Origin of the sequence: Vibrio sp. 10N.222.51.C5, from assembly GCF_041474575.1 — a bacterium.
GTDB classification, from domain to species: Bacteria; Pseudomonadota; Gammaproteobacteria; order Enterobacterales; family Vibrionaceae; genus Vibrio; species Vibrio crassostreae_C.
In genome coordinates this window covers 1-57,671 of the sequence record NZ_JBFRUJ010000034.1, presented here as the reverse complement: position 1 = coordinate 57,671, position 57,671 = coordinate 1, and the positions used below count along the sequence as shown (strand labels likewise).

At 44.6% G+C, this 57,671-nt stretch carries 54 protein-coding genes, 1 pseudogene and 1 riboswitch (1 of these 56 running past the window's edge); of the genes and pseudogenes, 25 read left to right on the top strand and 30 right to left on the bottom strand.

The features are described from left to right. The 8 genes from AB4558_RS11860 to AB4558_RS11825 all read right to left on the bottom strand — a co-directional run. Nucleotides 1-30, bottom strand: partial view of a CHASE3 domain-containing protein gene (locus tag AB4558_RS11860; protein ID WP_372158828.1) — the 5' portion only. The gene continues 2,430 nt to the left of window position 1, outside the view; only the first 30 of its 2,460 coding nucleotides appear in the window; its start codon is at nt 28-30; the stop codon falls past the left edge of the window. A gap of 222 nt (nt 31-252) precedes the next feature. Continuing rightward, nucleotides 253-1,254: a substrate-binding domain-containing protein gene (locus AB4558_RS11855; RefSeq protein WP_372138586.1), complete on the bottom strand. Its 1,002-nt coding sequence runs from the start codon at nt 1,252-1,254 to the stop codon at nt 253-255. Nucleotides 1,255-1,406: 152 nt separating this feature from the next. After that, complete coding sequence (gene rbsK, locus AB4558_RS11850) at nt 1,407-2,351, bottom strand: ribokinase (protein WP_372158827.1); 945 nt, start codon at nt 2,349-2,351, stop codon at nt 1,407-1,409. Between the two features lie 205 nt (nt 2,352-2,556). After that, on the bottom strand, nt 2,557-3,435 hold the full coding sequence (rbsB, locus tag AB4558_RS11845) for a ribose ABC transporter substrate-binding protein RbsB (RefSeq protein WP_081230700.1): 879 nt from the start codon (nt 3,433-3,435) through the stop codon (nt 2,557-2,559). Nucleotides 3,436-3,562: 127 nt separating this feature from the next. Beyond that, nucleotides 3,563-4,549, bottom strand: coding sequence for a ribose ABC transporter permease (gene rbsC, locus AB4558_RS11840; RefSeq protein WP_017068492.1), 987 nt, complete (start codon nt 4,547-4,549; stop codon nt 3,563-3,565). Beyond that, on the bottom strand, nt 4,546-6,051 hold the full coding sequence (gene rbsA, locus AB4558_RS11835; RefSeq protein WP_372158826.1) for a ribose ABC transporter ATP-binding protein RbsA: 1,506 nt from the start codon (nt 6,049-6,051) through the stop codon (nt 4,546-4,548). Before rbsA ends, rbsC begins: the two co-directional genes overlap by 4 nt. Before the next feature lie 100 nt (nt 6,052-6,151). Continuing rightward, on the bottom strand, nt 6,152-6,571 hold the full coding sequence (gene rbsD / locus AB4558_RS11830; RefSeq protein ID WP_017060853.1) for a D-ribose pyranase: 420 nt from the start codon (nt 6,569-6,571) through the stop codon (nt 6,152-6,154). A gap of 200 nt (nt 6,572-6,771) precedes the next feature. Then, on the bottom strand, nt 6,772-7,086 hold the full coding sequence (locus AB4558_RS11825; protein ID WP_017060852.1) for a winged helix-turn-helix domain-containing protein: 315 nt from the start codon (nt 7,084-7,086) through the stop codon (nt 6,772-6,774). Nucleotides 7,087-7,171: 85 nt separating this feature from the next. On the opposite strand from AB4558_RS11825, the gene AB4558_RS11820 reads away from it, so the two are divergent. Beyond that, on the top strand, nt 7,172-7,684 hold the full coding sequence (locus AB4558_RS11820; RefSeq protein ID WP_017071351.1) for an outer membrane beta-barrel protein: 513 nt from the start codon (nt 7,172-7,174) through the stop codon (nt 7,682-7,684). 115 nt (nt 7,685-7,799) lie between these two features. On the opposite strand, the gene AB4558_RS11815 is transcribed toward AB4558_RS11820, so the two are convergent. Then, on the bottom strand, nt 7,800-8,843 hold the full coding sequence (locus AB4558_RS11815) for an endonuclease/exonuclease/phosphatase family protein (protein WP_372073216.1): 1,044 nt from the start codon (nt 8,841-8,843) through the stop codon (nt 7,800-7,802). A 336-nt stretch (nt 8,844-9,179) separates the two neighbouring features. Here AB4558_RS11815 and AB4558_RS11810 point away from each other — a divergent pair, with 336 nt between their 5' ends. From AB4558_RS11810 to AB4558_RS11790, 5 genes are all read left to right on the top strand, one after another. Continuing rightward, nucleotides 9,180-11,075: an extracellular solute-binding protein gene (locus AB4558_RS11810; RefSeq protein ID WP_102332890.1), complete on the top strand. Its 1,896-nt coding sequence runs from the start codon at nt 9,180-9,182 to the stop codon at nt 11,073-11,075. Between the two features lie 12 nt (nt 11,076-11,087). After that, nucleotides 11,088-12,176, top strand: a complete 1,089-nt coding sequence (locus tag AB4558_RS11805; protein ID WP_004730359.1) for a microcin C ABC transporter permease YejB — start codon at nt 11,088-11,090, stop codon at nt 12,174-12,176. A 31-nt stretch (nt 12,177-12,207) separates the two neighbouring features. Further along, nucleotides 12,208-13,230, top strand: a complete 1,023-nt coding sequence (locus AB4558_RS11800) for an ABC transporter permease (protein WP_372158825.1) — start codon at nt 12,208-12,210, stop codon at nt 13,228-13,230. Nucleotides 13,231-13,239: 9 nt separating this feature from the next. Then, nucleotides 13,240-14,859 carry a microcin C ABC transporter ATP-binding protein YejF gene (gene yejF / locus AB4558_RS11795; protein WP_372158824.1) on the top strand — a complete coding sequence of 540 codons (1,620 nt, stop codon included), beginning with the start codon at nt 13,240-13,242 and terminating at the stop codon, nt 14,857-14,859. 118 nt (nt 14,860-14,977) lie between these two features. Beyond that, entirely contained in the window at nt 14,978-15,514 is a 537-nt protein-coding gene (locus tag AB4558_RS11790) for an RNA-binding S4 domain-containing protein (protein WP_372051104.1), read from the top strand. A 184-nt stretch (nt 15,515-15,698) separates the two neighbouring features. Here AB4558_RS11790 and AB4558_RS11785 read toward each other — a convergent pair whose 3' ends face one another. From AB4558_RS11785 to AB4558_RS11740, 10 genes are all read right to left on the bottom strand, one after another. After that, complete coding sequence (locus AB4558_RS11785) at nt 15,699-16,142, bottom strand: F0F1 ATP synthase subunit epsilon (RefSeq protein ID WP_019820614.1); 444 nt, start codon at nt 16,140-16,142, stop codon at nt 15,699-15,701. A gap of 14 nt (nt 16,143-16,156) precedes the next feature. Then, entirely contained in the window at nt 16,157-17,542 is a 1,386-nt protein-coding gene (gene atpD / locus AB4558_RS11780; protein ID WP_017060843.1) for a F0F1 ATP synthase subunit beta, read from the bottom strand. A gap of 44 nt (nt 17,543-17,586) precedes the next feature. Then, nucleotides 17,587-18,456 (bottom strand): F0F1 ATP synthase subunit gamma, encoded by an 870-nt coding sequence (gene atpG / locus AB4558_RS11775; RefSeq protein WP_017064727.1) that lies wholly within the window; start codon nt 18,454-18,456, stop codon nt 17,587-17,589. A gap of 46 nt (nt 18,457-18,502) precedes the next feature. Then, complete coding sequence (atpA, locus tag AB4558_RS11770; protein ID WP_017060841.1) at nt 18,503-20,044, bottom strand: F0F1 ATP synthase subunit alpha; 1,542 nt, start codon at nt 20,042-20,044, stop codon at nt 18,503-18,505. A 9-nt stretch (nt 20,045-20,053) separates the two neighbouring features. Next, a complete protein-coding gene (locus tag AB4558_RS11765) occupies nt 20,054-20,605 on the bottom strand; it encodes a F0F1 ATP synthase subunit delta (RefSeq protein ID WP_017060840.1) in 552 nt (183 codons plus the stop codon). 11 nt (nt 20,606-20,616) lie between these two features. Then, complete coding sequence (locus AB4558_RS11760; RefSeq protein ID WP_017060839.1) at nt 20,617-21,087, bottom strand: F0F1 ATP synthase subunit B; 471 nt, start codon at nt 21,085-21,087, stop codon at nt 20,617-20,619. A gap of 54 nt (nt 21,088-21,141) precedes the next feature. Next, nucleotides 21,142-21,378: a F0F1 ATP synthase subunit C gene (gene atpE / locus AB4558_RS11755; RefSeq protein WP_004730405.1), complete on the bottom strand. Its 237-nt coding sequence runs from the start codon at nt 21,376-21,378 to the stop codon at nt 21,142-21,144. Nucleotides 21,379-21,425: 47 nt separating this feature from the next. Beyond that, nucleotides 21,426-22,196, bottom strand: a complete 771-nt coding sequence (gene atpB / locus AB4558_RS11750; RefSeq protein ID WP_017060838.1) for a F0F1 ATP synthase subunit A — start codon at nt 22,194-22,196, stop codon at nt 21,426-21,428. A gap of 1 nt (nt 22,197) precedes the next feature. After that, nucleotides 22,198-22,599, bottom strand: coding sequence for a hypothetical protein (locus AB4558_RS11745; RefSeq protein WP_017060837.1), 402 nt, complete (start codon nt 22,597-22,599; stop codon nt 22,198-22,200). 717 nt (nt 22,600-23,316) lie between these two features. Further along, a complete protein-coding gene (locus AB4558_RS11740; protein ID WP_017071346.1) occupies nt 23,317-24,201 on the bottom strand; it encodes a LysR family transcriptional regulator in 885 nt (294 codons plus the stop codon). A 157-nt stretch (nt 24,202-24,358) separates the two neighbouring features. On the opposite strand from AB4558_RS11740, the gene AB4558_RS11735 reads away from it, so the two are divergent. The 7 genes and pseudogenes from AB4558_RS11735 to AB4558_RS11705 all read left to right on the top strand — a co-directional run bounded on the left by AB4558_RS11735 (nt 24,359) and on the right by AB4558_RS11705 (nt 33,944). Further along, a complete protein-coding gene (locus tag AB4558_RS11735; RefSeq protein WP_017060835.1) occupies nt 24,359-24,757 on the top strand; it encodes a RidA family protein in 399 nt (132 codons plus the stop codon). 187 nt (nt 24,758-24,944) lie between these two features. After that, nucleotides 24,945-26,405 (top strand): aldehyde dehydrogenase family protein, encoded by a 1,461-nt coding sequence (locus AB4558_RS11730; RefSeq protein ID WP_372158823.1) that lies wholly within the window; start codon nt 24,945-24,947, stop codon nt 26,403-26,405. A 206-nt stretch (nt 26,406-26,611) separates the two neighbouring features. Next, entirely contained in the window at nt 26,612-27,607 is a 996-nt protein-coding gene (locus AB4558_RS11725; protein ID WP_372158822.1) for a membrane dipeptidase, read from the top strand. A gap of 230 nt (nt 27,608-27,837) precedes the next feature. Next, nucleotides 27,838-29,445 carry a BCCT family transporter gene (locus AB4558_RS11720; protein ID WP_372073224.1) on the top strand — a complete coding sequence of 536 codons (1,608 nt, stop codon included), beginning with the start codon at nt 27,838-27,840 and terminating at the stop codon, nt 29,443-29,445. 263 nt (nt 29,446-29,708) lie between these two features. Beyond that, nucleotides 29,709-31,521 (top strand): annotated as a pseudogene (locus AB4558_RS11715) (hypothetical protein). Continuing rightward, nucleotides 31,518-32,255: a DUF3726 domain-containing protein gene (locus AB4558_RS11710; RefSeq protein WP_017064722.1), complete on the top strand. Its 738-nt coding sequence runs from the start codon at nt 31,518-31,520 to the stop codon at nt 32,253-32,255. Before AB4558_RS11715 ends, AB4558_RS11710 begins: the two are co-directional and overlap by 4 nt. Before the next feature lie 396 nt (nt 32,256-32,651). After that, nucleotides 32,652-33,944 carry an alpha/beta fold hydrolase gene (locus tag AB4558_RS11705; RefSeq protein ID WP_017064721.1) on the top strand — a complete coding sequence of 431 codons (1,293 nt, stop codon included), beginning with the start codon at nt 32,652-32,654 and terminating at the stop codon, nt 33,942-33,944. Nucleotides 33,945-34,115: 171 nt separating this feature from the next. Here AB4558_RS11705 and AB4558_RS11700 read toward each other — a convergent pair whose 3' ends face one another. From AB4558_RS11700 to AB4558_RS11675, 6 genes are all read right to left on the bottom strand, one after another. Beyond that, on the bottom strand, nt 34,116-34,298 hold the full coding sequence (locus tag AB4558_RS11700) for a hypothetical protein (protein ID WP_004730424.1): 183 nt from the start codon (nt 34,296-34,298) through the stop codon (nt 34,116-34,118). Between the two features lie 282 nt (nt 34,299-34,580). Continuing rightward, the gene (locus AB4558_RS11695) at nt 34,581-34,808 is read right to left on the bottom strand and encodes a PAS factor family protein (RefSeq protein WP_004730426.1); all 228 of its coding nucleotides are present in this window, start codon (nt 34,806-34,808) and stop codon (nt 34,581-34,583) included. Between the two features lie 266 nt (nt 34,809-35,074). Continuing rightward, a complete protein-coding gene (locus tag AB4558_RS11690) occupies nt 35,075-37,231 on the bottom strand; it encodes a c-type cytochrome (protein ID WP_372158821.1) in 2,157 nt (718 codons plus the stop codon). Then, a complete protein-coding gene (locus tag AB4558_RS11685) occupies nt 37,228-37,842 on the bottom strand; it encodes a cbb3-type cytochrome c oxidase subunit II (RefSeq protein ID WP_017098968.1) in 615 nt (204 codons plus the stop codon). The genes AB4558_RS11690 and AB4558_RS11685 overlap by 4 nt, the downstream gene beginning before the upstream one ends. Then, the gene (ccoN, locus tag AB4558_RS11680) at nt 37,843-39,267 is read right to left on the bottom strand and encodes a cytochrome-c oxidase, cbb3-type subunit I (RefSeq protein WP_372158820.1); all 1,425 of its coding nucleotides are present in this window, start codon (nt 39,265-39,267) and stop codon (nt 37,843-37,845) included. It lies immediately after the preceding gene. A gap of 37 nt (nt 39,268-39,304) precedes the next feature. Further along, nucleotides 39,305-39,679 carry a cytochrome c gene (locus AB4558_RS11675; RefSeq protein ID WP_029235248.1) on the bottom strand — a complete coding sequence of 125 codons (375 nt, stop codon included), beginning with the start codon at nt 39,677-39,679 and terminating at the stop codon, nt 39,305-39,307. Between the two features lie 462 nt (nt 39,680-40,141). Here AB4558_RS11675 and AB4558_RS11670 point away from each other — a divergent pair, with 462 nt between their 5' ends. Together AB4558_RS11670 and AB4558_RS11665 are read left to right on the top strand one after the other, a co-directional pair. Beyond that, nucleotides 40,142-40,597, top strand: a complete 456-nt coding sequence (locus AB4558_RS11670) for a hypothetical protein (protein ID WP_372158819.1) — start codon at nt 40,142-40,144, stop codon at nt 40,595-40,597. 9 nt (nt 40,598-40,606) lie between these two features. After that, nucleotides 40,607-41,632 carry a GGDEF domain-containing protein gene (locus AB4558_RS11665; protein WP_372158818.1) on the top strand — a complete coding sequence of 342 codons (1,026 nt, stop codon included), beginning with the start codon at nt 40,607-40,609 and terminating at the stop codon, nt 41,630-41,632. 224 nt (nt 41,633-41,856) lie between these two features. On the opposite strand, the gene AB4558_RS11660 is transcribed toward AB4558_RS11665, so the two are convergent. Together AB4558_RS11660 and AB4558_RS11655 are read right to left on the bottom strand one after the other, a co-directional pair. Next, nucleotides 41,857-44,289: a putative bifunctional diguanylate cyclase/phosphodiesterase gene (locus tag AB4558_RS11660; RefSeq protein ID WP_372158817.1), complete on the bottom strand. Its 2,433-nt coding sequence runs from the start codon at nt 44,287-44,289 to the stop codon at nt 41,857-41,859. Between the two features lie 3 nt (nt 44,290-44,292). Beyond that, nucleotides 44,293-45,324 (bottom strand): PotD/PotF family extracellular solute-binding protein, encoded by a 1,032-nt coding sequence (locus AB4558_RS11655; RefSeq protein ID WP_102393763.1) that lies wholly within the window; start codon nt 45,322-45,324, stop codon nt 44,293-44,295. Nucleotides 45,325-45,899: 575 nt separating this feature from the next. Here AB4558_RS11655 and AB4558_RS11650 point away from each other — a divergent pair. From AB4558_RS11650 to AB4558_RS11625, 6 genes are all read left to right on the top strand, one after another. Then, nucleotides 45,900-46,700, top strand: coding sequence for a PhzF family phenazine biosynthesis protein (locus AB4558_RS11650; RefSeq protein WP_372158816.1), 801 nt, complete (start codon nt 45,900-45,902; stop codon nt 46,698-46,700). 123 nt (nt 46,701-46,823) lie between these two features. Then, nucleotides 46,824-47,327: a YgjV family protein gene (locus AB4558_RS11645; protein WP_372158815.1), complete on the top strand. Its 504-nt coding sequence runs from the start codon at nt 46,824-46,826 to the stop codon at nt 47,325-47,327. A 60-nt stretch (nt 47,328-47,387) separates the two neighbouring features. Continuing rightward, nucleotides 47,388-47,702: a cupin domain-containing protein gene (locus AB4558_RS11640; protein WP_048608560.1), complete on the top strand. Its 315-nt coding sequence runs from the start codon at nt 47,388-47,390 to the stop codon at nt 47,700-47,702. A gap of 98 nt (nt 47,703-47,800) precedes the next feature. Continuing rightward, on the top strand, nt 47,801-48,283 hold the full coding sequence (locus tag AB4558_RS11635; RefSeq protein ID WP_372158814.1) for a GNAT family N-acetyltransferase: 483 nt from the start codon (nt 47,801-47,803) through the stop codon (nt 48,281-48,283). Between the two features lie 165 nt (nt 48,284-48,448). Next, nucleotides 48,449-48,706, top strand: a complete 258-nt coding sequence (locus AB4558_RS11630; RefSeq protein ID WP_017069855.1) for a hypothetical protein — start codon at nt 48,449-48,451, stop codon at nt 48,704-48,706. A 131-nt stretch (nt 48,707-48,837) separates the two neighbouring features. After that, nucleotides 48,838-49,134 carry a hypothetical protein gene (locus AB4558_RS11625; RefSeq protein ID WP_017064710.1) on the top strand — a complete coding sequence of 99 codons (297 nt, stop codon included), beginning with the start codon at nt 48,838-48,840 and terminating at the stop codon, nt 49,132-49,134. 127 nt (nt 49,135-49,261) lie between these two features. On the opposite strand, the gene AB4558_RS11620 is transcribed toward AB4558_RS11625, so the two are convergent. Further along, the gene (locus AB4558_RS11620) at nt 49,262-49,759 is read right to left on the bottom strand and encodes a fasciclin domain-containing protein (RefSeq protein ID WP_017064709.1); all 498 of its coding nucleotides are present in this window, start codon (nt 49,757-49,759) and stop codon (nt 49,262-49,264) included. Between the two features lie 238 nt (nt 49,760-49,997). Here AB4558_RS11620 and AB4558_RS11615 point away from each other — a divergent pair, with 238 nt between their 5' ends. From AB4558_RS11615 to AB4558_RS11605, 3 genes are all read left to right on the top strand, one after another. After that, nucleotides 49,998-50,981 (top strand): DUF2860 family protein, encoded by a 984-nt coding sequence (locus tag AB4558_RS11615; RefSeq protein ID WP_372073237.1) that lies wholly within the window; start codon nt 49,998-50,000, stop codon nt 50,979-50,981. Nucleotides 50,982-51,147: 166 nt separating this feature from the next. Further along, complete coding sequence (locus tag AB4558_RS11610) at nt 51,148-51,642, top strand: GNAT family N-acetyltransferase (protein WP_017066469.1); 495 nt, start codon at nt 51,148-51,150, stop codon at nt 51,640-51,642. A gap of 75 nt (nt 51,643-51,717) precedes the next feature. Continuing rightward, nucleotides 51,718-51,817: riboswitch (purine riboswitch) on the top strand. Nucleotides 51,818-51,907: 90 nt separating this feature from the next. Then, nucleotides 51,908-52,930: an adenosine deaminase gene (locus tag AB4558_RS11605; protein ID WP_372073239.1), complete on the top strand. Its 1,023-nt coding sequence runs from the start codon at nt 51,908-51,910 to the stop codon at nt 52,928-52,930. Nucleotides 52,931-53,109: 179 nt separating this feature from the next. On the opposite strand, the gene AB4558_RS11600 is transcribed toward AB4558_RS11605, so the two are convergent. Together AB4558_RS11600 and AB4558_RS11595 are read right to left on the bottom strand one after the other, a co-directional pair. Next, nucleotides 53,110-53,775, bottom strand: a complete 666-nt coding sequence (locus AB4558_RS11600; RefSeq protein ID WP_136974453.1) for a DUF2057 family protein — start codon at nt 53,773-53,775, stop codon at nt 53,110-53,112. Between the two features lie 293 nt (nt 53,776-54,068). Beyond that, a complete protein-coding gene (locus AB4558_RS11595; protein WP_017064704.1) occupies nt 54,069-55,631 on the bottom strand; it encodes an arylsulfatase in 1,563 nt (520 codons plus the stop codon). A gap of 346 nt (nt 55,632-55,977) precedes the next feature. Here AB4558_RS11595 and AB4558_RS11590 point away from each other — a divergent pair, with 346 nt between their 5' ends. Further along, nucleotides 55,978-57,525, top strand: coding sequence for an arylsulfatase (locus tag AB4558_RS11590; protein WP_017060009.1), 1,548 nt, complete (start codon nt 55,978-55,980; stop codon nt 57,523-57,525). Nucleotides 57,526-57,671: the final 146 nt, after the last annotated feature.

Here is a 57,671-nt window from a genome sequence, read left to right as displayed (position 1 = left end):
GGATATATTGTCAAACCAACCCGCGATCATAAAACAGCGCTCTCCATGTCGTTGTTATTCACTGTTAGTGTAGATGATAATCAGTCGTTAAGTGCGCAAATAGTTGCTGAGTGCGTAAATACATATTTTAGCGTGTAAGTTTCGTATATTAACGGCATTTTAGGGGCGATTAAGCGGCGTTATTATGTTTCAAAGACAAAAAAGCTAGCCCGAATAAGCTAGCTTTCAACTGTATCATGGGCGGGTTGAGCCCTAAATCGCTTTTACGCTGCTTCGCTCTACAAGAGTCGGTTCTAGTTCAACGACTTGCGGGTAGGCGTCTGGCGTTTGTAGTCGGCTTAACAGGGTATCGACCGCCGCTTTACCTAAACGGTGCTTTGGCTGGTGGATTGTGGTTAAAGCGGGTGTCATGTACTTAGATAAGTGGATGTCATCGTAGCCAATGATAGACAGGTCATTTGGAATCAATGTGCCATCTTGAGCTGCCGCATGAATCACGCCCATCGCCATCATATCGTTACTTACGAACAAAGCAGACGGCATTTCGCCACGAGTTTTTAATGTTTGGTAAGAGTCAAAACCACCGTCACATTCAAAGTTGGATTCAACAATCCACTTAGGGTTGATCTCTAAATTGGCTTCTTCCATTGCTTGCTTGAAGCCTTGATAACGAGACGAAGCTTGATTGCGGTGCAGTGGGCCAGTGATACAACCAATTTGAGAATGACCGTTATCTATCAAGTGCTTAGTTGCCATGTAGCCACCTTGGTGCGAGTTGTCTTGGATCTTATCGCTCGCAAACAACATAGGGCCCCAATCCATGACTACAACAGGCAGTTCTGGGTAGCGCTCGAATACATCGATATGTTCGCCTTCAAGGGTAGAACACATTAGCATCAGGCCATCGACTCGCTTTTGCAGCAAGGTATCGATAGAGGATTTCATGCGTTCGCTATCGCCTTCGGTGTTACACAAGATAAGGTTGTAGCCTTTTTCGTAGCAACGACGTTCCACACCTTTTACCACTTCGCCAAAGAATGGGTTGGTGGATGTGGTCACTAGCATTCCCAAGGTTTTGGTTTGCTTCATTTTCAAGCTGCGAGCCAATGCAGAAGGCGCATAGTTGAGTTCTTTAGCCGCACTGTTAACACGCTCAGCAATCTCTTCACTGACAAAGCGTGATTTGTTGATCACGTGGCTCACGGTAGAAGTCGAAACCTTTGCGAGCCGTGCGATGTCTTTCATTGTTGCCATAAAAAATCCTTGTGGGAATAACCTTCCACGTTGGGCGATATTCTGCCTGAAAACAGGGGCTTATTCTTGTTATTTGTTGTTACCGAATTTGAAGGCTAACATCCGTTAACCACGGTTTAGCTCAGAAGTTAGGCCTTCAAATAGGTATCAAACTAAGCAGACAGTTGCTCTGCCAAAAACGCATCGGTTTCAGCACGGCTTGGAATCGACGTTTGAGCACCAAAGCGTGTCACAGAGATAGCAGCTGCAGCATGAGCAAATTTAATCGCACGCTCAAGTGGCATATCTTCAAGCAAGCCTGTCACCAACGCGCCGTTAAAGGTGTCACCTGCGGCAGTTGTATCTGTTGCTTCAACACGGAAACCTGCGATTAGTTCACCTTCGCTGGCTTCATTGCCTTGACCGCGATGACTCACCCACACGCCTTTCGCGCCTAGCGTGATCATTACCGTTTCTATGCCTTTAGCATGCAGAGCCAACGCAGCCTGATGAGCAGACGCGTTGTCCGTCACGGTAATGCCTGTCAGCACTTCTGCTTCAGTTTCGTTCGGTGTAATCACGTCAACACAAGCAAGCAGTGAATCCGATAATGGACGAGCAGGAGCTGGGTTTAGAATGACTTGCGTGCCACTCTCTTTTGCTACTTTCGCAGCGTATTCAATGCCTTCAATTGGCGTTTCAAGCTGAGTCAGCAAGTATTCAGCGCCGCGAATCTTCTCTAGATGCGGCTCGATTTGATCGCAAGTCAGCTTGTCGTTCGCTTCCGCAGAAAGACAAATGCTGTTTTCGCCGGTTGCTGATACTTGGATCATCGCAATGCCAGTCGGCGTGTTGTCCGCAACGATCACACTGTCGATGTTGATACCATCTTTAGCGAAGTCTTGACGAATGTTGATGCCAAATGGGTCGTCACCGACACAGGCGATGAAGCCAATGTCTGCGTTTAATCGCGCTGCGGCTACTGCTTGGTTTGCGCCTTTGCCGCCAGGGATGACCTGATAGTTACCGCCAATCAAGGTTTCACCCGGACGAGGGAACGAAGGAACTTGCAGTACGTGGTCAGCGTTAACGCTACCTAAAACAATCAGTTGAGTCATGATACGAGCCTTATGATATATCGTATTTGAAAATGCATGGATCTTTCTCATGGTATTCATTGCTAGCCTTGTCAGTGGCTTATGAGAAACAGCGATGCACTATCGGGTTTTGTTTTTATGTTAAGTCAGTGAGCTAATGAACTAATGAGTTAAGCAAAGCAGGGGATAGGGGACCCCTGCTTTATATCGCGTTATCTAGTAACCATTACTTAGCGATGATTTTTAGAGGTACTGGTACGTACTCGTCTACTGTTTCGCCTTTCAGTACTTTGTCTGCCATTTCGATACCTAGAGAACCGATTAGGTCAGGTTGTTGGGCAACTGTTGCGCCAAGTAGGCCGCGGTTAACTGCTGCGATGCCGTCTTCAGTGCCATCAAAGCCAACGATCATCACTTCTTTACCTGAAGCTTGAACTGCGCGAAGAGCACCTAGAGCCATTTCATCGTTCTGAGCGAATACCGCTTGTACGTCTGGGTTAGCTGCAAGCAAGTTTTCCATTACGTTCAGACCTTTAGTACGGTCGAAATCAGCAGGTTGGCTTGCTAGAAGCTCAAGGTCGCTACCGTTTACTGCGTTCATGAAGCCTTCACCACGTTCACGAGCAGCAGAAGTACCAGCGATACCTTCAAGTTGGATTACTTTCGCTTTTTCGCCCACTTTTTCCATGATGAAGTGGCCTGCCATTTCGCCGCCGATTACGTTATCAGAAGCGATGTGGCTCACTACGTCACCACGGCTTGCACCACGGTCTAGCGTTAGCACAGGGATGTTTGAGCGGTTAGCAATACGAATCGCGTTAGACACAGCGTCTGAATCCGTTGGGTTAATCAGGATTGCTTTAACACCACGAATGGTTAGATCTTCAATGTTCGAAAGCTCTTTGCTTGGGTCGTTTTGAGAATCAAGAACGATAAGCTTGTAGCCTAGCTCTTCAGCTTTCGCTTCTGCGCCATCTTTCATGGTTACGAAGAATGGGTTGTTCAATGTAGACAGAACGATTGCCATTGTATCTTGCGCCTGTGCAGACACAGATACCGTTGTAGAAAGAAGAGCAGCAGAAATAAGAGTCGCTAATTTTTTCATGGTGTAAGTCCTTTGTGTAGGGTGAGCTAGGAGGTGAGTCCTAGCTCGTAGTTACATTATTTATAGATTCTAATATTTAAAGGTAAAGCAGGGTGTTACTTGTATTAACCTAGAGTGTGGATAGGTTTTATTTGTTTTTGTTGTCGACCAATACCGCCAGAAGAATAACCACTGCTTTTGCAATCATCTGGTAGTAAGAAGATACGTCTAATAGGTTTAGGGCGTTGTTTAGGAAGCCGATAATCAATGCACCAATCAATGTGCCCATGATGCGGCCACGACCGCCGGCTAAGCTTGTGCCGCCAAGAACCACGGCTGCGATAGCGTCTAGCTCATAACCCATACCTGCGGTTGGTTGAGCTGATGACAAACGCGATGCCACGATGATGCCTGCGACTGCTGCTAGCAGACCACAGATTGCGTAAACGCCGATTTTTACTTTGTCTACGTCGATGCCTGATAGGCGAGTTGCGGATTCGTTGCCACCAAGAGCGTATACGTAGCGACCAAAGCGTGTGTGGTTAAGTAGGTACCATACTGCTGCGAATACCACGACCATGATCCATACTGGAACTGGGATACCCATTGCGTAGCCGGTACCGAACCAAGCGAATGCGTCTGCTGTGTCAGTGAAGCCTGTTGAGATAGGACGACCATCTGTGTAAACCATGGTTACGCCGCGTAATAGAGTCATGGTTACAAGCGTTGCGATGAAGGCTTGAACCTTACCCTTGGCGATAATCACACCACTGATAGCGCCCAATGCTGCACCTGCTACAAGAGCGGTTGGTACTGCGATCATCACAGGGATTTCCATGCCAATCATGCTGGCTGCGAACGCACCACAAAGCGCCAGTACAGAACCAACACTCAAGTCGATACCCGCGGTTAAGATAACCAGCGTCATACCTACAGCGATAATTGCGTTAACCGAGGTTTGGCGCAGAATGTTTAGGATGTTGTCGACAGTAAAGAAGTTCGGGTTTAAGAAAGAAACGACAACAATCAAGAAGAGCAAAGCAATCAATGACTTTTGATCAATCAGCCACTCTTTGCTGATTAACGGTTTTTTCTTTGGAGCTTCAGTTGTTTTGCTCATGGTTTTAGTACTCATGCTGCGTCCTCGTTGATATTTTTACCGACCGCACACGCCAGTAATAATTCTTGGTTTGCTTCTTTAGCATCAAATTCACCGCTTACACGGCCTTCATGCATCACCATGATGCGGTCACTCATTCCTAACACTTCTGGCATTTCAGATGAGACTAAAATGATGCTCATGCCGTCGGCTTTAAATTTATTAATGAGTTGGTAAATCTCTTTCTTAGCACCGACATCGACACCGCGCGTTGGCTCGTCGAGAATCAGTACTTTTGGTTTGGTCATCAAGCCCTTAGCGATAGCCACTTTCTGTTGGTTACCACCAGAAAGGTTGCCAATAATCTGTTCGCGCGTCGGGGTTTTGATGTTGAATAGCTTGATGAAGTCATCTACTGCAATCACTTCGCCTTTATGTTGGATTTGACCGCTCTTTGTTAGTAGGTCAAGTGAACATAACGACATGTTTTCTTTAACAGAAAGCCCTAGAACTAAGCCATCGCCTTTACGGTCTTCAGAGATGTAAGCAATGCCATTGGCCAAGCCGTCTTTCGGGCTTACAGGGTTGATGGTTTTATTTTCTAGGTTGATGACGCCGCGTTCACTTGGAAGGGCACCGTAAATCACTTTCATCAGTTCAGTTCGGCCAGCACCCATTAGGCCAGATACACCCAGGATTTCACCGCGTTTTAGCGTAAAGCTCACATCGTGAACACCAGAACCCGTCAGGCCAATCACTTCAAGACAAGTTTCACCATGGCTCTGGCCGATACGTGGATATTGTTCGTCTAACTTACGACCAACCATCATTTCGATTAGGCCATCTTCGTCGGTGTCTTTTACTTCACACTGACCAATGAACTTACCGTCACGCAGCACGGTGATGTCATCACAAATCTCGAAGATCTCTTTCAAACGGTGAGAGATGTAAACAATGCCACAGCCTTCATCGCGCAATTCGTTAATCACCTTAAACAGAGATTCAGTTTCGGTATCGGTTAGCGCATCGGTTGGTTCATCCATGATGATGACTTTAGATTCAAACGATAGGGCTTTCGCAATCTCTACCATTTGCTGCTCACCAAGGCTCAACTGACCTAGAGGCGTTTTCGAGCTGTGTTTCACGTTAAGGCGTTTAAGTAGCTTGTCTGCTTCTTGGTACATCTCGTTCCACAAGATACGACCCATGGTGCCCGTGATTTCACGACCTAAGAAGATGTTCTCGGCGATGGTCAATTCAGGGATTAGATTCAGCTCTTGGTGAATGATGCTAATGCCTGCTTGTTGAGAATCACGTGGCCCTTTAAATGCAGCAGGTTTTCCTTGGTAGGCAATAGTGCCGCCGTCCAAGTGGTAGATGCCTGTCAGCACTTTCATGAGCGTTGATTTACCTGCACCGTTTTCACCCATTAACGCCATTACGCGTCCTGGATAAACGTTGAGGCTTGCCTTATCCAGTGCTTTAACACCAGGGAAGGCTTTCTCAATTGAGTTAAGTTCTAAAATGGCTTGAGTCATGTCGGTTCCTTTACTCGGGGCCAGTTGTATTTGATTATTCTGTCTATGTATTGTTTTTGGTTCAGTGATGACACTGAGCTGTCGTTGCGTTTTGCTTGAGCTAAAAGGTTACGCCAGCTTGGAAAATAACATTTGCGTATGGTGTGCATTCACCGGTGCGAATCACTGCACGGCTTTCATGCGTTCGCTGTTTGAATTCTTCATGAGTGATGTAAGTAATAGAAAGCGATTTGCCACAACGTGCTTCTTCTGTCTTGATTAAATCAATCAGCGCTGCGTGGTGCTCTGGGCTTACTTTCGCAAACTCTTCTGCAATCACAACGCCTTCGATTTGAGATTCATCCAGCATGGTTTTTACCGTTTGCTGAAAGCTTGGGACACCGTGAGTCAAAGCAAGATCAATACGAGTTACGTGGTCTGGAATCGGCAGGCCCGCGTCACAAATCGTGATTTCATCTGTGTGGCCAAGAGTCGCCACTAGGTAAGAGAGTTCAGAGTTTATTAAAGTACTTTTTTTCATATCACGACCTATCGAAAAATAACGCTTGATGGGTTGAGAATAACTCAAGAAAAGCCATCGAAACGTTTCGATGGTGATAATAGTGTCTGATTTATCATTTGCACGTTTGATTGTTTTAGAGTGTGATAATGATCATCGAAACGTTTCGATGGGGCGTTTTTTGGTGATCTTAGTCACCGCCATTGATTGCATAAATCCTTTTACGTGGGTTCAATCGATAGCGCATATCCGAACTTACTAATGGTAATGATCTGGACGTTGGATGCTCTTAATCGCGCGAACACATTGCGTAGGTTATAGACTACGTTTGCAAGAACATGTGGTGACGAGAGTTGTCCGTCCCAACACACATCAACAATATGCTCTCTTGAAATCGGTCTTCCCACATTTTCCAATAACAAGCAGAGCACTGCTAATAGGCGAGGGCGCAAAGTGATTTTGTTTCCTTGCTGGTTGGTAATCGTTCGAGCGTCGATATCAATGATTAAGCCGTTGAAGTCTATTGTGTGGTTCATCGTGTTTTCTGTTCGTCTTATTCTAAATTGTGGAGATTGAGCAAATTGGCCTGCTGTTGGAGCGGGTAATTATTTAAGTGTGCTAATGGTCGAAGTGGGCGGGTTAACTGACACGATCAGTGAGCCTATTACTTTTAAAGCCGAAGACAATACTTACCGATTAATTGCTGGTTACAAATTTAACCGCATTGTTTCGGTTGAAGCTCAATACACAGATTTTGGTGATATAGCCCTGAAAACGAAATCTGGTAATAAGGTTTTCACTTGGACACCTCAAATCTTTTCGGTAACGGCGAACCTCGGTTACACGTTTGATAATGGCATTCGTCCATTTGGCACTATCGGTCTGTCGACTATTGATCTAGACATGAAGCTTGCTGATGGCTCTCGCCCGTCAGGAGATGGTTTTGATGATTCGGGAGATGGCATCCGTATGGGTGTTGGTGTTGAATACACGCCACCTACAATGTCTTCGTTGAGCTTTCGCTTAGCATACGAAGCCGATGCTTTTGATATCGAAGATTACGAAAACGGACACAAGACAGAAGATACTGTTGTTCTGGATTCTTTCTACTTAGGCGCAATGTACACATTCTAAGTTTCATACTTTGCTAAACGGTAAATCGGTTTCTAAATGGGGCGTCGGTTAGCTCAACCCGTTTGGCTAAAGTGGAAGGCCGCAGTTTTTGACTGCGGCTTTTTTATGTTTAACTCTAGGCTTCACGAATATGAGCGGTGACAGACACGATGGCATGGTCGGTACTGAATTGGTCGTGTTCAAAACTAGGATTAATCAGGTGATGGTCTAACACTGTGTAGCTAGAGATCTCCATTAAGCTTGAAGAGTTCTGACAATCAAACTCGTTCGACATCAAAATGTAGTCCAGTACAGATCCAGAAGCGCCGTAGTAATGGGTTGGCTTTCGCTGTTCAAGCAAGTCTTCTTCATGCAGTTGATGGTAAAGATCCCAGCTGTCTTTCAAGCGAAAGTGGGATAGCCAATGCTTGCTGTTTTCGTCTCGGTTGATTGAGTAATTCAACAGCCCTTTAAACTCATCATTAAACAGTGGCTTATTAAAGTCACCCATCAACACAACAGGTTGCTCGGTTTGGTAGCGTTGGTTGGTGATGTATTGATGCAGCATCTGAGCTTCTAGACCGCGTTGGACACTTGATAGCCAAGAGCCAAGCTGTTCTTGGTGAAAACGAGTGAGCGTGTCACTTTGTGGTTTTGCACCTTGCTGAGTGTTGTCCGCATCGACAGATTCTGCTTTTGGCTCTGTCGGACGTTGTGATTTGAAGTGCACCACATAACAGTCGGTTGAACCTAAATGGGGTAACGTAATCGTCGCGTGAACAGGCGTTCTGTTGAATGAGAATTTGTCGTCAAGGTTGAATGCTTTCAGTAACTTCGAATCTGGCGTAACAGGCTGCACGTTTTCAATCGGGTAACGGGAAGCGATCCCAACGACTGGTGAGGTGTATAGGTAATCATCTTCAACGTTGGCGCTATCGACCACTGCAAAGTATGGATAACCTAGCTCGTTCATCAATAGCTCTAAAGATTGCGGGCTAAATATCTCTTGGAAGCCAATCACATCGCAATCTAATGAGCGAATCGCTTCAGCCATCCAATGTTGCTTCTTCTGCCATTCTTCGAAGCTGTAGATGTTCTCAAAATCATAATAAGCATTCGGTGGCTCGAGATAGTTCAGAAGGTTGAACGTTGCGAATGTTATTTGGTTTGGTTTGTTCAAAGTGTCATTCCATTTAGACCTAGGCTGCAAGGATACTCCAGTAAAAGTATAGTTTGTTGATTATTTAGAGCCTAAATTTCACTTTAGAAGCCAACCAAAGGAATCTTAGCCGTTGAGGCTTGTGTCATTCAGGCTAAGCAATCAAAGCTCACTGCATCCAATAACTTCGAGCGGTGACGAGTAATTTGTAAATAAACCGTCAGAGATAGAGTGCTGATGGTTTTATTAGTTATTACATGATGTTAGATTTGAACCTATACTTGATTTAACGGCATGCATTCAAAGCCGATAAATCAACTTGAATATAGAAGTCATGACATTTGAAGGGAGAGTCAAATGGGAACAGTTTTTCGACGCAAAGCTTCGCAACGCACTCAGTTTTTCAGGTTTAATTTGAAGTCATGTGCAATCATGTTGCCGCTTATTGCTTTACAACCCTCCGTTACTTACGCTTCTGAAACCCAATCAACTCCTGCTGTCACCGTTATTGAAACCACACAACTGGTTGGTTTTGGTGAAGCAAAATATCCAGCCGATTTCACTCACTTCGATTACGTTAATCCTGATGCGCCAAAGCAGGGCAAAGTGACCTATGGCAGCATAGGTACGTACGATAGCTTTAATCGATTCGGTTCCCGCGGCGTTGCTGCAAGTTATACCGGAGAGATTTACGATACCTTGATGTTTTCTCCGAGTGACGAGATTGATGCGTACTATCCATTGATCGCTTCAAAGGTTCGCTACTCCAGTGATTTCACTTGGATGGAAATCGACATCAACCCAAATGCTAAATTCCAAGATGGCGAGCCTATCACTGCGCATGATGTTGCCTTTACTTTTGACAAGTTCTCAACCGAGGGCGTGCCTCAGTATCGTGTGTATTACAAAGATATTAAGTCAGTAAAAGCGGTCTCTGATTTGGTTGTTCGTATTGAAATGAACATTCCAAACCGCGAAAAACTGTTCAGCTTTGCGCAAAGCACTCGTGTATTACCGAAACATTTCTGGAAAGACAGAAAGCTGTCTGAACCTCTAAGCGAGCCACCAGTCGGTAGTGGTCCTTATAAGATCATCAGTTATAAATCAGGCCAAAGTGTTACCTATGGTCTAGATGAAAACTACTGGGCAGCTGACCTACCGGTTAACGTTGGTCGTAATAACTTCAAGCAAGTGCAATACGATTACTACCGTGACGACACGGTAATGTTGGAAGCCTTTAAAGCTGGGGAGTTCGATCTTCGAACCGAGAACTCGGCTAAGTTCTGGGCCAACTCTTATACGGGCGCGAACTTCGATAAAGGCTACATCATTAAAGAAGAGATTAACCACGAGAAGCCTGAAACGACTCAAGGTTTCGTCTTTAATATCCAATCTCCTGTGTTCTCTGATCCTAAAGTGCGTGAAGCGTTAACCTACGCGATGGACTTTGAGTGGATGAACAAGAACATGTTCTATGGTCAGTACAAGCGTACTCGTAGCTACTTCCAAAATACCGACTACGAAGCGAAAGGCTTACCAAGCGAAGCTGAAGTCGAGTTGTTGTCTCAATACAAAGATCAGATTCCACCGCGAGTTTTCACCGAAGAATTCCAACCACCCGTCACCGATGGTAGCGGTCGTATTCGTAGCCAAATGCGTACCGCTTTCAAATTGTTGAAAGAAGCGGGTTGGGTGCTGAAAGACAAAGTCATGACCAACGAAAAGACTGGCAAGCCGATGTCATTTGAGTTGTTGATTTACAGCCCAACCACGGAACGTATTGCAACGCCGGTTCAAAAGAACCTTAAGCGCATGGGTATTGAGATGAAGATCCGTACCATCGATACCACTCAATACATCAAGCGCTTGCGTGATCGTGATTTCGACATGGTTTCGTCGTCATTTTCCGCAAACCCTTATCCTAGCCCGAACTTAATGATCGTTTGGAACTCTAACTACATTGATTCTACTTACAATACTGCAGGTGTTATCGATCCAGTGGTTGACGCGTTAACAGAAGAAATTGCGCGTAACCAACAGCACCCTGAAAAGCTTCTTACACTAGGTCGTTCACTAGACCGAGTATTGCAGTGGAATTTCTACAACATCCCGCAATGGCACGTTGGCGAGTATCGCGTAGCAATGTGGGACAAGTTTGAGCGTCCAGATGTATTGCCTAAATACGATTTAGGTATCGATACATGGTGGATTTCAGAAGAGAAGGCGGCTTTGCTTCCTGAAAAACGTCGCTAGGAGTTAGTTAGCATGGCCGCGTATATATTTCGACGTTTATTGTTGGTGATCCCCACGCTGTGGGCGATCATCACCATCAACTTTTTCATCATCCAGATAGCGCCTGGAGGCCCGGTAGAGCAAGCTGTTGCTCAATTAGAAGGGCATAACTCTGGCATTATGGAGCGCTTTTCTGGTGGTGGACAAGAAGTTGATTTGAGCGAAAGTGACCAAGCATCTGCGAGTGGCTATAAAGGCTCACGCGGGCTTGATCCTGAAGTGGTTGAAGAGATCAAAAAGCAGTTTGGTTTTGATAAACCGATTCACGTTCGCTACTTCGATATGTTGAAAAACTACGCGACCTTTAACTTTGGTGAAAGCCTGTTTAAGGGTGGTAACGTGATTGATTTAATCATCGAGCGTTTACCTGTCTCCATTTCCTTAGGGTTGTGGAGTACGTTAATCATCTATGTGATTTCGATACCCTTAGGCATTATGAAGGCGATACATCACGGCTCTCGCTTTGATATTTGGTCGAGCGCGGTGGTGATTGTCGGCTACGCGGTGCCGGGCTTCTTGTTTGCGATTATTCTGATTATCTTGTTTGCAAGCGGTAACTACTTCAGTTGGTTCCCATTGCGAGGGCTTGTGTCGAGTAACTTCGACCAGCTCAACTGGTATCAGCAAATTGGCGACTACTTCTGGCACTTGGCGTTGCCCATTTTCGCCATGGTTATCGGTGGATTCGCCACGCTCAGCATGCTGACCAAAAACTCCTTCCTTGATGAAATCAATAAGCAATATGTAGTGACTGCGAGAGCGAAAGGCTTGGACGAGAGCAGTATTCTTTATAAGCACGTTTTCCGTAACGCCATGCTGATCATTATTGCGGGTTTCCCAAGCGCATTTATTAGTATTTTCTTCACGGGTTCTATGTTGATTGAAGTGATGTTTTCACTCGAAGGAATTGGTCTGCTTGGCTTTGAATCAACCATTCAACGTGACTATCCCGTGGTGTTCAGCTCTCTCTATATCATGACCTTGCTTGGCTTGGTGCTGAGCATTATCTCCGACCTGACGTATACCTGGGTTGATCCTCGAATTGATTTTGAAGCGCGTTAATGGCGAACGAATAACAAGGTATTGATAATAAATGTTTAACAACCCTTTAGCTGAAGCTCGTTGGTTACGTTTTAAAGCAAACAAGCGTGGTTTTATCTCCCTTTGGATATTTACCATCTTGTTTGGCTTGAGCCTGTTCGCTGAGATCATTGCCAATGATAAACCACTCTTGGTTTCTTATGATAATCAGTGGTTTGTGCCTGTTATCAATGAATATGCCGAGACGGAGTTTGGTGGTGAGTTTGAAACCGAGGCCGACTACAAAGACCCGTATGTTATCGAGCTCATTGAAGACAACGGTTACATCGTGTGGCCAATCATTCCGTTTAGCTACGACACAATAAACTTCGATATTTCAGGTGCAGTACCATCGGAGCCTGATTCGGTTAACTGGTTAGGGACAGATGACAAAGGGCGAGATGTGTTGGCGAGAATTATTTACGGCTTTCGTATCTCGGTACTCTTTGGTTTTGTTCTGACGATTGTTTCAAGTGTAATTGGTGTGGTCGTTGGTGCTACACAAGGTTATTACGGCGGTTGGGTTGACCTGTTTGGGCAACGTTTCATCGAGGTGTGGTCCGGAATGCCGACCTTGTTCTTGCTGATTATTTTGTCGAGTTTTATTGAGCCGAATTTCTGGTGGTTGCTCGGGATTATGGTGCTGTTTAGTTGGATGAGTTTAGTCGGCATCGTGCGAGCGGAATTTTTACGCTGCCGAAACTTCGATTATGTGCGAGCCGCGCAAGCCATGGGTGTTGATGACAAACGTATTATGCTTCGTCACATGTTACCTAACGCGATGGTTGCATCGTTAACCATGATGCCGTTTATTCTTTCAGGCTCGGTGACCACACTGACTTCGTTAGACTTCTTGGGCTTTGGTCTTCCTGCGGGTTCGCCTTCGTTAGGCGAGTTGTTGGCGCAAGGTAAAGCTAACTTACAAGCGCCTTGGCTTGGCATTTCTGCCTTCGTCGTGCTTTCACTGATGCTTACGTTACTGGTCTTCGTTGGTGAAGCGGTGCGTGATGCTTTCGACCCGCATCAACAGAAGTAAGGATAGGTTATGACTTCAAATACAACGCCTGCTTCTCCGGTTTTGACCATAGATAAACTGTCTGTCGGTTTCGGGCGAAAAAACTCGATAGAGCAAGTGACACAAGATGTCTCTTTAGAAATATACAAAGGTGAGACATTAGCGCTGGTGGGTGAGAGTGGTTCCGGAAAATCGGTCACGGCTAACTCGATTTTAAAGCTGTTACCAAAAGGCTCGTCTCATTACTTAAACGGTAAGATCAATTTCTCTGGCACCGATATTCTGAGTTGTTCTGAAAGACAGCTACGTGGGATTCGTGGTGGTCGTATTGGAATGATCTTCCAAGAGCCTATGGTTTCCCTAAATCCGCTTCATCGAATTGGAAAACAGCTTGTTGAAACCTTAGCAATTCATCGTGGTATGCGAACCAACAAAGCACAAGCCTTGGCGATAGAGTGGCTTTCAAAGGTTGGCATTCGCTATCCTGAGCAAAAGATTTCAGCCTATCCGCACGAGCTATCTGGTGGAGAACGCCAGCGCGTGATGATCGCGATGGCACTGATCAATGAACCAGAGCTGCTTATTGCTGATGAGCCGACAACGGCTTTGGATGTATCGGTGCAAGCGCAGATCCTCGACCTTCTAAAAGACCTGCAGCAAGAGCTGGGTATGGCAATGCTTTTCATTACTCATGACTTGAGTATCGTTCGTAAGATTGCCGACAGAGTTGCAGTAATGAAAGATGGTCGCTTGGTCGAAAGTAACGACTGTCATACCCTGTTTAACGCGCCTGCTCACCCTTACACTCAAAAACTTATTAACTCTGATCCGAAAGGTTTGCCCGTTCCTGTGTCACCCGAAAGCAAACCGCTACTCGATGTAAATCAACTTCGTGTTTGGTTCCCGATCACGGGCGGTTTATTCAAGCGCACCATTTCTCATGTTAAAGCTGTGACCGACATGGAGTTCACTTTGAAGAAAGGGCACTCAATCGGTTTGGTTGGCGAAAGTGGTTCTGGTAAATCGACGACCGGTATGGCGATACTTAAGCTGGTAGATAGTGAAGGGTCAATCACCTACTCGAGTGAACAGCTTCAAGGTTTAGATCGAAAACAGATGCTTCCGTTTAGAAGCCGTATGCAAGTAGTCTTTCAAGACCCGTTTTCTGCGCTAAACCCGAGAATGTCGGTCGCTCAGGTGATTGGCGAAGGTTTGTTAGTGCATCAACAATTGGATGAGCACGAACTCGACCAACGCATCTGTGACGTAATGAAAGAGGTTGACCTCGATCCTGAAACGCGTCACCGTTACCCAAATGAGTTTTCTGGCGGTCAAAGGCAGCGTATTGCGATTGCTCGTGCTTTGATTTTAAAGCCAGAGTTTATCCTGCTCGATGAACCAACATCGTCATTGGACAGAACCGTTCAAGCTCAAGTATTGGATTTGCTGAAGTCACTTCAAGAAAAGTATGGCCTGACCTATTTGTTTATCAGTCATGATCTGAATGTCGTGAAATCCTTGTGTCATTACACCATTGTCATGAAAGCTGGCGAGGTGATTGAGAAGGGTGACACTGAGACTTTGTTTGGTAATCCGCAACATGAATATACCAAGCAGCTTGTCAGCCTCTCCAATGTGGGTGGTGTGTAGCCAAGTCGGGCGTAACGAGAACAAATGGGCGCTGGATGAATTCAACATGGTCATTTTGTTGTTTTACGATTACACTGCGCCCAATATTTCAGAAGTACATATTTAGGTAGAGGTCACCATGGACCAAGAACATTACGAAGACGCTGACTACGAAGGCCAAGAGCTGGGCGAAGAAGGCGAAGAGATTGAAATTGAAGCAATTGGTATCGATGTTTCATCACAGCCAATCGAGCTCTACAAAGTGTTTAAAATAGCTAACCTAGTGAGTGGTGGCGGTGAAGCTAAACACATCATCTCTGAAGGCTACGTAGCAGTAAATGGTGAGCTTGAAACTCGAAAACGCCGCAAAATGTACGATGGCGATTTCTTTGAATTCAATCAAGAATACTATGTAGTGGTGTGTGACCAGCCAGTACAGGAAGAATCAGACAAGCCGAAAAAGAAAGATGCGCCTAAAAAAGACAGCAAGGCGAAGAAAGGTCAGTCTAAAAAGGATTCTAAGAAGAAGGAATCTAAGAAAAGCAAAGCAGAAATGCTAAGCGCAAAGGCTGAACCAAAGAAAGAGAAAAAAGAGAAGAAACCGAAAAAGAAAGCGGATACGCCAAAGCCAACACGTGATGACAAAAGCGGCCGTAATTCGATTGAGTTCTTTTAAACTACAGTTCTAAACGACTGCTCTAAACTGCTTTTCTAAAACGAATCTTTTAAAACTATTCGTTTGAACATCAAGCAACGTTAGACCTAGGTTTTACGTTACGCAGATATCAAAAGGCTCACTAGTTAGTGAGCCTTTTTTGTATTTGTTTGCTAGCACAGCTAACGGCAAATAACGCTTCTTCTCAGTGACGAGTGCGAGAAGATGTCAATTCTGATGCACGTAACTGAGCAACGGCTTTCGCTAGTTCTAGCTGAGCTTGTGCAAAGTTAATGTCTATGTTGCCCTTGTTGATGTTCTCTAGAGCGGCATATTTCGCTTCTTCTGCGCGAGCGCGGTCAATGTCTTTACCATGCAAGGCCGTGTCGGCTAATAACGTAACCACATCCGGCTGAACTTCCAGCATCCCACCAGAGACATACAGCACTTGGCCTTCTGATTTAGGGTCTGTAACAAACACGGTTACGCCCGGTTTGATCTTACTGAGAAGCGGGGAGTGACCGGGGCGGATCCCCAGTTCACCGTCAGCGCCAGAAACGGCTAGGGCATACGCTGGACCTGAAAACAGCGTACCTTCCGCACTTACAATATTAAGTTGAAATGTATTATCTGTAATTCCGATAGCCATGGTGCACCTGCCTCTTAGAGTGATTTTGCTTTGTTAAGCACTTCGTCGATAGAGCCACAGTACAAGAACGCTTGCTCTGGGATATCGTCATATTCACCGCTCAATAGACCTTTAAAGCCTCTTAGTGTTTCGCTTAGCGGTACAAAGACACCTTTCTGACCGGTAAACACTTCGGCTACGTGGTAAGGCTGCGTTAAGAAACGTTCAATCTTACGAGCGCGAGATACGGTCTGTTTGTCTTCAGTAGACAGCTCATCCATACCAAGAATCGCGATGATGTCTTTTAGCTCTTTGTAGCGTTGCAGCGTTGTTTGTACTTTTTGTGCAATGTCGTAGTGCTCTTGGCCTACGATCAGCGGATCTAACTGACGTGACGTTGAATCTAACGGGTCAATCGCAGGGTATAGACCCAGTGCCGCGATGTTACGAGACAGTACAACGGTCGCATCTAAGTGAGCAAAGGTTGTTGCTGGCGATGGGTCAGTCAAGTCATCCGCAGGTACGTATACTGCTTGGATAGACGTGATAGAGCCTTGTTTTGTTGACGTGATACGCTCTTGAAGTACGCCCATCTCTTCAGCCAGTGTTGGTTGGTAACCTACTGCTGAAGGCATACGACCTAGCAGAGCTGATACTTCTGTTCCCGCAAGCGTGTAACGGTAAATGTTATCAATGAACAACAGTACGTCACGACCTTCATCACGGAAGCGCTCAGCCATAGTTAGGCCTGTAAGTGCTACACGTAGACGGTTTCCCGGTGGCTCGTTCATTTGACCGTAAACCATGGCTACTTTGTCTAGTACACCTGCTTCTTTCATCTCGTAGTAGAAGTCGTTACCTTCACGAGTACGTTCACCTACACCGGTAAACACAGAAAGACCTGAGTGGGCTTTGGCGATGTTGTTGATAAGCTCCATCATGTTGACGGTTTTACCTACACCAGCACCACCGAACAGACCAATTTTACCACCCTTAGCGAATGGACAGATAAGGTCGATAACCTTAACGCCTGTTTCTAGAAGCTCAGTGCTGTTTGCTTGTTCTTCATAAGAAGGGGCTTCACGGTGAATCTCGTAGTTTTCTTTCTGACCGATTTCACCACACTCATCGATAGGTTGACCAAGCACGTTCATGATACGGCCTAGCGTTTCTTCGCCGACAGGAACCGTGATTGGAGAGCCTGTGTTTTCAACCGTTAGGCCACGACGTAAGCCATCTGACGTACCCATTGCAATACAACGAACGATATTGCTACCCAGTTGTTGTTGTACTTCCAATACTAACGAGCTTGCTTCGTCGCTAGTCACTTTCAATGCATCATAAACGCGTGGGCTGTTGCCGCCGCTGAACTCGACGTCAACCACCGCGCCGATTACTTTAACTATTTTTCCAACACTCATTCTTAAATCCTCAAATTCTGTTCTTGACCCAGTCTTTTCTAGCCCTAGACAGCTTGGGCACCTGAGACTATTTCACTCAGCTCTTGGGTAATGGCAGCCTGACGCGCCTTGTTGTAGACCAACTGCAAGTCATCAATGAGTTGGCCTGCGTTATCAGTCGCCGCTTTCATAGCGACCATTCGGGCTGCTTGCTCACAGGCAATGCTCTCAACAATGCCTTGATACACTTGCGATTCGATGTATCGATGTAACAGTTCTGAGAGTATGTCTTTGGGTGCTTGCTCATAGATGTAGTCCCAACGACGCGCTTTTTTAGGCTCACCACCTTCCTCAGAATCCGAAGGGTGGGGGAGCAACTGCAAGGTCGTTGGCGCTTGAACCATGGTGTTGACGAACTGGTTGTAAACGAGATACAAGCTATCGATTTTACCTTCGTCGTAATGCCCGAGCATGGCATTCACCGTACCTAAGATGTCTTCTAACTTAGGTGTATCGCCAAGACCTGACGTTTGTGCAATAACGTTGCCGCCGCGTTGGAAGAACGAGATAGCCTTAGATCCCACTAAGGTTGTTTCTACCTCGACTCCCTTGGTGCGCCATTGCTCCATTTCTTCTAACACTTTCTTGAACAAGTTTGAGTTCAAGCCACCACACAAGCCGCGATCGGACGAGATAATGATGTAAGCGACACGCTTAGGTTCACGCTGTTGCAGGTAAGGGTGCTGGTACTCCAGGGAACCCGATGCAACATGAGAGATAACTTTTCGCATGTTCTCGGCGTAGGGGCGAGTTAGCGTCATGTTGTCTTGAACCTTGCGCATCTTACTTGCTGCAACCATTTCCATTGCGCTAGTGATTTTCTGAGTGTTACTAACACTGGCTATCTTGGTGCGAATTTCTTTAGTACTTGCCATAATCTGCTCCTATTTGTTTTGATTTCCAGCTAACAAACCGGAGCACTTACCAAGCTTTCATCCCAACAAAACCTTCTAGGATCTCTTTAAGAGCACCGTCGATTTCGTCATTGTAATCGCCTGTCGCGTTGATTTTTTCGAACAACGCAGGGTTCTGACCTTTGGCATAAGCAATCAGCTCTTCTTCAAAACGGGCAATGTTGTTTAGCTCAACACCGACCAAGTAGCCTTTCTCTGCTGCGTAGATAACCGTTGCTTGCTCAGCGACTGACATTGGAGAGTATTGTTTTTGCTTCATTAATTCGGTAACACGCTCACCATGGTCTAGCTGTTTGCGCGTCATCTCATCTAAGTCAGAAGAGAATTGAGCAAAGGCCGCCAGCTCGCGATATTGAGCTAATGAAGTACGGATACCACCAGACAGTTTCTTGATGATCTTGCATTGCGCCGCACCACCCACACGAGATACCGAGATACCTGGGTCTACTGCAGGACGTAAGCCTGAGTTAAACAGTTGGGTTTGAAGGAAAACCTGACCATCAGTGATTGAGATTACGTTGGTTGGTACAAACGCTGATACATCACCCGCCTGAGTTTCAATAATAGGAAGCGCCGTTAATGAGCCTGTTTGGCCTTTCACTTCACCGTTAGTGAACTTCTCTACATACTCTGCATTCACTCGTGCTGCACGTTCTAGTAGGCGTGAGTGAAGGTAGAATACGTCGCCAGGGAAGGCTTCACGACCCGGTGGGCGTTTCAATAGCAATGAGATTTGACGGTAAGCAACGGCTTGTTTTGATAGGTCATCATAGATGATCAGCGCATCTTCACCGCGGTCACGGAAGTATTCACCCATGGTGCAACCCGCATAAGGGGCTAGGTATTGAAGCGCTGCAGACTCTGATGCTGATGCCACGACTACGATGGTGTTTTTTAGCGCATCGTGGTCTTCGAGTTTACGAACCACATTAGCGATAGTGGAGGCTTTTTGGCCAATCGCTACATACACACATTTGATGCCAGAATCTTTCTGATTGATGATCGCATCGATAGCTAACGCTGTTTTACCCGTCTGACGGTCACCAATGATAAGCTCACGTTGACCACGACCGATTGGCACCATGGTATCAACCGCTTTATAACCAGTTTGAATAGGTTGATCAACAGACTTACGTTCGATTACACCCGGTGCAATCACTTCTACAGGGTCGAGTCGGTCACAACTCACTGGGCCTTTGCCATCGATTGGCTCGCCTAATGTGTTGACTACACGACCAAGAAGTCCGTTACCTACAGGTACTTCTAAGATACGACCTGTACCTTTCACTTTCATACCTTCAGAGAGGTCAGTGTAGGGGCCCATAACCACCGCACCTACTGAGTGGGTATCGAGGTTAAGTGCGAGTGCGTATTTGCCACCTGGTAGCTCAATCATCTCGCCTTGCATAACATCAGCAAGGCCATTGATTGTGATGATGCCATCACGAACCGATACGATAGTGCCTTCATTGCGAGCCTCGGTGCTCACATTAAATTTCGAGATGCGTTCTTTGATTAGATCGCTGATTTCATTTGAATTTAATTGCATAATTGTTACCTATCTCGCGTGAAGTTGATGAGCCAATCGGTCAATTGATGTGTTTAAAGAACCATCGATAACGGTTTCACCCGCTTTGATGACCATTCCACCCACTAACGTGTCATCAATAACCTGCTTCATTTCAACCTGACGCTCTAATTTCTTCTCAAGTGCAGCTGTTAGTGACGTAACTTGATCTTGTGTCAGCATTTCTGAACTGGTGACAGTGACAGGCACTACACGTTCATGTTCGTCCTTTAGCTCGCAGTACAATTCAAACAGGTCTCTTACAACAGAAAGGCGGCCGTTCTCGGCCAAGACTCGAATAAGATTAATGACGTGGTCATCAACGAGTCCTTGGCAAATATGAATGATGAGGTTTGCCAGCTCTTCTGTTTGGTGTGTAGAAGCACCTTCTGCTGAAGAAATCTGACTAGCGATCGTTTCTTCTTCCGCGACAGCCACAAGAATGGACAGCATTGAGTGCCACTCTTGTAACTGGTTTTCACCTAAAGCAAATTCAAACGATGCTTTGGCGTAGGGATGAGCAATATTGGTGTAATCTGACATATTGCCTCTCCTTAGAGTTCGCTAATCATTTGGTCAACTAGCGCTCGGTTCGTTGCGGAATCTAGGTTTTTGCTAATCAGTTTCTGTGCACTTTGAATTACTGCGTCTGCCATATCTGCCTGAAGTTCACGGCGTATCTTTTGGCGTTCGCCTTCTAGCTCAGCTCTACCTTGTTCTAAGATGCGTGCCTTTTCTTGCTCGGCTTCTTGTTGCGCTAAGCTGATGATTTCATTGCGGCGTTTTCGGCCCTGTTCAACCAGTTCAGTCACATCTTTTCTTGCATCTTCGATGAGTTGCGCGCCATTTGATTTTGCTAGTTCTAGCTCTTTCGCAGCGTTCTCTGAGTGGCGTAAACCATCAGCGATTTCTTTTTGGCGCTCGTCTAACATCGCGGTGAGAGGGGGCCATACATATTTCATGCAGAGCCAAACAAAAATCACGAATGAGATTGCTTGTCCAAACATGCTTGCATTTAAGTTCATACCTTCCTCACTAAATCTTGATTATGTATAAATCGATCTTTCAAAGCGGTTTGATTAAGCCACGGCGAAGATGATGTATAGACCGATACCAACACCGATCATCGGTACTGCATCCACAAGACCCATCATGATGAAGAATTGAGTACGAAGCATTGGAGTAAGGTCTGGTTGACGCGCAACACCTTCAAGGTATTTACCTGCTAAGTTACCAATACCAGATGCGGCACCTGCTGCACCTAAACCGATCAGTAATGCACCTGCTACATATAAAACTGCGCTTACGATATCCATTTGTATCTCCGATAAATAATTTTTTAGTTAAATTTTTTAGTTATTAATTAGTGGTGTTCTTCTGTTGCCATACCTAAATAAACAACGGTCAGTACCATAAATATAAATGCTTGCAAGAATACGATTAATATGTGGAATAGTGCCCAAGGAACACTCAGTGCCCATTGCATCCACCATGGCATTAATGCGATCAGAATAAATATCATCTCACCTGCATACATGTTTCCAAATAATCGTAAGCCTAGTGATATAGGTTTTGAAATTAATGTTATTAATTCAAGAACTAAGTTAACAGGGTATAAAAGAGGGTTATCAAATGGCTGCGTAGTAAGCTCTTTGATAAAGCCTTTCAATCCTTTATTTTTAAATGTATAAGTCAACAGTAAGATAAATACACCGAGTGCCATCGACATTGGAATATTTACGTCCGCCGTTGGTAGATCTCTAAAGTGTTCTAGACCCATTGCACGACTTAATGCTGGTATGAAATCTATTGGTAATAAATCGACCGCGTTCATTAACAACACCCAAACAAAAGTGGTTAATGCCAGTGGCCCTATTAATTTATCCTCCGCTTGAAAAATCTCTTTTACTAGGTTGTTTACAAAATCAAATATCAGTTCGATAAAACATTGAAATCGACCTGGAACACCGCTGGTGCCCTTAGTCACTACGTATCGAAAAGCTCCAATAAACAGTAAACCCGTAATCCAAGATACCAACATCGAGTCGATGTTGAACGCCCAGAAACCATCACCTGTAGTTAAGAAGGTTAAGTGATGCTCTATGTATTCGTGAGCGGTAGTGACTTGATCCATACTACACGTACTCCGATCTTGTAGAGGCAGTAATAAATGGTGTTAAGAAGTACCCAACCATAGTGAGAATATATGCGTACAATATTACTGGGTTATCCAATTTGAAAAACTGGAACGCCAAGATAAACATTAAGAACGTATAAGTTATTTTCACGACACGACTCATTTGCATTAAGTCACGTAAACTATAATTAGGATTCTTGCGCACCTTTAGGCTTGCATATATAAAACCAAACAGCGGAGGTAGCATCGCAATTCCGATACCCAAAGCCGACGATTCCATATCTACTTTATTACCAAAAAACACTTCATATAAAACTACACCGACGGCTAATACTACTTGGCAGAGAACAACTCTTTTAGCAGCAACAAGAATGTCACCACTTATCCCATTAAGCCTCATAATAAAACCTTATATTTAACAGTGTAAGCTCATATAAAACACAGTTTGAATATGTCTTGCTACTCGCATTTACTTGTTAATAAAACTTTGCTTGTTAACAAAGAGATAATCTTGCTGGTCTTATATCTCCTGACGAAATAGAACGATATAAACTAGTTCGCTCTCGTTTCGACAAAATATAAACTACGCCTAAAATTATGTGATCAAAACGACAAATATTGATATCAATAATTCCATTTTTGAAATGAATGTTTTTCATTTATGAAAGTAATAGTTCTATCACTTTATTCATGAATATTTAAGATGCTTTATCCTTGTGAAAAAGAGGGTCTTTTTAGAAGGGAGTAGCGAGCTAAATTTTCAACTTATGATCTTATCAATTAAGACTATTCAAACACTTAGGTTCATTTACAAGCTGAGTTGTGAAGTGTGATTTTGGTAGGGGTTAAGCTTGTTTGAGGCAATGATGGAAGATCTGGTTTTTCTGGTAAATTAAACGTACGTCGCTCCTTATCAATAAGCGAATATTTTTTATATTGTCGTCAGCTTGTCACTATTTGCGTGCGCGAGAGTGAAAATTCAGCGCCTAAATGTTGATGATATAGGAGTGAAATGGGGGACTGGGTGTGCGAGAAGCATGGTGCGGAGAAGAAACACCGAGTTTTGAGGAAGTAAATGGCAGCAGAGCGCTGCCTAATTTACTTAATCTAGGCTCTCTTATGACTCTTCATAACTGAGGTATTGAATACATAAGTCATGGAAAGCCTGTGCTTGTGGCGAGATCGTACGATCAGACAGTCTGAAAATGCCGATTTGTCGTTGCAAGGGTGGGTCAATTAGCGGAATCCACACCAAGCGGGTTTCATTGGTTGGGAAAGCCAGCTTAGGTAGCGTGGTCACGCCTATCCCGAGCTCTAACACCGAAAACAGCGAGGTAATGTTCTCGACAGAGTACAGGGCTTGTTCGCTGAGCATGCGCGCAGGTGTTGGGTCCAGTAGGGTGCAAGTCCCGTTACGAATGAAGGGCTGCTTTAACAAGGTTTGCCATTCGATTCCTTCCTGTTGAGAGGCGATAGGGTTATCTTTGAGGCACACCACACCGATAGGATCAGAAAGCAAAGGCGTGAAGTCGATGCTCTCTTCTTCTAAATGGGAGCTATTACCGAGGGCAACATCCACCTCGCCAGAGAGTAATCTTGCTTCTACCCCTGCCGCATTATCATCAATCAAACTCACTTCTACATTCGGGTACTGCTCACAAAATGCCCCTAAAACACTAGGGATGAGTTTTGCGGCCACAGAAGGCACGCTCGCTATTCGAACTCTTCCTTGTTGTCCTGCTGCCGCTGCGCGTAAGTCATTGTCTAATGCTTTGTAAACGTTCAGAAATTGAATGATCTTGGGCAAACATATTTCTCCAAAAGGCGTCAGTGTCGATTTGTTGCCTGTTTCAAACAGAGGTTGGCCGAGTATTTTTTCCAACTCTTTTATCGAAGTCGAAAGTGCCGCTTGCGATCGATTTGCACGGTGAGATGCCGCTCTAAATCCACCTTCTTCGACCACCAAAACGAAATGTTTTAACTGTTGTAGCTTAATACTCATGACTCCGATCCTTCTCTAGCCCTTGCTATACCTTACTTTTCGCAAGGTGATAGATTTTATTTATCAAATGCACAAAATTTACCGTTAGATTTATCAGGCGTCAAGGTGCAGTATTTAACCATCTTGAAACATAGTTGTTACAAAGTTGGATGAAATCGTGAACGCACAAACTAAAAAACACCCAGTAAAAACCTCTCTTTTTGCTTCAAAAGCACCACTAGAGTGGGCAATCGTTAATAACGGCACTCTATACACCGCGCAGATTCCAATTGATGAAACGGGCGCAGTAGTAGAAGGCGGTATCGAAGCGCAAACGCGTCAGACTTTTAACAACCTTGTTCATACGTTGGAGTGTGCAGGCGAATCTATGGATTCAGTGCTGCAAGTTCTAATTTACGTGACAGACCGTGAATATCTAAAAACGGTAAACAGCGTATATGGAGAATACTTCAACGCACCTTATCCAAATCGTGCAGCAGTCGTTGTTGCAGGGCTAGCTAGAGAAGAGATGTTGGTTGAGTTCGTGGTTTATGCATCGGCGTCTCAACCTGAATAAATGGACTGTGAACTGAGGCAATTTGCCAATCAAAGCTGTTTGTCTACGCAGATCTTTACTGATACAAGCGAATAGTTTTACGTTTAGATACAAAATTAATACTTATTCTCTATATAAATTAACGATTTATTAATTAATCCGATGGTTGCCAGACTCAACCGCAACCTAACGTTACAAGGACAGAATGATGACTCACTTACAGAATGTTCAAGCAGAAAACGCACTTTACATTGGCGGCGAATGGCAAGCGGGTGTAAGCACCGTAGCGAACATTAACCCATCAGATATTTCTGAAAATATTGGCAACTTTGCACAAGCAAGTGCTGAACAAGTTCAACAAGCGATTTCAGCGGCGAAACACGCTCAACCAGAGTGGGAAAAAACGCCGATTGAACGCAAGCAAACGGTGCTTCAAGCGATTGGTGATGAGCTGATTGCCCGTTGTGATGAGCTGGGCACTTTGCTATCTCGTGAAGAAGGTAAGCCTTTTGCTGAAGGTCGCGGTGAGATTTACCGTGCAGGTCAGTTCTTCCAATACTTTGCGGCTGAAGTGCTTCGCCAAATTGGTGACAACGCAGATTCTGTACGCCCGGGTGTTTCTGTTGAAGTGACTCGCGAAGCGGTGGGCGTTATCGGCATTATCTCTCCTTGGAACTTCCCGACAGCAACAGCAGCTTGGAAAATTGCTCCAGCATTGGCTTTCGGTAACAGCGTTATTTGGAAACCAGCAAACCTAACACCAGCAAGTGCGGTCGCGCTTACAGAGATCATCCACCGCCAAGGTATCCCTGCAGGTACGTTTAACCTTGTACTGGGTAGCGGTTCAACAGTAGGTGATGCACTGATCAACTCTAAAGAAGTGAACGGTGTGAGCTTTACCGGTTCTGTTGATACGGGTCGTAAAGTGGCAGCGGCTACAGCGCCAAACTTCGTTCGATGCCAACTAGAAATGGGCAGTAAAAACGCACTTGTTATTGCTGACGATGCTGATATCCAAACTGCGGTTGATGCAACGATTGCAGGTTCTTTCTCTGGCGCAGGCCAAAAATGTACCGCGTCTTCTCGCCTTGTGGTTATGGATGGCATTCACGACCAATACGTTGAAGCACTGATCAAGCGTATGAGCGAGCTTAAAGTGGGTCACGCACTAGAAGACGGCGTGTTCATGGGCCCTGTTGTTGACGGCAACCAACTTGAAGCAAACCTAGGTTGGGTTGAGAAAGCACGTCAAAGCGGCGGTGAGCTGGCATTTGGTGGCGAACGCTTGAGTATGAAGCACGAAGGTTTCTACATGTCTCCAACGCTGTTCTTGAACACTAAGAACGATTGGGAAGTGAACCAAGAAGAAGTGTTCGCACCAATGGCAAGTGTGATTCGTGTCGCTGACCTAGAAGAAGCGATTGCGACAACCAACGACACTCGCTTCGGTCTAACAGGCGGCATCATTACTCAGAGCCTACGTACTAGCGCAATGTTCAAGCAACAAGCGCAGACCGGTTGTGTGATGGTCAACCTACCAACAGCAGGCACGGATTACCACGTACCGTTTGGTGGTCGTAAAGAGTCTAGCTTCGGTCCTCGTGAGCAAGGTCAATACGCGAAAGAGTTCTACACAGTGGTTAAGACGGCTTACCAACGTCCTTACTAATCCACTTTCTAAATAAGAATTGGATAGCTGAATTAACTTCCTAGCTATCCAGCTATCGAATTGGCCTGATTCACAGAGTCAGGCCAACATTCAAACCAAAGCAGCAAACGAGCTTAGACAAGTGATTTAACCCATTTTTGAAAACATGTTATTTGAGCGTGTTTTCAAAACCGAGCTAGAACACTGAGCTTTCAATAGGAGTGGTTATGTACCAGCAACGGATTGTTATAGATGGATTGCAATACTGCAATTGGAACAGAGAATATTTCCAAACACTAAAGGCGAGCGGCATTACAGCAGTTCACGCTACCGCGGTTTACCACGAGACGGCTCGTGAAACCTTATCTCGCTTTGCAGAATGGAATTTAAGATTCGAGCAGAACGCAGACCTTATCATGCCGATTCACTCAATGGCTGATGTCGAGACTGCAAAAGCGACTGGCAAAGTCGGCATTTTCCTTGGTGCTCAAAACTGTTCTCCAATCGACGATGAGATCGGTCTTATCGAAGTGATGCGTAAGCAAGGTCTTTTGATCATGCAACTGACGTACAACAACCAGAGCTTATTGGCGACGGGTTGCTACGAGAAGAACGACACAGGTATTACTCGCTTTGGTAAACAAGCCATCGAAGAGATGAACCGAGTGGGCATGATCATAGATATGTCTCACAGTGGCGAGCGCTCAACACTTGAAGCTATCGACTTGTCTTCTCGTCCTATTTGTATCAGCCATGCGAACCCGACGTTTGCTCATGATGCACTACGAAATAAATCAAACGATGTAATTAAAGCTCTAACCGCACGCGGCGGCTTAATCGGATTCAGCTTGTACCCATTCCACCTACCAAACGGCAGCCAATGTACCTTGGAAGATTTCTGCCAGATGGTTGCGACTACGGCTGACATGGTCGGCGTAGAGCACCTCGGTATTGGCAGTGACCTATGCTTAAACCAACCTCAAGCCGTTCTTGAATGGATGAGAAATGGTCGTTGGTCTAAAGCAATGGACTACGGCGAAGGCTCTGCGAACAACTCAGGTTGGCCAGATGCGTTGCCTTGGTTCTGTGGTAGTGCGGGTATGGAAAACATATATAACGGATTGATGCGTCATGGTTTCAGCGAGTCTGAAGCTGGGCAAGTCTTGGGAGAAAACTGGTTTAACTTCTTGAAAGATGGCCTAGAGCCTCAAACCAAGGGTTAACGGTTTCTCGCGAGCCATCATCGAATTAGCAGCCTTCTAACAAACGTTCAATAAGCAAGTGCTGCTTAAACCAATTTCACTATTCAAAAGGAACAACGGTCTATTTCGCAACGCGGTAACCCAAACATGGATTAGCCTGCCCAACACAAAAAACAATAGGGCAGGTGTTAAATACACCCTTGTAGTCATCATTCAAATGACAGCTGCAAAGAAACCTCTGGAGTCAGAGTATGTCTGATTTAACCAATAGCGTGAAATCTTCAAGCTTAAATGCGGGTCAAGCACACACAACAATTAATGCAAAAAGCAACACAAACGAGTCTGAGTCTACGTCAGACAAATTAGGCCTATCCAACCCAGCACTTTGGTACAGCGGCGGTTTTATCGCTCTGTTCGTGGCACTTGCTCTATTTGATGGCGAGCTGTTATCAAGCCTAGTAAATACGGGCTTTGCATGGTCTGTAAAAGTATTCGGTCCTTACTGGCAAATGCTTCTTCTTCTGACTTTTCTTATTGGTCTTGGCCTGGCGGCAGGGCGAACAGGCAAGGTTATCCTAGGCGGCATCGCTAAACCTGAAATGGACGGCTTCCGTTGGATGGCGATCATCTTCTGTACGCTACTGGCAGGTGGCGGTGTATTTTGGGCAGCAGCAGAGCCTATCGCTCACTACGTTAGCCCACCACCATTGTACGGCGCACAAGAAAACGCACAGCAAGGCGCGGTGAATGCTTTATCGCAATCCTTCATGCACTGGGGTTTTCTAGCATGGGCCATTGTCGGTAGCTTAACGTCTATTGTGGTGATGCACCTTCACTACGACAAAGGCTTACCGCTTAAACCTCGTATTTTGCTTTACCCAGTTTTAGGCGAGCGAGCATTGAAAGGTCACACCGGCGCATTGATTGATGCATGTTGTATTGTCGCAGTAGCGGCGGGCACCATTGGTCCTATCGGCTTCTTAGGCTTGCAAGTGAGCTACGCACTGAACGCACTGTTTGATATTCCTGATGGCTTCACGACGCAGCTTATCATCATCCTGTTCGCTATCGTTCTATACACATTGTCGGCATTAAGTGGTCTTAACCGCGGAATGCAAATGCTAAGCCGTTACAACGTAATTTTAGCAATGTCATTGATGGTCTACATTCTGATCTTCGGCCCAACAAACTTCATTTTCAATGGCTACATCCAAGGTGTAGGCAGCATGATAGACAACTTCATCCCAATGGCAACATACCGTGGTGACGAAGGTTGGTTGAGCTGGTGGACAGTATTCTTCTGGGGTTGGTTCTTAGGTTACGGCCCAATGATGGCTATCTTCATCGCTCGTATTTCACGCGGTCGTAGTATTCGCCAATTGGTATCAACCATTAGCCTTATCGCACCGTTTGTAACTTGTTTCTGGTTCACAATTGTTGGCGGCTCTGGCCTTGCGTTTGAGATTGCAGATCCGGGCAGCGTAAGTAAGGCGTTCGAAGGCTTTAACTTACCAGGTGCGCTACTGGCGGTAACTCAGCAGCTACCAATGCCAATGCTTATCTCAATTCTGTTCTTGATCTTGACAACGATCTTCATCGTAACGACAGGTGACTCAATGACTTACACCATCAGTGTGGTGATCAGTGGTGAGACAGAGCCTAACGCAATTATTCGTACCTTCTGGGGTGTGATGATGGGGGTAACAGCGTTAATTCTGATTTCCCTAGGCTCTGGCGGTATTTCAGCGCTGCAATCCTTCATTGTTATCACCGCGGTACCGGTGTCCTTAATCTTGCTGCCATCACTTTGGAATGCGCCTCAAATCGCAATCAAGATGGCGAAAGATCAAGGCTTATAAAACATCAATGCCGGCATAAAGAAGAAAATGTAGAGATAAAGCTCTCTAAAAACTGAAGATAAACAAGGTGTGAGCCTTTGAAAGAAGGCTGATACAAGATTCCGGAAGGAAGATAAAAACCGTACTGGTGAAGATACACCGGGCGGCACGTATTTAGGTCAATCGATCTAGTCAGGACAAATAGTAAGTGGCGAGTTCGCTTGCCTCGATAATATCAATAACGATTAAAAACGTGAAAGCTAACCAACATACTGTCGCTATATATGCTTCAAAAGACAGCAACGATCGGTTCTGAATGGCTAGCAAAATCCTATAACTATTAAGGTGGTGAGCAAAATGGATGCACATCGTTCTACCTACACTGAATCAGCACTACGTGACGCAACGGTCGTCATGGCACCGGAAAGACTGGGTGCTATGCACCAAACACGCATCAGCTTCGTAAGAACTCTGATTCGTAAAATGGCGCAACAGCAATGGAAAGTGACTAAGCATGAGTGGCAACTAGACGCTCGAGGTTTTGGTCATGTTATCTATAAGCTAGAGACGCCAAATCATGTTTATCATTTGGTTGTTTTCTGCGATGAGATTGCAGACGACGAACGAAATGACCGTGTAATTGCTGAAAAGTGGGACGTAACGTTTGCTCTGGTTCTTGGTGATGTTGATGTCACCCTACTTGAGAGACTTCGTGCGAATGTACCGCTACAAGAAGCAGGCCGTAACCCTAACAATGTGCTTGTTTTAGCGCGTGCCAACAAAAGTGTACGAGTGTTTGAACATATTGTTAGTCACTTGGCTAAAGGTGTTCAACCAACACCAAAAGAGCTAGCGGAAGTTGGCTACATCCTACGAACCACAGCGGTTTATGGTAATGGTAAGTTTGGTATTGCTGACTTTAAAATCTTGGAAAAGAATCCAGATTTTAATCAATCGTTCAGTGCTCAAATGTGTGCTGTTTATATGCTGCGTGAGTTCAGCCTAGATTGGGTTCATTACCTAGCGGAGCAACAAGGCGGTGAACAAGCGATTACCTTGCACAGAGGCTTACAACGCTACCTAGGTGTGGGTAATGCCACAGGTTTAGGTATGGCGCCATATCTGATTAACCACCCAAGTATTGTCGATCAATGGATGACAACCCGTGAGCATGCATTAGCTGACGTGTTAGCTAATCACACGGATACGGCATTGATTGAGCCCCTACGTACATTAGTTAAAAAAGCGATTTGTCATTTAGAACAAGTTGTTACCATCAATGAAAATCAGCAAGAGTTGAACAAAACCGCTGTTGATGAGTTGAAACACGCAGAACAGTCACTAGAAGCTTCTGTAAACCATTGCGATACATGGGCGCAGTTAGTTGAACAATCTAAGCACATGAGTATGGAAGCCCAAGAAATCCTTATCTCATGCTTGATGGAATTGTACCCAGAATTAGTGGACGCCCATCAAGAGCATATGAATTGTAGCGAAACACTCTCGCTTCCTAGTGGCAAAAAGATCCAAGACCTTTTGGTTGTGTTAGAAGAAAAGTACCGTTGGGCAATCACCACCGACTTTACGAAAGCAGATAACAACTACTGGTTCTGGTATCGCTCTCAGGACAAAGAAGAGCCAAGGCTCGGTGTTCGAGGAGAAGAAATTGGTGAAGAGCGTGAGCTGCCATTAGATATTGGTCGTCAAGCTTACCGTCTGTACCATGCTTTATTGCAATTCGCGCCAGAGCTTTCATTGGCTGAATTCCTTGTTAAACAACCGCAACATCGTGCGATAGCACGTCGTGTGTGGACGTTAGGTAACAAAGCGATGGGCGACATTCAAATGAACGTGCTGCACCAAGACTCGCCACCAATGCATTTGCTGCGTTGTAAGCTAGCGATGTTTGGAGCGACTAAGTTTGATCCTCGCTCAGATCGTTGGGTTCGCGTGACCTTCTTCCAAGGCGCACCGCTGCTTGACGAAATTCATCAAGACGAGTGGGTGTTCCCAGTCTTACCAAGTGAAGCGGAGCTTGCTGGCTCTCATAACGTTCCTACACATATCAATGCTCAACATGGAGGTAAATCGCTATGATCGTTTCTCACAATGAATTGGTCGCGGCCGTTAATAAAGCCTTTCTGGGTATGCGTCGTACATGTGGTGAAGCCGATGTGATAGCGAACATGGTGGCAGATTTACAAATGGTTGGCTTGGATGGTGTTCGTCATTTTAACAATGCGAGCAACTTTATGGGGCTAGAAGACGATTGCCCTGTAGACATCCAAGTGACAAGCGACAACACAGTTGAAGTGGACCTGCACAAGGCGAGCTTAGCGTGTCATCTTCCTGTGGTGATGGATTACGCCATTGAAAAAATGGTCGGTAAAAAGACGCTGAAAATCGAGCTAAACAACTGCCATAACCGTTGGTTAGCGTACAGTGAGCTTGTAAAACTGGCAGCGAAAGGCATCGCATGTACCGCACGTTGGGATAATGGCTCAAATCCTAAGAGCACCTTGTATGTGCTTAACCGTGGTTGCGTTGCACCAGAACTGTTTTTATCAGATTTGCCTCTGGCATCGGACGATCATATCCACAATATGACCATCGAGCTTTCCGTCCAGGATTTCGATATCGAACGTTTGTCAGATGGCTACCAAACACACATTGAATCGGAAGCGCTTTTTAAAACTCAAGAGAAGGCGTGGAACGAGGGCATTGAAGTTGACGATGGAGAGTGGGGCGCGTTGAAAGAAACGGCGACGGCTATCCTTGTTGAAAACAGCCAACGTTCAATTCAAGGTGCAGGTGAGCTCGAGGCTTCTTAGCTTTGTTTTATAGAGCTATAAGTTACAGAAGCTCAGTTTATAGATCTTTGGCTTATAGAAACTAAACCTATAAAGCCTGAGCTTGTTCAACCTAAAAACCTCATTTACAACAGATAAAACCAAAGAGCTTAACGTATCCTCACCTCGTTAAGCTCTTTTTATTTGTGTCCCACTTTTGTTCTTCTTCTCAATAGATCACATCTTAAATTCTCTGTTTTGACACAAGTTGTTACGCGTATAAAGCTAATTTGGCGATTTAATGAAGTACCTTCACATTCAGGTTCAACAAACGGTTTCATTTACAAGCTAGTATGCGTATCTTGCTAACTACGGTGCCAAAGGGTGCCATTTTTATTCGTACCAATGACTTTAGAATCAGATAAAAAGGAATGAAGCGTGCAAGCTAACTTTATTGATGGAACCACCCTGTACCGTCAGCACTCTTTCGAGTTGCCACTTGATTATCAAGCCAAAGATGGACAACAGATCCAAGTCTTCGCACGTGAGCTGGTTGATCTCGCTAAAGATGAGCAAGAGCTGCCGTGGTTGATCTACTTTCAAGGCGGCCCAGGTTTTCCTTCTCCACGGGTGAGTGGTCAATCGGGTTGGCTAAAGCGTGCATTACAAAACTACCGTGTTCTGCTTCTAGACCAACGTGGTACTGGCAACAGCACGGTTATCAGCCATGAAACTTTGGCGCATTTGTCTCCAGAACAACAAGTCGAATACTTAACGCATTTCAGAGCGGATAACATCGTTCGTGACGCTGAAGCGATTCGTGAACAGTTTGGTATTAAGCAATGGTCGACGATTGGTCAAAGCTTTGGTGGCTTCTGTACACTGAGCTATTTGTCACTGTTCCCACAGAGCTTGCAGCGTTGTTATGTGACGGGCGGCATTCCTTCTATTGAACGAGAAGCTGACGATGTTTATCGTGCGACTTACAAGCGTGTAGAAGACAAAAACAGAGCTTTCTTTGCTCAGTTCCCACAAGCACAAGCTATGTGTCGCGAGATCTCTGATTACCTGCTCAACAACGATGTGAGACTGCCAAACGGTCAGGTGTTCACAGTTGAACAGTTCCAGCTAATAGGTATTAATCTTGGTGGCGGCGAAGCAAACCTTCCAATGTATTTCACACTGGAGAGTGCGTTTGTTGAAGTGAACGGTAACAGACAGCTGAGCTACAGCTTCCTAAATCAAATGCAGCAAGAGCAGGGTTACTTAACTAACCCAATTTACGCAATCTTGCATGAATCGATTTACTGTCAAGGTACAGCGTCTAACTGGTCTGCACATCGTGTTCGTGAGCAGTACCCACACTTCAACTACCAATCGGGCAGTGAGTTCTGGTTTACTGGTGAAATGGTGTACCCATGGATGTTCGACCAACTTGAAACGCTGAAGCCACTGCGTGAAGCCGCGAACATGTTGGCTGAAAAGTCGGACTGGGGCACTTTGTACAACGCAGAGCAGTTGAGCAAGAATACAGTGCCAATGGCGTGTGCCGTTTACGCCGATGACATGTACGTTGAGTTGGATTACAGCCGTGAAACATTGGCGAACATTCCTAACTCGAAAGCGTGGATCACCAATGAATATGAACACAATGGCTTGCGAGTAGACGGCGAAAGGATTGTCGATAAATTGATGACGATGGTTGAAGCGTTAGAAAATCTGCCAAAGTAATCAAGCTATTTGCACTAGAAACAAGATGCGTTAGAAGCTTTCTACTTTAGAAACTATCTACGTTAGAAATACGATACGCCAGAAACAAGAAAGCGCTGCACCCATGCAGCGTTTTTTTATGTCATCGAACTATTCGATTTAAGGAACTAGGAGGGGTAGCCCTTGAAGCCATTAAGGTTGGATGACGATATCTTGATTTTCAGTGGTCGATAAGCTGGCGCGGTTCTGTTCGATAAGCTGAGCCGCATAAGAGGGAGTTACAGCTTGAATTTCGCCTTTTGAACGAATCGTTAATGCTTCCCACGCATGATCACGGTATTTGCCTGTTTGTGTATATTCAATAAGTACTCTCATGATTCTTCCATCCGATGTGTGGTTAACGTGCTACTAACATTAGCGCCATTATTGTGGTTACACACCTGTTAAAAATGGAACATAAGATTAACCAAATGAGAATGCGTGTAACTTGAAAAACAGACCTAACTGCACTTATCTTCTTAACCGCGTTTATCGCAACTAACCGTATTTATCGCAACTAACAGCATTTATCGTAACCAACCTTACTTATCGTAAATAGCGTCCATAAAAAAACGCTGCACAATGGCAGCGTTAAAGTTGAGATAGGTTAAAGGTTGCTTAGCTGTTTTCTAAGCCAACAATCTTGCGTGCAGACATCACTGCACTATCCAAATCGGTCAATCTACCAGCACTTGCTGGACCAAGAACTGATGAATACAAAGCCAACTGCTTCTCAAATGATAAATCTAATTGGTTATATAGATTTTGGCGGATTTGAGCGTGTTGCTGTGGCTTTGCGCTCGATAGGCCTTCCAACGTATCGTAGATGAGTGTAGTTGTATCCATAACTGTCCTTAGTACATCTTTAGAAAATTTTGCATATTATGCACTTGGTGTCATCTTTGTTCTGCGAGATTGATCGCATTATGTGCAGCTCTGCTTAATTGTGTAATCAGTTAGTTACAATTGTGTTGTATGGCAAAGTATCGAAAACTTGGGTTTGGGCAAAAGAAAAGGAGACACAGTGGTCTCCTTTTGGCTTGTTAGCAAAGATAAAAGTTACGTGCTGTTCGCTGTTTATTGAGCCAATCGGCTACGCACAGCTACAGCGCCTATCGTATGTTAATGTTCTTATCTCGATTTTCGTACATTTCAGGTGTGGTGTGTAATCCACCTGCATAGCCTGCTGCTTCAAGTGTTTCTCTTACCTCTCGAACATGCTCAGCCGTGACCGGTTCATTTCTGTCGCCAAGGTTTAAACGCACAAACGTGATTAACTCAGCTAAGCGTTGATCCGACAGTACATCCTCAAAACTTGCCATTGGCATGAAATTTCTGTCTTTGTCGAGATAGGTGGGTTGCAAGCCGCGCACCGTTACCGCAATGGTATTGAATGGGTCGCTGTGCATGATAATACCGTTGTTCAACAGAGTAGGGGCGATTGGATCGCGACCTTTACCATCGTCACCATGACAGGCCCCACAGGTTTGACGATACGTGGTGTAGATTTCACTGGCATACGCAGCTTCATCAAACCCTTTAGGCTGTAACTGAACGGCATCACTGGCAATGGTGTTGTTGATGTCCCCACTGAGTAGGTAATAGGACATAGACTCAATATCTTCACGCGTCATCAAGCTTAGGCTGTTTTTCACTACATCAGCCATACCCGCAAAAGCAGTCCCTTTGTCTGAGTGACCTGTGTGTAAGAAATCGGTCAGTGTCGCTTCATCCCAACCATCAACATACAGTTCGTTGGCCGTGATATCGGGTGCATTCCAACCGTCAATCAAGTTACCTTGGAAAATACGTTCTGGTATCAGCGCTTGGGCAATGTTTCGTGGCGTATGGCACTCCGAACAGTGACCAAGTCCTGCGACCCAATATTTCCCTTGTTGCCATTTATCGACATCCTCAATTTCTCCTTTGAGCTCTTCTGGTACTTCATAATCAATAGGGTCTGTATCCATAAATACGATGTTCCAGCCAAGCAAACCTAAGCGAATATTGGATGGAAACATCATGCTGTTGTCATCATTGCGTCGTGGCACGGCGGTGATTGACTGCATGTATTCCCACAAATCGACCATGTCTTGGTCGGTGAGGTATTGATAAGAGGTGTAAGGCATTGCAGGGTACAGGTAACCATTCTTACCTTTACCTGCAACTAACGCGGCTCGGAAGTCATCAAAGTCATAAGTCCCAATACCTTCTGTTGTGTGGGGCGTAATATTGGTTGAATAGACGGTGCCAAAAGGTGTCACGAAAGGAAGCCCGCCAGCAAAGGGTTCGCCACCTTCTGCACTATGACACGCGACACAGTCACCGGCATAGGCGAGATATTCTCCACGTTCAACAGACTGAGCTTCTAGGTTCGCGAGTCGTTGTTGCTGCGCTGAGCCCGCATGTCTAATGTAAGCACCCAGTGCGAGTATCTCGTTTTCCGAAAGCTGTTTATCAAACGCAGGCATCAGGTTGTTCAAGCCTTTGTTGATAGTGTGCTGAATCTCTTCAATACTGCCGCCATGCAACCAAATATCATCGGAAAGATCAGGGACGCCGATCGCCGGATTCGCGATAGAACCATCGGCGTGACAAGACGAACAGTATTTTGCAAACAGCTCTTTGCCGACTTTGACTTTCACCTCTGGAACATCAGTATGGCGTTGGTTGAGTGAAGCTAAGTAGTAAGAAACCTTAGCCACTTCATCGGGGCGCATTATCTCGCTCCAACCCGGCATCGCGCCATTTCGCCCTTTGGCGATCGAATGAATGATCGCTTCATCACTACCACCATATAGCCATTCTTGGTCAATAAGGTTAGGGAAGTGTTTCTGACCTTGAGCGTTGTCACGATGACAAGCCGCGCAGTGAGTTTGGAACAAGATTTGTCCGCTGTTTACTATTTCGGGTATGCCAGACAATCCTTCGAGGGTGGTCTCCGTTGTTTGAGAGAATTGCTCGTTTAACGTTGTGCTGGGTGAGCTGAGTTTGTCGTCACTTTGCTTCCAATCGACTAACCCCTCCCATTCGCCAAGCCCGGGGTAGAGCACCAAATAGCCAGCAGACAATAGAAAGGCAATAGCATAGCTAATGAAGAGTAGTTTTGGCGGTGGCGCATCCTTTTCTTCAATGCCATCAAAAGTGCCAAGGGTGTGGTCTTGATCGGCTTGGTGATTGCTACGCCAATATTTAACGACAACAGACACCATAAGAACGAAAAAGATTAAGGTTAAAATTACCGCCCATAGATTCCAAAATGCACTCATTGTGATACCTCCTGTGACGTATCTTTACCAAGGCTTTGTAGATAGCGGATCAGAGCTTCACCTTTGGTTTTTCCTCTTACTTGTAATCGGGCGTCACCTATTTCTTGGTCAGTATAAGGAACGCCAAGTATGCGGAGGGTTTCCATTTTGTCGCTTATGTCATCGCCTGACAGAGTCTGTTCAAATAACCAAGGGTAGGCGGGCATGATCGATGTCGGTACGACTTTTCGAGGATCAATTAAGTGAATAGCATGCCACTGGTCAGAATATTTTCTTCCTAAGTTAGTGAGATCTGGCCCCGTACGCTTAGAACCCCACAAGTTAGGAAACTCATAGATATCGTCTGCTTCTTTGTTCGGACGACCATTACGTTTCACTTCTGGTTCTAGAGGGCGAACCATTTGTGTGTGACACACATGACAGCCTTCACTGATGTAGATGTCTCGCCCTGCTAACTCAAGAGGTGTGAGTGGCATCGCTAAGCTGCCTTTGGCAATGTCGTCTCCACGGACAATGCTTGGCACTACCCAAACCAACAGAGAGAAGGAAGCGACGACAACGGTGGTCAAAATTAAAATGACGATTGAATGTGTAAAGTCTTTACTCATCATTTAAGCCCCCTCATTAACGGCGTGTTTAGCGTTATGTACTACTGGCATACGAACGGTTTTAAATAAGTTAAATGCCATTAGGAATAAACCCAGAACAAACAGTGCACCACCAAAGAATCGTAAGAACAACCAAGGTGCTTTAAAGTCCATAGCCTCTACAAAACTGTATATCAGTTCGCCATTTTCATTTTGAGCGAGCCACATATAACCTTCACCGATACCTGCGACCCAAAGCGCAATCGCATAAATGGCGACGCCTGCATGAGCAAGCCAGAAGTGCCACTTAATTAATCGTCGTGACCAAAGTTCGGTTTGGCCCCATAAGCGTGGAATGAAGTAGTAAAAAACCGCTATCCCTGACATTCCCACCCATCCGAGTGCTGCGGAATGTACGTGGCCGATTATCCATTCGGTGTTGTGTGCCACCATGTTGAACCAGCGAATAGCAAGTAGCGGGCCTTCGAATGTTGCCAAGCAGTAGTAAAGAATTGCTGAGAAAAAGAATAAAAGAATGTAGTCGGACTTCAGCTTTTCTTTATTTTGTAGGAGGGTCATTGCGCTATTGAACGCGCCTGCCCAAGAAGGGAGCCACAGGATCAAAGACATAACGATGCCGATGTTCTGAATCCAGATGGGAACAGAAGAATAAACCAAATGGTGCGTTCCGGCCCACGTGTAAAAGCCGACCAAGCCCCAGAAATGGATCACAGACAAACGGTACGAGTAGATAGGTCGATCCGCCGCTTTGGGTATGAAATAGTAGTTCATACCAATCACACCAGCGGTCAGCAAGAAACCGACGGCATTATGTCCCCACCACCATTGAACAATCGCATCTTGAGCGCCTGCAAACACAGAGTAGGACTTCATCGCCAACACAGGCATCGCGAGGTTGTTCACGATGAAAATCATTGCAACGACGATAATGAATGCAGCAAAGAACCAGTTAGCCACAAAGATATGGCTGACCTTTCGTTTAGCAAGGGTGCCAAAGAACAACACCGCGTACAGCACCCAAACCAACACAATCATCAAGTCGATTGGCCATTCAAGCTCCGCATACTCTTTTGAGGTAGTGTGGCCTGCGGGTAAGGAAATGACCGCAAGTAACAGGATGAATTGCCAGCCCCAAAATACCATCCATGAAAGGCTTTTGTTGAACAAGTCACAATGGCCTGTTCGCTGGGCAATGTACAAAGACGTCCCCATCAAGATATTCACGACGAAGCCGTAAATTACTCCAGAGGTATGTAGCGGACGCAGTCGACCAAATTGGAAATACTGAGAATCAAAGTTTAAGACTGGCCAATATAATTGCGCGGCGAGAATCACGCCGATGATCATACCTACAATCGCCCACACTAAGGATGCAATGATGAAGTACTTCACGACCTTAATGCTGTATTGCGTTGTCACTTGTTCCATAACAAGGCTCCTTGCCTAGAGGTTTTGAATCGCTGACTTAATTTGAATCGCTGAGCGAGCCTGCTTCGTTGCCGAGCACAGAATAGAAATAGGAAATGTCACGGATGTCTTGGTCTGAGAGCGTGTCGGCTTGTTGTTGCATGAGAATCGCTAAGCCACTGGTTCTTTCTCGAGTCTGGTAATCTTTCAATGAAGAGATGAGATAACCCACTTTTTGACCGCGAAGGTTCGGGTAGGGATCTTGTGTTGAGATGCCATCAGCGCCATGACAGGTCATACACACTTTAGCTTTTTGTTTACCTAATTCGAATTGTTCTTGATTAACTTCAGCAGAAACAGGAAACATGACCAGCGTCATTACTAGGGTAGAAAGTGTCGCCATGGGGTTAAATTTTTTTATATTCAAACTCATTCTCGATTCCCTTGATTATGAAATGAGTAAGCTTTCTAAGATCAATACACGAGATCAACTGGTGAAGTAGAAACGACTGGAACTCGTTATTAAGTCTCTTAAAGCTGCTTACGTTCGATTAAAGGTTATGCAGCATCCAGCATTCTCGCTACTGACTTGCTCATATTTATTGTTAATTTTGTTGTTTCATACGTATTCATAGGGCTTATTGGTTTACTTACGCAGAGTAAAATACGAGTTTTTGTTACTAACCAGTCGAGAAGAAATACGTCAAGCGGGTAGGGAGCGCTGAACGAGAGCGGTGATGGAAGAGACAGAGAAACGGCGAAGTTATTGAAAAACAGCGAGGTGTAGGAGCATTCGGAATAAAGTGATACCAATCAATCTGAGTGGTATCGGTACAAGTTAAATGGTCAATTTATACTAGACTCAAATTAGTGACCTTTTTAAATGGAGTTTAGAATGAGAACTGTATTCTTGTTGATGCTTTGGCTTTGCTCGTTTTCGATTTTTGCAGCCTCAGAGTTAACGGTTTTCGACCACTCCGGAAAAAAGCATGCATTAAGTAGAGAACAACTCCTAACACTTCCTCAGACAGAAATTACCACCACCTTGCCATGGGTTGAGGGTCTGACCGTTTATAGCGGTGTGACGTTGCAAACAGTGCTTGAAAATATGGATATACCCATATCACCGCAAGTCACTTTCGTAGCATTGAATGACTATAAAATTGCGGTGCCCAAAGAAGATTTTGATACCTATGAACCCATCATTGCGATTAAAAAGAATGGGGAGTTTATGTCTGTGAGAGAAAAAGGCCCGTTTTGGTTGATTTACCCACTCTCTGCGAATCCTGAGACTAATACCCCTGATTTCCATGCCAAGATGATTTGGCAGATTCGTGATATTCACCTGTAGAGGCTAATTATGAAGAAGCTGTTGTCTATGGCTGCAATCAAAGTCGTTGTTTTGTCTTTGGCCGTGGTTGTTCTATCCGTCAATATCTACAGCGTTACTCGAATTAATGACATCAACAAGAGCTTTTCTAACCGCCAAAATGAGGCCACTTGGTTTGTTTTTCAACTCGTCAAAGAGTATGCAAACTTCTTGATGGTTAGCCATGCAAAGACGATTGATTATGATGAACTTTGGTTGGCATATGACATTACTTGGAGTCGTTTTGATATTCTGATCAACAGCACTGAATCGTCCAATTTTATTCGCTCAGCAAACTTTAAACCGTACTTTACCGCAGAGTTTGAAAAGTTTAAGTCGTTAGAATCCTCAATTAAGTTGGTGAATCAAGGCGCTTTGCCTAAGGAATCACTGCAGAAGAAAATTGATATTTGTTACAACACGCTGGTCGAATTTATTAACGAAAAGTTTCGACTTCAAAGCCCGGTTATTGAAGAAAACACCACAATGGTCGACAAGTTGGTGATGATGCATCAGATAAGCAGCGTATTTCTGGTGTTGCTACTGCTTGTGACAGGAGCGATTTTTTACGTCGACTTTGCAATCAAACGAAAACTTCATTCTACCGACTTCATTACTGGCTTTCGCAATCGAGTCTCGCTCATGCAGTTTGTTAAGAACAGCTATCCAACAAACGGTAATTTCGACCTTTACTTTGTAAGAATCAGAAACCTTAGTGAGATAAACCAAAAGTATGGACTTGAATATGGAGACTTGGTGGTGAGTTCAGCTGCTAAGTCCCTGACGGCAAAGGTACCGGAAAGTACTATCTCGTTTCGTAGTAGTGGCAGTCAGTTTCTATTCTTCATTCCTGAGCAATTGTACACAAGTGATGAGATACAGGAAAAATTCAATGACGTGCTTAAGGATTATATCTCTGCGGGGAATTTAGAATTGATGATTGACGCTGTAGTCAGGTATAAGAAGAACATCAGCTCTAAAGATATGATGGAGCTACTAACGACAATGCAGAGTTAATCCCCGCATCAGCGATAAGTTAGATCATTAGGTTTTGTTGACTGTACGCTCACCATTCTCCCGCTTCACTATCATGGCTTTTGCCATTCTTTATTTGCCTCCTCATTCAATGTGCAGCCAATAGAGAGCTCCTGCTCTGATGAAGATAGTTCTACTACTAGTTATAGCTATAGTGGCTTTCCGCGCTTGAATAGGAAGAGAGGCTTTGAGGTTTAGGTTTAAGGTTACTGCTTTTGAGTGAGTGCAACGATTCGCTCGTTAGATCTCGAACTGCTAACAGACTGCGGGTTTAAAATTGCTTGCGGGTTATGGTTTCGAACAAACTCGATGAATTCCAGATAAGTGAGTGGCTGACTGAAGAAGTAGCCTTGTATTAGGTTACAGTTGGCTTTTCTGAGGTAATGATACTGTTCTATCGACTCAACACCTTCTCCGACGACTAGCGTGTCACAAGAGTGGCCTAAGTTAACCATAGATTCGACCATCTTGCGGTCGGCCTTGTCGTCTACCATGTTATCGATAAAGCTCTTATCAATTTTGAGCTCATCCACAGGGTAGTGGAGAAGTTGGTTAAACGCTGTGTAGCCCGTACCAAAATCGTCAAGGGAGACCTTTAAACCTAAGCTTCTGAGGCTCTCGATAGTCTGCACCGTAAGCTTGGTACTTTTCACGTAACTGGTCTCGGTAATCTCTATAATAATGTTGCCAGGTGGCACTTGATAACGTTCGAGTACTTTACGGATGTTGTCGGCAAAATTACGGTTGTAGAGCTCCATCGCCGAGATATTAATTGACAGAGTGCCCTTGTATTTATGAAGTTCTGAAAGCTCTTTATAGCTTTTGATCGCGGTGCCAATGACCCACATGTCGAGCCTGGCAATAAGGTTACTCTTTTCTGCAACTGGGATAAATTCTTCTGGTCCCGCATCGATATCGAATAAGGCTGGGCAACGAATCAGGCACTCCGCGCCATCTATCTCAAGTGTCTTGGCGTTAAAAATAGGCATAAAGCGAAGTTCAAAGTTGTCACTTTCGCAGCACTCTAAGAGTCTTTTCTCTACAACGTCATGGCGTTCCAAGGTATGTAACAACTCTTCGCCATAAACAATACGACTTTCGCCATCACTATGAGACTTCGCATTAGCTAACATTTCATCGATGCATCGGTGCCAAATCTCATCGAACTTTGGCGTGTCGAGCGGTAAAACACCTGTTGCGAGTGATAATCGAAACCCATAGTAGTCAAGGAAGGTGGTGCCGGTCAGCGTATTGTTGATGTTCTCAATTTCTTCGTTTATCACTTGGTTCTTACCCATCTCCAAGATCGCGATAAACTGATTCCCTCCCAGTCTGGCTAAAGAGTAATCACTGCAACTAAAGCCCAAAGAGGCTTGTTGGTTTTGTAGTGTCTCTTTCAGTGCTTTAGCTAAGCTTATCAGTACATTATCACCAACTTTTGCCCCGTAGAGATCGTTAATTTTACGAAAATCGATGATGTCCCAACAAACCACATAGCAGTGTGGGCTCATCGAGCTTTTTAGTCGTACATCAAGGTGTCTGATGAAAGAGCGTCGGTTAGCTAGCTTGGTGAGTTGGTCGAATTCGGCTTCGAACTTCAACTCTGTTAATGAGTCTATGTACGCGTTCTTTAAACCATCAATTTCACTTTGCCCTGATGAGCGTTTGAAGTATCTAAGTTTGAGCCCGCCGATCGATATCTCTTGAAGTAAGTCTTTAAGCGGTCGCACGAGTTGGTAACGTACCACTAAATGTACGATCAACATGATCGTAAAGAGAGTACCAAAGCCACCTAACAAGGTTTGTTTAGCGATGATGGCTTTCTCATGGTTGAACTTTTGTTCTCGAATATTTACTTGCGCGATGAGATGTCGGCTGGTCATCTGCACATTGATATTATCTTGGGTTTGCTCAATTGATTTGATAACGAATTGGGTATTTTCAATGTTGGCAGCGTCTGAGGATGGCTCGATTAAGAACTGAATATTGTCATCGTCATTGTATTTGATTAATAAGCTAGAGAGTTGTATCAGAGGTCCGTCAGCAATCAAAATGTAGCGATTTAAACTGCTACTTGCACGTTTATCTTGAGGAAGGAGGTAAGGGTCAATTGCCGCAACATACGAATATCTGAGCTCGCCACTAATCGAGACATAAGAGAAGCCTTCGTAGGAGAGTTCCTTCTTGCTGATTAACGAGGTGTATATGTCGAAGACTCTTTCATAAATCTTGTCAGGGATTTTTAGCCCCTCGAAAGGATCGGCTCTGAGAGTCGAAAGCGTTAATTTGAACTTAGGGTCCACGATATAAACATTGCGTTGCCCAAATTGATTGACGTGATTCTGGCTTAATACTCGGAGTACTCGTTTTTCCAATAGCGATAGAGTCGTGTAGTCGCCAGGATTTTGAATGTAGCGGAGGAACTGCAACGAAGAACCGATATCTTTAACTAGTAAGGACAAGCCGAGCTGCTCGTATTCCGCCGCGACTAAAGCGGTGTTCACATCAGATTGCACCTTGTCCAAATACATGTGCTTAGCATGATTTGATGCGAAGTTGTACATCACGATTCCTGCTATCAGGAGCACAAATGTCAGCGTTGGTAAAAGTACAAAATAGAGCTTCTTCAATACTGGCATGAGTTATCTCAAACTGTCGACAATACGATTGCGAATTTGAATGCTACTCGGTTCTAACGGCTGATAAAGGTAGCTGCGATCTAATACTTCTTTATTCGGGAAAAGCTCGGGATCGTTTTGATACTCCTGAGAAGTGAGTGCTTTTGCTTTTGAACTTGGCGTTGCAAACCATGAATCCATTGCGTTTTGAGCGGCGATTTCGGGTTGCGATAAGAAGGAGAGAATCGTGGTTGCCTGTGGAGATCGCTCTCCGTTGTTAATTGCAGCCATACACTCTAACCATAAGGTTGTTCCTTCTAGAGGCACTGTGTAGGCCCAAGATGCCTCAGGTTCGGCATCATTAAGCACATAGCTGTCACCTGAGTATCCGTAGGCGAGGTCGATGTTGGCTAAGTGTTCGGGATGACGAATATAATCGACAACGTATTCATTACTTTCAAGGTGAGGCTTCTGTGCTTGTAGCGTTTTGTAAGCGACTCGAAGTTCTTGTTCGTTGTTGGTAAACGGCTCAAATTGATTCATCAGAAGCGCAGCACTCACCAAATCCGTAGGCTCATAATACATGCTGATTCGGCCGCTGGTTTTGGTTTCAGGGTCTAGAAGAGCGCCCCAAGACTTGGGAGTCTCAACTTTTCCGCTTCGGTATAAGATGCCGGATGTCCCCCAAGCGTAGGGGATTCCATATTCGCCACACCCATCCACCCATCTTGAGTCAAAGTTGCTTGAAAGGGATTGCTGCAAGTCGCTCAGGTTGTGGAATAAGTTCTGTTTAGCCAGCGCTTTCAGTTTAATACTTTCAATGACAACCAATTCAAACGCACCTCGTCGTTCACTCAATAGCACTTCATCACGAATGGACTCGTCAGAAAAATATTGCTGCTTTAGTGAGATGCCGTAGGTATCACTCAACTGGGTAACGACGCTGTCAGATAAAAATTCATCCCAATTGTAGAGATAAATATCATGCTGCTGGCCAAATACAGGGCTAGCCAAAAAGGATGTTGACGCAAGTATTGATACGCAAAACGCTTTCACTGACGGATTCCCTTTCGTACGTGATAACTAAATCGTAGCCCAAAATTTGCGACATGATTCAAATTTAGGCACTTAATTTAACTTCAACTTCATGCATTTCATGCAAATAGCAACTTGCTACTCCTACTTGATACCGAACCTTTATCGTGTGAGGCAAGGATGACTCCGTCGTATCGTATTCAACACAAGTACGTATTCCAGTTTATTGTCCGTGAATGGATTATTTAAATTAATATTCATCATAATATCCATTCTTACAAGTTATTATGCAAATATTAAGCATTAAATAATGATGCGGTGATTACCTTTTTCGGGTTTTCGCTCGCATTAATCGTCGTTATTCCTTTGTTTTGCCATCGCGATTTACTCTTATGTTCAATGTTCTTTTATCCCTAAAAACACTTCTATAACGTTTTGTTTATCATTTGTTTCGTTTCTCAATAAGTATCGACAAATTTGTTGCTAAAGACTTGTAGCACAAGGTGATTGTGCTTATTGTGGGCAGCAATATCTAGGTTATGTCCCAACGAGCCATGATTGCCGGTTTGGGAAATGTTGTGCATTTAGGAGCCATTGTGGATTTAGAGATATATCAAGTAGATTCGTTTACAACTCAAGCGTTTAAAGGGAACCCTGCCGGGGTCTGTATCTCCAAAGAGCCGTTGGATGAGTCGTTAATGTTTTCAATCGCTGAAGAGATGGCGGTATCTGAAACGGCTTTTCTCGCGCTTAACACTATGACGCTTAAATGGTTCACTCCCGAAGTCGAAGTGAAGCTGTGTGGACATGGCACACTGGCAACGGTTCATGTGATGAAAGAACAAGGACTGCTTGAGACAGGTGATAAGGTCGTGTTTAACACCTTATCTGGGGAATTATCTGCCGCCGTTTGTGAATCGTCTATCGAGCTTGATTTTCCTAGTACACAGCTATCATTGCGTTCTGAACCCAACCTCACGCTGCTTGAACACCTAGGTTTAGATCCGCATCAAGTAGTTTCATTCAGAGAATTTGACTCTAAGCAGTTAATCGAAGTTTCCAACGAACAAGTGTTATTGGAGCTTTCACCAAACTTTGATGCGTTAAAAGGTATTCAAGGGCGAGGTGTAGTGGTGACAGCATTGGCAGCAAATACGGAACTTGATTTTGTTTCTCGCTACTTTGCACCTTGGGTTGGGGTTAATGAAGATCCTGTGACTGGCTCGGCACATTGCGCATTGACGCAACGCTGGGCAGAAAAGCTCAACAAAAGCAGTTTCAGTGCTTATCAGGCGTCTCGTCGTGGTGGCTATATGTCGACTGAATTATTGGCTAATGGGCGAATAAAGTTAATCGGCTCTGCGACCACTGTGATTAGTGGTGTGTTGAAGCTTTAGATTTTTATAGAAGCTTTAGAGCGCTGTTTGCTCTGTTTTGTTGTAACCGCCTAGTATGTTTTATTCGATTATTCACCGTGAAAGAAGCGGCTAGGGCGGAATGTTATTATTGAAGGAATCACCGTGTCTGCCTTTTATCTTTCCCAAGTATTAGTCGCGATAGCCATTTGTTTTGATCTTCTGTCATTCCAATTCAAGGAAAGGAAGAAAATCGTCACTTGTCTGTTCTTTGCTGGCGTTCTTATTTCGAGTCACTTTATCCTTCTTGAACAGTGGACAGCGGCAAGCTTAATGACAATTGCCACGATTCGTTATTTGACGAGCGTCTTTTCTACCTCGTCTAAGTTTAAATATTTGTTCTGCTTGATGTCGGTGGTCGCAACCGCTGTGACTTATTCGGGGCTGACCAGCATATTGAGTTGCTTTGCCTCCGTATTTCAGACCTTTGCTGCCTTCAATAAAGATGACCGTCGATTAAGAGAATTGATGATCATCGGAACCAGCTTTTGGTTGGTTCACAATTATTTAGTTGGTTCGCCAACAGCGGTTGTTATGGAGGCGCTGTTTATCTGCAGTAACTTGGTGGGCTATTACCGTTTTTACTTCAAAAAGAGTGCCGCTGCTTAGGTTTACAGTACAGCTAAGGCCCAAATTATTAATCAATTCAATACTAGCTAGGAGAGCTTAATGCCAAACATTTACAATGATGTTCCTTCATCAATACCCAATGAAATATTCAATGACCTGATTGCCAACGACAGTGTTCGAATTGAAAGAATATTGTCGCATGGACACAGCTCCCCGGAAGAGGGTTGGTATGATCAAGATGAGAATGAATGGGTGATGGTGATAGAAGGTCAAGGCGTCATCGAGTTTGAAGATGGACGCGTTGTTACCTTGTCTAAAGGGGATTACATCAACATTGCTGCGAGAGAAAAGCACAAGGTTATTGGTACAGATAAAGATACGGTGACGATCTGGTTGGCTGTGTTTTATCGTTGATATCTTGTTCTAAAGCTGAGGCTGTTAGGTTATAAAGCTTGCTGATTCAGCTGTTTATTTGCACCTCAGAAAGGACTTAAGACAAAAAGGAGTATGTTGTGGTTAGAATTCGAAACTATCAAGCGAGTGATGACAAAGCACTGTGGGAGATCTTCTTTCATACCGTACGTAACGTGAATGTTCGAGATTATTCTCAACAGCAAGTCGAAGCTTGGGCACCCAGTAGCTTTGACTTTGCGTTATGGCAAAAGCGTATGAATGGGTTACAACCCTTTGTGGCTGAGCTCGATGGCTTCGTTGTTGGCTATACTGACCTGCAACCTAACGGCTTGATTGATCACTTTTTCTGTCACCACGAATATCAAGGGAAGGGTGTCGGGAAAGCGTTGATGGAACATGTTTTCACTGTGGGTCGAGTTCGTGGCGTATCGAGATATTTCTCTGAAGTAAGTATTACCGCAAGGCCTTTTTATGAGCACCTTGGCTTTAAGGTAGTAAATGAACAGGAAGTCGAAATGCGTGGCGTAAAGCTGACCAATTACGTGATGGAAAAGATAGTTGAAGATGGACAAGGCAGCTGAATAGGCGGACTCGTGTTCTTAGGGATACAGAAACCGAGTTTGAAATATTAATGAACCTTATTAAGGATAACTTTTCCTGATCTATTGATATTGTCGATGAGTTCAAATTGTGTGCAAGATAATTTGTCTAATCTAAACATTGAATGAATACAAGGAGTGTTGTTCATGAGTCATGTGAGTAGATCTAAACTATATACATTGGTGTCGATGTTGTCCTTCGCTGTTGGCGTTCTTGCCTTAGATGCTGGGGTGTCGGGGTTATTTCCTCTCTTTGTTGTCGTCATCTCATTTTTTTCATTCGTCATTAACTCGTTTCTTTGTTTGTTCGGAGGTAAACGCGAAGATGGCTTTGATGCCTATCAAAAAGCAAATCAGACTCGGTCTGAAGCACTGGTCAAAGGCTTAGAAGACTCGAACAAATAAACCTATGCCTTCAGACGAACGGTAATCTCATTTTTGACACAGTTTTCACCTGCTTTTTGTTCTCTTATTCAAGAAAAATCATCTCTTTAGAGATAATATTCACTTCAACTAATATCAGTGAAGGAAGTAAAGTGGGTATTGAAGCTTTAGCGTTTGTGATGGACGCATTAATCACCGCATGTTGTATGTACATCGCCTCTAAAATGTCTTTCGTGGTCGCAGATTTTAAATCCCTTCTTACTATTGCTGTTATCGTTGCTCTGGTGTCATTGATTCCAACAGTAGGTTGGGTGTTAGGGTTGATTCTGTTTGTGTTCCTACTCGGGAAAGCGACGCACTCTAGTATTGGTGACTGCATCTGGGTAGTGGTCTTCACGAAGGTGGTATCGATGGCGGCCTTTCTGATATTCGGGCGCTTGTTTATGTAATCCGGGTTCTTGCTTATATAAAGGCAGGTTCGGCTAGTTTGATACCGATCTTAACTTGGTATTTAAACGTCAAAAGGGTGTGAGCCTGTCACACCCTCTAAGAACCTTTGATTTGTGTTCATCTTTATTATTTAGGCAGTAATACAGCATCAATCACATGGATAACACCATTGCTTGCTTCAACATCTGCCATCACGACCTGCGCTTTGTTGACCATCACGTTGCCGTGATCAATTCCTACCATTACCGCTTCGCCTTGCACTGTTACGGCACTATCAAGTTTCATCACTTCAGACGCCATTATTTTCCCTGGCACCACATGATAGGTCAGTACTGCAATCAGCTTGTCTTTGTTTTCTGGCTTCAACAGCATATCAACCGTTCCTTCTGGTAGCGCAGCGAACGCTTCATCCGTTGGCGCAAACACTGTGAAGGGACCGTCACCTTTCAATGTTTCAACTAAGCCTGCCGCTTTTACCGCTGCTACCAAGGTGTTGAAAGAGCCGTTTTCAGCCGCCACGTCAACGATATCTTTCTTCATTCCGTGGTGATCAGCGTGAGCAAAAGCCGTAAAAAGAAGCGTCGCAACTAGCACTGACATGGTTTTGATTAATTTATTAAACATATTGTCTTCCTTTGAGTTTTGTCCGTTATTTTCGAGAGGTATTACGAAAGCCCAATCGTGATAGATCAATTTGTTGTGTCTTTGAGTGAATGGTTAGCGATATCGACAGCGTCAAGCGAATAAACTTATATTGTTAAATGCTTGTTATAATTCCATTTTGATGCTTATAGTTATTTGATGCTTATAGTTATTTGATGCTTATAGTTATTTGGTGATTATTCAAGTAATGGATGTGAATATGAGGTTTGTTTTACCAGTAGTCTTTTCTGCATTGGCTTCAATGCCTGCATACAGTGGCCTTGCTCCAAGTGAAGGCTTCAGCGGTAACTTCAGTGTATTGGCCGGTTTCTACTCTGACAGTAGTAATTTGAGTACTGAACAAGATTCGAATCAAGCCACCAACACCCAGGAAGGGGAGAGTGAAAACCAAGGGCTACTCGGCTTTTTGGGTACTGTTCAATATACTTTTGGCGAATCGCTGACTCACCAAGTGTATGCGGGTACGACACGAGAGGATATTGCAACAGGTACCATTGCGTTTGAGATCGGTTATCGATATCAACTTTCTGGTGGCACCATATTGGATTTTTCTGTTATTCCTACGCTTATCTCGGGTAAGGCTTGGACGGATCCGTATGCTGTTGGCGTTAATCGAAATGAAACGGATGTGAAAGGTAATGTAGGACGACTGCAGCTCACTAATATCGGTGGAACTGGTTTTCGAACGGATCTCGCATTTGGGCAATCAGATGTTGATGAAGAGCTATCTGGTAGCCAAGGCTTATCTCCGGAAGATACTGTGCTGCTGGATAGGGAAAGAACCTATGTGTACGCCAAAGCAGGATACCGCTTTATCTTACCAAACCACGCAGGTCTATTTGTTCCTTCAATGGTGTATTTCCACTCAGACGCAGAAGGAGGAGCACTCAGCTTCGATAGTTATGGTATTGAATTAAACTACGCGAAGAGAATCGGTCGTCATGGTTTTGTTGTCACCCTAGATGCAAGTGATCGTGAATATGATGAGTCGAATCCAATTTACGGGCAAGTACGTGAAGAGAATGAATTCGGTGCATTCTTAGCTTATGAGTTTGGTGGTTTGATGGGCTATAAAGATTGGGCGTTCATTACTTTACTGGGTTTAAGATGCATAGATTCTAATATCGATTTCTATAACTCCGAGCAAGTATTAGCGAGTGTGGGTGTGGATTATAAATTCTGATATTCACACTATTTTAAAAATACTCATCAAAGCAGAAGTTTAAGTTCAGTCTTACTATTTGTTTAATTATTTCGGGCACTTACACCTTTAAAGGTTGTAGGTTCCCGTTGCTATCCGTAATATGAAAATTAGCTTATGGATAGAAATAATAGGATAAGGAAGCGCTTTGGAAATACAAATTAGACATTTAGAAGCAACGGATAGCCAAGATGTTTTCGATATTTATCGCCGCCCTTCAGTTTCAGAAAACACCTCACAAAAGCCTTATCTTAGTTCTGAACAAGTGGAGCGACTGTTTGGTCATTCAGACCATTTCACTCTGGTTGCGGAAGTCTCCGGCAAAGTAGTGGGTCACATTACTTTATTCATGACCACCAAGGTAAGAGACAGGCACTGCGCTGGTCTTGGTATTGCTATTCACCCAGATATGCATGGTAAAGGGGTCGGTAAGGCGTTAATGCAAGAAGCGATCAATCAGGCGGATAACTGGCTTAATCTCGTGCGTCTTGAGTTAGAGGTTCATGCCGATAACCACGCCGCTATTGCTTTGTATGAACGTGTAGGCTTTCAGTTAGAAGGCACAAAAAGACTCAGTACGTTCAAAGCGGGTAAGTACATCGATATGTTGCTGATGTCGAGAATACGACCAGATTACCGTTGAGATCGAACCAAACAGGTTCCTGCTTTAGAAATCGGTTAATGAGCAATTGATTAGTGAAATTCCCATTAAACTCTGTATAGTAGCAACCGTTTGCTTCGTATAACCCCAATGATATGGTTTGGGGGTCTCTACCAGCTCCCGCAAAGTGCTGATTACGAAGGGTTTAGATCACAATTGTGTTCTTACTCTTTGTAATGGCGTTCAAGAAAACCTCCTGTCTATTATTCAGAGTAAGTGCACACCTAAAATCCATAGTAGGTGAAATATGAACGCATTTATTCAAGGGCTCCCAAAAGTAGAGTTGCATTTACACATTGAAGGTTCGCTCGAACCTGAGTTACTTTTCCAGCTTGCTCAACGCAATGGCATTGAGCTGCCTTATTCATCCCCAGAGCAACTAAGACGCGCATACGAATTTGATGATTTACAGTCATTTCTGGATATCTATTATCAAGGTGCTGATGCACTGCGCACAGAACAGGATTTCTACGACTTAACATGGGCTTATCTAGAACGCTGTAAAGCCGACAATGTTATCCATACTGAGATTTTCTTTGATCCTCAGACACATACCGATCGTAGCATTGCATTCGACACCGCTATTAACGGCATTCATCGTGCGCTTGAACAGGGTCATAAAGAGTTGGGCATTACCTCTCAAATCATCGCATGTTTTCTGCGCCATTTATCTGAAGAGAGCGCCATTCAAACGTTCGCAGAGGTATTGAAGCATCAAGATAAGATCGTCGGGGTTGGACTGGACTCTTCTGAATTAGGACACCCACCAGAGAAGTTCAAGCGTGTATTCCAACAAGCAAAACAAGCGGGCTTCTTGACGGTGGCGCATGCAGGAGAAGAAGGGCCGGCTCAAAACATTGTCGATGCGATTGAAATGCTCAGCGTGAGTCGAGTGGATCATGGTGTGCAGTGTATGACCGACGAAGTTCTGATAGCCGAATTGATTGAAACCAAAATGCCGCTGACCGTGTGCCCACTGTCTAATATTAAATTGCGTGTATTCGATGAGATGGAAGACCACAATATTGTTGAGCTGTTAAGACGAGGCGTAGCGGTGACGATTAACTCGGACGACCCTGCATACTTTGGTGGTTACATGTCGGATAACTTTAATGCGGTGAGCAAAGCTCATGAGATGACGCATCAGGAGTTAGCGCTGTTTAGTTTGAATGCGATAGACGCGAGCTTTATTGAAGCGCCATTGAAGCAGCAATATCGAGAGCTTGTTCAAGGTTACTTAGCTAAAGCTGATTTTGACCAGAATTTCTAGCCGCTGTGCCCATTTACTAGCAGCTGAATACAAAGCGCTAGGGTGGCCAACAAAAGTAGATGGAAAAGTGTTATCGACTGAGTCTGCTTAATCTCTATAAGCCTAAATCATCTAGATGAAGACAAAAAAGAAGTTGGCAGTGCGCCAGCTTCTTTCGTTTTTAAATTAAGCTCATTGAGCTATTTGTTCACGTAGTCTTTGAATTTCTGCTTGGTTTCAGCATCCGCTTTTTCGTACCAGAAATAGAGCATCTCTTCAGCTGTATTTGCTGCATTTCCGTCAATCTTTGCTGGAAGCGTTACCGGTTGTGCGACAGCAGCTGCTACGCCCGCGCTAGCACCTACTGTAAGTGCAGCGATGCCGCCTTTCTGGTTGTACTCCTTCGCTTCTTGTGGGTACTTACGACCAATCTGCATGCCATCTTTGATAAGTTTGTCTTGCTTAACACTGATTGCATTTTGGTTTTTATCAACCAGTTTCCAATCTAAGTTTTGAAGGCCTTTTTTCGCTTCGTTGGTGTTACGGAACTTAGGCATGTCAAACGTCAATGCTGTGTCTGTCGCATCAAAAGTAGCAATAATGGTATCGCTATCGACAAACTCTCGGTCGTTACCTTGGCTGAAAGCCAGTTGATATTTGAAAACGATTTGGTTTACGCCATCTGGAACGGTGATCGTTTTGCTCGAAGAGAAGAAACCACCGTCGAGATCGGGTTTAGCTTCATTTACAGCTAAGACTTCGACTAAAGCATCTGCGCTAGAAGGAACTTCAATTGTTACGTCAGCTAACACTTGTGGCGCTGCGATAATTGTGGAAAGCAGCGCGATGGATTTTAATGTTTTCATAATCATACAGTTGTTTATGGGCAGTTGAACTACAATCGCATGGTAAGAACTCCAATTCAAGTCATGTCATAAGGATTTGAAAAAATTTGCGAAATCTTAACGCAACGGTCATATATTAAGGTTCACATTGACTAGTGTGAGTTTTTATTTTTGAAAAATGAGAGGGTAGGTTGGGTGTGAATTGTACTAGTTGGCGGTTCGCGTCTTATGTTATTTGTATTGGATACTAAAAAGCCGCGGTCACTGCATTCAGTCACCACGGCTTCGTTATTACATTTTTAATCTAGAGTAGCTTATTTAGCTTGCGCAGCTGCCGCTTCTAATTGCTTAAGTTTACCTTGAAGCATGTATGCATTCTGGTTGAAGTTACCTGGGTTCAGTACTTGGCTATTCTGCATAGGGTAATCTGGTAGCGTCGTCATAAACTCTTGAACCTGATTTCCTACTGGAACGAATAACCACATGTTGTCTGCCATCCAGCGTAGGTACATACCAGACTCGTGCGGTGCTTTCTCGAATGGGTCAGCACGTAGGTGAACAACTTGAGGCCAGTTTGGTTGGAAACGAACTGCATCCACAATGTTACCATCCATCACAGCAAACGAAATCTTGAAGTCATTCCAACGTACTGCGTTTAGCTCAGCGTTAGCAGAGAAGTAAAGCATGCTGTCACGAGGGCCTTTCTCTTCTTTACCTTGGAAGTAAGGCAGGAAGTTGTAACCATCTAGGTGTACGCGCCAGTTTTTACCGTTGTAAGTTGCACCTTTGTCAGATGCTAGCTTCTCAACCACTTTATCATCACCAGCGGCTGCTAGTAGAGTAGGAATCCAGTCTTGGTGGCCCATGATATCGTTGATTTTAGTTCCAGGTTTGATAGTCCCAGGCCAGCGAACTAGCTGAGGCACACGCATACCACCTTCGTAAGTTGTACCTTTCTCACCGTGGAAGTAAGTTGCGCCGCCATCAGGCCAAGAAACCGTTTCAGCACCGTTATCGGTAGAGTAAATTACGATAGTGTTGTCAGCGATTTTTAGTTCATCCAGCTTGTCTAGAAGCACACCAACATGGTCATCATGCTCTAACATACCATCAGCATAAATACTGATACCTGACTTACCTTGGTATTTCTCTTGTAGGCGAGTCCACACGTGCATACGAGTGGTGTTGTGCCAGATGAAGAATGGTTTGTCAGCTTTTACCGCTTTTTCCATGAATGCTAGAGATTCTTCTAGGAACTCTTCATCCGCATGCTCCATACGCTTACGCGTCATTGGGCCAGTATCTTCAATCTTACCGTCAGCAGTAGACTTGATTACACCACGAGGGCCGTAGTTCTTACGGAACTCTGGGTCTTTAGGGTAGTAATATGTTTCTGGCTCTTCTTCGGCGTTTAGGTGGTACAGGTTACCGAAGAACTGGTCAAAACCGTGGTTCGTTGGAAGGTGTTTGTCTTGGTCACCCATGTGGTTCTTACCGAACTGAGCTGTCATGTAGCCTTGTTCTTTAAGAAGGTCTGCGATCGTTGGAGCCCAATCAGGGATACCGTGGTCCGAACCTGGCATGCCGATAGTCAATAGACCAGTACGGAAAGGTTCTTGACCTGTTAGGAATGCAGCACGACCAGCAGTACACGATTGTTGACCGTAGTGGTCAGTAAATAGTGCGCCTTCGTTAGCAATACGGTCGATGTTAGGTGTTTCGTAACCCATCATACCGTTGTTGTATGCACTGATGTTGAATACACCAATGTCATCACCCCAGATAGCAAGAATGTTTGGTTTTTCTGCTGCTGTTGCCGCTGAAGAAGCTGCTAATAAGCCAACACCTAATGCTAGTTTATTAATTTTAGTACCCATAAGGACTCCGATTCACTTTTAAGATTAATGCGTTAGAACAACGCATCGATGAGCAAATGTTATTCTCAAAATTCCGTTACGTCCTTTTATAGTGCTTATAACCAATCGTTATGATGCTTAGGTAACCTATTGATTAATATCAGCTCCAGTGGGTACGTAGAATAAAGCCTTAGTTTGTATGTGTGATCCTTATCATGTTTGTTGGCGTAAACCTTATCGATGATTTCTGTATCCGTATCTCAATAAAAATGACAAAAAGATTAATAGCTTAGGGAATCTCGCGCATGTGTAAAAAATGGACTATACGTTGTAGGGCAGGATGCAAATAACTTACGAAGAGGTTTCTATGACAGCGAAATATGGCGCTAAACGTCGATTAGCGATTTTGGGTACAGCGATGATGGCCGCGTCCAGCGCCACTTTTGCGGCTGAAAAGCCAAATATATTGGTTATTTGGGGGGACGATATTGGTCAATCCAATGTGAGTGCATACACCTTCGGTCTCATGGGTTACAAAACCCCGAATATTGATAGCATCGCGAAAGAAGGGATGATGTTTACGGACTATTACGCAGAGCAATCTTGTACTGCGGGTCGCTCTACCTTTATCACGGGACAAAGTGTATTACGAACGGGTTTGAGTAAAGTAGGTTTGCCGGGCGCAGACATTGGCTTACAAGCAGAAGACGCGACAATCGCAGAAATGCTGAAACCTATGGGTTACATGACAGGTCAATTTGGTAAAAACCACCTTGGCGATAAAGATGAATTCCTTCCAACAGCACACGGGTTTGACGAATTTTTTGGCAACCTTTACCACCTAAATGCTGAAGAAGAACCAGAGAATGAAGATTACCCAACCGATCCTGAGTTTCGTAAGAAATTTGGCCCTCGTGGTGTCATTAAGTCATTCGCTGATGGCAAGATTGAAGATACCGGTCCACTGACGCGTAAGCGTATGGAAACGGTTGATGAAGAAACACTAGACGCGGCACTTGATTTTATGGATCGCGCAGTGAAAGCGGACAAACCATTCTTCGTGTGGTGGAACGCGACACGTATGCACTTTAGAACGCACGTGAAAGCCGACAGTAAAGGCGTAACCGGTGTCGGTAACTACGCTGATGGTATGGTTGAGCACGATCGACACGTTGGGCAACTATTGAAGCAAGTGGATGAGTTGGGTATCAAAGACAACACGATTGTTTTCTACTCAACGGATAACGGCCCTCACATGAACTCTTGGCCTGATGCGGGTACAACCCCGTTCCGTGGTGAGAAAAACACCAACTGGGAAGGCGCATACCGTGTACCAGCAATGGTTCGTTGGCCTGGTAAGATTGAACCAGGAACCGTATCTAACGAAATCATGCACCATATGGACTGGATGCCAACCTTCGTTGCCGCCGCTGGTGATGACCAAATCAAAGAGAAACTACTCAAAGGTCATACTGCCGGTGATAAAACGTTTAAGGTTCACTTAGATGGTTACAACTTCCTTCCTTACCTAACGGGTGAAGAAGAGAAAGGCCGTCGTTCGGAGATCTTCTACTTTACCGATGATGGTGATTTAGCGGCGCTTCGTTACAACCAATGGAAAGCGGTGTTCATGGAGCAGCGTGCAACGGGTACCATGCAAATTTGGGCTGAACCGTTCGTGACGTTACGTCTTCCTAAGCTGTTTAACCTGCGTATGGACCCATACGAAAACGCAGACATTACATCGAACACATATTACGACTGGTTGTTAGACCATGCTTATATGTTCGTTCCAGCACAAGCGTATGTGGGCAAGTTCCTAGAAACCTTTGCTGAATATCCGCCACGTCAAAAAGCTGCGAGCTTTAGCTTGGATCAGGTAATGGAAAAACTGCAGGAATCTCATAACAAGTAAGTGATTGTTTGAGTGAAACTGAACAGATTGAAGAGCTCTTAGGAGCTCTTTTTTATGCGCATATCGATGAGTAAATCCCGGTCGTGAATACGAATCACAACAATCGAGCTCATTGCCACTAAATAATGGCGTTGTTGCCTAAATTA

Coding starts and splice junctions, on each gene's coding strand:
- AB4558_RS11855 (WP_372138586.1), bottom strand. CDS start 1,254: ATGGCAACAATGAAAGACATCGCACGGCTCGCAAAGGTTTCGACTTCT.
- rbsK (WP_372158827.1), bottom strand. CDS start 2,351: ATGACTCAACTGATTGTTTTAGGTAGCGTTAACGCTGACCACGTACTG.
- rbsB (WP_081230700.1), bottom strand. CDS start 3,435: ATGAAAAAATTAGCGACTCTTATTTCTGCTGCTCTTCTTTCTACAACG.
- rbsC (WP_017068492.1), bottom strand. CDS start 4,549: ATGAGTACTAAAACCATGAGCAAAACAACTGAAGCTCCAAAGAAAAAA.
- rbsA (WP_372158826.1), bottom strand. CDS start 6,051: ATGACTCAAGCCATTTTAGAACTTAACTCAATTGAGAAAGCCTTCCCT.
- rbsD (WP_017060853.1), bottom strand. CDS start 6,571: ATGAAAAAAAGTACTTTAATAAACTCTGAACTCTCTTACCTAGTGGCG.
- AB4558_RS11825 (WP_017060852.1), bottom strand. CDS start 7,086: ATGAACCACACAATAGACTTCAACGGCTTAATCATTGATATCGACGCT.
- AB4558_RS11820 (WP_017071351.1), top strand. CDS start 7,172: ATGGTCGAAGTGGGCGGGTTAACTGACACGATCAGTGAGCCTATTACT.
- AB4558_RS11810 (WP_102332890.1), top strand. CDS start 9,180: ATGGGAACAGTTTTTCGACGCAAAGCTTCGCAACGCACTCAGTTTTTC.
- AB4558_RS11805 (WP_004730359.1), top strand. CDS start 11,088: ATGGCCGCGTATATATTTCGACGTTTATTGTTGGTGATCCCCACGCTG.
- AB4558_RS11800 (WP_372158825.1), top strand. CDS start 12,208: ATGTTTAACAACCCTTTAGCTGAAGCTCGTTGGTTACGTTTTAAAGCA.
- yejF (WP_372158824.1), top strand. CDS start 13,240: ATGACTTCAAATACAACGCCTGCTTCTCCGGTTTTGACCATAGATAAA.
- AB4558_RS11790 (WP_372051104.1), top strand. CDS start 14,978: ATGGACCAAGAACATTACGAAGACGCTGACTACGAAGGCCAAGAGCTG.
- AB4558_RS11785 (WP_019820614.1), bottom strand. CDS start 16,142: ATGGCTATCGGAATTACAGATAATACATTTCAACTTAATATTGTAAGT.
- atpD (WP_017060843.1), bottom strand. CDS start 17,542: ATGAGTGTTGGAAAAATAGTTAAAGTAATCGGCGCGGTGGTTGACGTC.
- atpG (WP_017064727.1), bottom strand. CDS start 18,456: ATGGCAAGTACTAAAGAAATTCGCACCAAGATAGCCAGTGTTAGTAAC.
- atpA (WP_017060841.1), bottom strand. CDS start 20,044: ATGCAATTAAATTCAAATGAAATCAGCGATCTAATCAAAGAACGCATC.
- AB4558_RS11765 (WP_017060840.1), bottom strand. CDS start 20,605: ATGTCAGATTACACCAATATTGCTCATCCCTACGCCAAAGCATCGTTT.
- AB4558_RS11760 (WP_017060839.1), bottom strand. CDS start 21,087: ATGAACTTAAATGCAAGCATGTTTGGACAAGCAATCTCATTCGTGATT.
- atpE (WP_004730405.1), bottom strand. CDS start 21,378: ATGGATATCGTAAGCGCAGTTTTATATGTAGCAGGTGCATTACTGATC.
- atpB (WP_017060838.1), bottom strand. CDS start 22,196: ATGGATCAAGTCACTACCGCTCACGAATACATAGAGCATCACTTAACC.
- AB4558_RS11745 (WP_017060837.1), bottom strand. CDS start 22,599: ATGAGGCTTAATGGGATAAGTGGTGACATTCTTGTTGCTGCTAAAAGA.
- AB4558_RS11740 (WP_017071346.1), bottom strand. CDS start 24,201: ATGAGTATTAAGCTACAACAGTTAAAACATTTCGTTTTGGTGGTCGAA.
- AB4558_RS11730 (WP_372158823.1), top strand. CDS start 24,945: ATGACTCACTTACAGAATGTTCAAGCAGAAAACGCACTTTACATTGGC.
- AB4558_RS11725 (WP_372158822.1), top strand. CDS start 26,612: ATGTACCAGCAACGGATTGTTATAGATGGATTGCAATACTGCAATTGG.
- AB4558_RS11720 (WP_372073224.1), top strand. CDS start 27,838: ATGTCTGATTTAACCAATAGCGTGAAATCTTCAAGCTTAAATGCGGGT.
- AB4558_RS11710 (WP_017064722.1), top strand. CDS start 31,518: ATGATCGTTTCTCACAATGAATTGGTCGCGGCCGTTAATAAAGCCTTT.
- AB4558_RS11700 (WP_004730424.1), bottom strand. CDS start 34,298: ATGAGAGTACTTATTGAATATACACAAACAGGCAAATACCGTGATCAT.
- AB4558_RS11695 (WP_004730426.1), bottom strand. CDS start 34,808: ATGGATACAACTACACTCATCTACGATACGTTGGAAGGCCTATCGAGC.
- AB4558_RS11690 (WP_372158821.1), bottom strand. CDS start 37,231: ATGAGTGCATTTTGGAATCTATGGGCGGTAATTTTAACCTTAATCTTT.
- AB4558_RS11685 (WP_017098968.1), bottom strand. CDS start 37,842: ATGATGAGTAAAGACTTTACACATTCAATCGTCATTTTAATTTTGACC.
- ccoN (WP_372158820.1), bottom strand. CDS start 39,267: ATGGAACAAGTGACAACGCAATACAGCATTAAGGTCGTGAAGTACTTC.
- AB4558_RS11675 (WP_029235248.1), bottom strand. CDS start 39,679: ATGAGTTTGAATATAAAAAAATTTAACCCCATGGCGACACTTTCTACC.
- AB4558_RS11670 (WP_372158819.1), top strand. CDS start 40,142: ATGAGAACTGTATTCTTGTTGATGCTTTGGCTTTGCTCGTTTTCGATT.
- AB4558_RS11665 (WP_372158818.1), top strand. CDS start 40,607: ATGAAGAAGCTGTTGTCTATGGCTGCAATCAAAGTCGTTGTTTTGTCT.
- AB4558_RS11660 (WP_372158817.1), bottom strand. CDS start 44,289: ATGCCAGTATTGAAGAAGCTCTATTTTGTACTTTTACCAACGCTGACA.
- AB4558_RS11640 (WP_048608560.1), top strand. CDS start 47,388: ATGCCAAACATTTACAATGATGTTCCTTCATCAATACCCAATGAAATA.
- AB4558_RS11630 (WP_017069855.1), top strand. CDS start 48,449: ATGAGTCATGTGAGTAGATCTAAACTATATACATTGGTGTCGATGTTG.
- AB4558_RS11620 (WP_017064709.1), bottom strand. CDS start 49,759: ATGTTTAATAAATTAATCAAAACCATGTCAGTGCTAGTTGCGACGCTT.
- AB4558_RS11615 (WP_372073237.1), top strand. CDS start 49,998: ATGAGGTTTGTTTTACCAGTAGTCTTTTCTGCATTGGCTTCAATGCCT.
- AB4558_RS11605 (WP_372073239.1), top strand. CDS start 51,908: ATGAACGCATTTATTCAAGGGCTCCCAAAAGTAGAGTTGCATTTACAC.
- AB4558_RS11600 (WP_136974453.1), bottom strand. CDS start 53,775: ATGAAAACATTAAAATCCATCGCGCTGCTTTCCACAATTATCGCAGCG.
- AB4558_RS11595 (WP_017064704.1), bottom strand. CDS start 55,631: ATGGGTACTAAAATTAATAAACTAGCATTAGGTGTTGGCTTATTAGCA.
- AB4558_RS11590 (WP_017060009.1), top strand. CDS start 55,978: ATGACAGCGAAATATGGCGCTAAACGTCGATTAGCGATTTTGGGTACA.